We start from the raw sequence: 57,671 nt of genomic DNA, 5'->3' as shown, positions 1-57,671 counted from the left end.
CCATTTCCTTTTCGTCCATATCGCTGCCCATGGTGTGCTGTTTCCACCACCCTAACGAGTGCGGCGTATGCACATGCGAAATCCCCAACTCCTCAGCTATTTTTTGTCCGGCCCAGCCAGCATCCCAATAGTGACTGTAAACGACATCATATTTTTTGCGCTCCTTTTTTATAGCCGCCAAACAATTGGTAACAAACTTTTTTAGGTGGTCGTGCATATCTTCCTTTCGGATGAATTTCTTTCCTCCAAAGGGAATACGCCATATGTTATAATTTTCATCCACATGATCGTATTCAGGTTGGTCCTCAAATTGGCGGGTTACCAAATCCACACGCTTTCCCAATCGGCTAAAACGCTCAGCCAGCTCCAACACATAAACTACTTGGCCTCCTGTATCTGGTTTTCCTAATTCGGCGTTTGCACCAACGTATCCGTGCAGAGATATCATTAAAATTGACTTCATAGTTTTGTATTTATTTGTTAATTATATTTAAATCGTGACATGCTGAAATGTATTGGGCGGCCGACCAAGCTTGATAGGCTTTACCCATAGCTTTTCCTGTGGTACCGTGCGCCCATTCTGTAAACTCCCATTCTTCGGTCAACCCTTCTTTATTGATTAAGGCTAGTTTGTACAACTCTGAAATAGCCACGTCCTTCAGGCCTAATTTATTGACAAACTTCACCCAAAACCCACCTACAAATGGCCAAATACCCCCATTGTGGTAATGGTGCGGAAGGTTCAATAAATTAACGGTATAGTAAGGTTTCCAATCGGGGTCGCCCGGAGTAACTACGGGATAAACATTCGAAACCGGAAAAGGATCGTTTACCCCAACCCCCAACATAAACTTAAAGGTTTGGTGCGCTTTTTCGGCATCTACGGTGCCATGTAAAAAGGCGAGTACATTCCCGAATACGTCGCAGCGCCAACCAAAATCGAAAGGTGTGGTTTGGGCAATTAAATACGAGGTATCTCCCAATGTAAACTGTCGCTCGGCAAAGGAAACCGATTGGAACAGCTTTTGCTGTGTTGAAGGCCAAAAGTTAATGAGTATTTCTTTTTTAATTACTTGCGACCATCGGATATACTCACCGGCTTCTTCGTATTCGCCCAACATTTCTAGCATTCGGCCGAAACAAACATTAGCTCGGTACCAGAGAATTTCATCGTATAGGATATTATAGCTTCCGCCGAATAAATCGGTCCAATCGCCAGCTTCGGGTATTTCCAAAAGCGCATCGTTATTACTATCGTGTGCCCCAAGCCAACGCATGGTTTCTTTTATATCTGAAATATACTTCCGAAGAAAATCAATATCTTTTGTAACATTTACGTATTCGTAAAAGGCAATCACCACCCAAATACCACTATCAATGGAGCAAATGCCCCCTACACCAGAGTAATCGGGCACGTTATCTTTAATTCTCACATTCGAAGGGATTTGCCCGTTGCGTGAAATATGCTCAAATAAAGTAATTAAGGTTTGCCGTTGACATTGATGGATTTCCTTATCTCGGATTAAAGGCAACGAACCAATTACGGTAATGGCACCATCTCGCGCCCAAACGCTATGATAGTTTTCATCGGTACCACTTGGAATGTTATCTTCTATCGAACAAGCCGAAAAACCCAATGGTGTGATGTTCTTTTTTAAGGCTTCAACCGCTTTTACGTATCCTTCTTTTATTAATGCTATCTTTTCATCCTCATCTTCTTGAGCAATATTGTTCAATTCCTTTTGAATAATAAAATCATCGGAATGGTCTTTGTCCATGGTCGCTAAAGCTTCGTTTGGCAAAACACCATAATACACCAAACCTTCAACAACACCATTGCCGTGCTCACCTTCGGCATGATAAATTTGCCTGTATTTTGTAAACTTATAAAGTTCTTCGTGGGCGTTGGCTACCACTATCCCTTTTACATCTTCTAGGTTGAACATTGCGGAATCATTCCCGCTATCTCCGGCCACGAGCACTTCACTGGTGTTTATTTCCAGTTTTTGAAGTAGCCACTGTAAGGCATTTCCTTTATTCGCCCATTTGGGCAAAATGTCCAAAAACTTATCGCCAGAATACACCACATTGATGTGCATATTGGCTTTTTCGAAATCCTTTTCAATACCTTCAATAAGATCTGGAGTAGCATCGTAAAAAAAGTAACTTCTTTTATAGGAGTGCTGAAACCGTAATGGCTGCTCGCTAATAGGGTGATTTATGCTCTGAACAATATTTTCAACGGCTGATAAATCCCAACCCTCATCCAGTATATCGTTAAATTCCTTAACAACTCTTTTGTTTGGGTAATCGTAAATATGAGTACCCACGCCAGAAATAATATAATCTGGCTCGGGTAGCACCCCAGTTTCTATTAAGTTCTTTACATCACCAATAAGCCGGCCGGTATTATAGGTGAGCAGGACATCGGTATCGTCCTTATATTTATTCCAAATTTTTGTAAAATTTCCCTTTAAGGTGTGAAACTCAATTAAGGTATTATCAATGTCGAACGACAATAATTTGATAGGGTACTTTTTTGCAAGTTCTGTATCCATATATTAAAAACAAAATTTTGCGTTTTTTGACGTTTTTTTATTAAAAACAGCCTAAAAAACATGTTTATTGGCTTAATATAATGAAAATGCAAAGTAAAAACTACCTCATACGAATTGAAAATGTGCTTTTTCAAGACCCCGAAAAATTAGTTGGTTTTTTATAGAGATTTGAAAATTTGAAGCACTGAAAATAGCGGATTAAATACCACTAATAAAACTGCCGTATGGATCTTTAAACTGAAGTCCTTCCGAAAAGCGCTTTTTACTTAAAAGTTTAAATTCTACCAATGACCATAGGATAAACTCTTTAACAAAATACTGATCTTGCTTTTGAGTATTGGGCTGATATTTGTTCAATAAATCGGTTAAAGGTGCAATGGCATCCAACAAGTTTTTGTATTCGGCATCATTGATATCGTCCAACAGTTCAAAACCATCTTTTTCGTTGAAAAACCACGATACCAAGTCGTCATATGGACTTTCATCGGTTTGCTTTTGCAATTTTTCTATTTTTGGGAACAGCTTTGGGAATATACTTTTTACGGCTTCACCAATCAAATTGTACGCCACTACCGCAGCACCTTCTTGCTCGCCTTCGTAAACCAGCTCCACTTTACCAGTTATAGCCGGGATGATACCAACAAAATCTGAAAGTCGCACAGTCGTTTTGGCATCGCCACTAACTAGGGCTCGACGTTCGGCCGTGCTCATCAAATTCTCTAGAGCCGTAATGCTCAATCTCGCACTCACCCCACTTTTAGCGTCAATGTAGTCGCTTTTACGGGCTTCAAAAACAATCTGTTCCAATAAATCTCTTGCCAAATCTGGAACAATAACATTGGCCTTTTGGTTTTCCACCAATTTGGCTTCCTGTTGAGTAATCTGTTTGGCGGTTTCAACATCAATGGGATAATGTGTTAAAATTTGGGAACCAATTCGGTCTTTCAGCGGTGTTACAATACTACCGCGGTTGGTATAATCTTCGGGGTTGGCAGTAAACATAAACTGAATATCGAGTGGCAAACGCAGTTTAAACCCTCTAATTTGAATATCGCCTTCCTGCAAAATATTAAAGAGCGCCACCTGAATTCTGGCTTGCAAATCGGGCAATTCGTTTATTACAAAAATACAGCGGTTGGCACGGGGAATCATACCGTAATGAATCACTCTATCATCGGCATAACTTAGTTTTAAATTGGCCGCTTTTATGGGATCTACATCGCCAATAATATCGGCTACAGTAACATCGGGGGTGGCTAGTTTTTCTGCAAAACGCTCACTTCGGTGCAACCAAGAAATGGGGGTATCGTCACCTTTTTCGTTTATCAGTTCTTTAGCGTACCTCGAAATGGGATTGAACGGGTCGTCATTAATTTCGGAACCTTCAACAAAAGGGATAAATTCATCCAATAAATTTAACATCAAACGCGCCAATCGGGTTTTGGCCTGCCCTCGAAGCCCCAGTAAATTGATATTATGGCGTGATAAAATGGCACGTTCCAATTCTGGGATTACCGTATTTTCGTAACCGTGCACGCCCTCAAATGTCGTTTCTTTATTTTTTATTTTCTGAATGAGGTTATCTCGCAATTCATCTTTTATGGATTTACTTTGGTAACCTGTTATTTTTAATTCACCTAGTGTGTTAGGCCTCTCCCCAGCCCTCTCCAAAGGAGAGGGAGCCAATGACTGTTTACTATTTTGCGTTTTACTCATATTATTTTTTTTCTCGTTTGGGTTTCTCCTCCCCTTTGGGGAGGCTGGGTGGGGCATTTACCCCCTTATCCGTTTTTTTCTATTGGTTTCGTAATCTTCAAAAATCATTTCTCCCAATCCTTTAAGCCCGGTGTAAAAGGCCTTGCCCTGATTGGCATAGGTAAACTCCCTGACAAACTGCATTAAATAATCATCTTTAGCTATCATAAAGGTTGTAATGGGAATGTGCAAACGGCGGGCTTGTTGTGCCATCATGTAACACTTGTTCACTATATTGGGATTGAGCCCAAAACTGTCTTTAAAATACTCACCACTGGGCAAACGCAAGCAACTTGGTTTACCATCGGTAATCATAAAAATTTGCTTGTTGGTATTACGCTTTCTTCTGAGCAAATCTAAAGCCAATTCTAGCCCCGCTACTGTATTGGTATGATAAGGTCCCACTTTTAAATAGGGCAAATCTTTGATTTCAATTTGCCAAGCATCGTTACCAAACACCAAGATATCGAGGGTGTCTTTGGGGTAACGCGTGGTGATGAGTTCGGCAAGAGCCATAGCTACTTTTTTTGCCGGAGTAATGCGGTCTTCGCCGTAAAGAATCATACTATGACTGATATCAATCATCAACACGGTACTCATTTGCGATTTATGCAAGGTTTCCTCCACCACCAAATCGTCCTCAGATAATGTAAAATCTGAAATACCATGGCTGATTTGTGCGTTTTTTAAACTTTCGGTCATCGATACTTTATCAAGGGCATCGCCAAATTGGTAGTTCCTAAAATCGCCTGTATGTTCGTCACCAATGCCGGGGCTTTTGCTTTTGTGGTTGCCTTGACCACTCCGTTTTATTCTACCGAAAATTTGGTCGAGAGCTTGTTGCCGAATGGCGCGTTCGGTTTTGGCCGTAATAGCTAGCGAACCATTTCCGTCGGAATCAATTTCTTCTCGCAGATAGCCCTTCTTTTTCAAGTCTTCAATAAAATCGTCGATGGTATAATCGGGCGTGGTTAAATCGTATTCCCTGTCGAGTTCACGTAGCCAATCTATAGCCTCATCAAAATCCCCCGAAGTGTGGGTAATCAATTCCTTGAAGATTTCGAAAAGCTTTTCGAAGGGCGATTGGTTTGGCGCTTCGTAACTTTTAAAAACAAATCCTTTTCTTGGAGCATTATGTGGTTTCATAGCTGTATAAAATTAGCATTTTTTTATACAACGCACCAACAAATGCCCATTAGATTTATTTATGGTTCAACATATCAAATCGATAAGTTTACCTCACCCGTTTTAAGCCTTCAATGTCTTCTATCTTTATTTGCTTACCATTTGCAGACACCAGGCCTTCCTTTTTAAACTGCGACAATACACGGATGGCAGACTCTGTTGCCGTGCCCACTATATTGGCGTAATCTTCGCGAGAGAGCATTACGCTAAGGCTTTTGTCGGGGTTTACGCCAAAGCTGTCGTGAATAGATATAAGGGTTTCCGCGAGACGTTGACGAACTGATTTTTGTGCCATATTTACAATAAAATCGTCGGCTTCTTTCAGGTCTCTCGCCATTTCCTGCAATACATCAAACGAGAATTTCGGATTGTTCTGCAAACTATTTATTATTTCACTTTTAGGGATAAAGCACACTTCCATATCGGTTAGCGCTGTTGCCTGAAGGTTAGAATTCTCGACAGAAACCAACGAGCGTTGCCCCAACAAATCGCCCTTAACCACCATTTTTACAATTTGGTCTTTTCCGTTTTCACTTAATTTCGACAGTTTACAGATACCGTCCCTTACGCAAAAAACACCGTTAACCGCTTCGCCTTCATCAAAAATAACTTCGCCCTTTTTTATGATTTTACTGGTTTTACAGCTAGAAACGCTTATTAACTCTTCTTTCGATAAAGATTTTAAAGCATTAAATTGTTTGATTATGCATTGCTCACATTTTCCCATACCTGTTTTTTTTCTTTAATATTATTTGATTTGAAATAGGCTAAAATGCACTGATTAGTGCAAAACCAAAAAAGGTACGTTTTTATAATAATTCACTTTGTCGATGGATGGTTGGAACAAAATCCGTTGCAAATAATTTAGATTTTTAGCCAACACAGATATTAAACTTATATCCTTAAAATCTACAAATTGTTGTACAGCACAATCTATGTGTTTGTGGGCCAAAAAGTAGAAATTATGCTTTTGCCCCATAAAATAATCTCTTAAAAACTCTTTGTTTTGCTTTTGGTCTTCGTTCAATATCGGGGTATCCTTGCTAACATTCAACACATTTACTTTGCCTTGGTGTTGCTTTAAAACCTCAAACAACGGTTGCAGCGTTTCGGGATTGTACACAATTGAAAAATCGGTGGGCAACACCACATTTTTGGGCGAAACATACTTGGCATTTTCGGGCACAACAAGCGTAGTGCATTTTACCTTCGTTATTACGTTTCCTGTATTTCCACCAATAGCCAGACCTTTAACTCCTGAAGCCCCTTTGGTGCCCATAACTATTAAATCGATGTTGTTTTTAACGACATGTTCGCGAATGGAGCCTATAAGGTTATTATTGTCAGAGAGCGTAAAAAATCGATGATTGGCATTTTCATGGAAACGTTCAGAAATAAGAGTTGCCATTTCCTTCAGCAACACTTTTGAAGGTTTGTTTAGTGTTGAAACCGTGGTGTTCTCATACTGCACATAAAAACTATCGTTGGCCTTTAATGCGCCATCTGCACTAACGTGCAACAAATAAAAATTACATGCCGACTTTTTAAAAAACTGGATGGCATACTCGATGGCATTCCATGAATTTTCTGAAAAATCTGTTGGTATTAAAATATTCTTCATGCCCTTTATCTTCTATATTGCAAAAGTAAAGGCATGAGAGCGAATGAAATATGACCAAAATCATAATTCAGGCTTAAGCTGAAGCGTTTAGCTAATTTGCTGTAACTTATCGATATCTAAAATTTTGATGTTTCGTCCTTCAATTTCAATGAGGCCCATATCCTTAAATCCAGAAAGGGTACGGATTAAACTTTCTATGGCTACCCCGGCAACACTGGCCAAATCGTTTCTTGAAATCCTAATGGCTTGGTTGGGTTTTCTATTGAGTTTTTCGGCAAACTCTATAATGGTTGAAGCCGTTCTTTTTTTAACCGAACTGTAGGCCATTTGCAAAAGCTGGTCTTTAACGTGAGTGAGGTCGTCGGTTAACAACTGTATAAGCTCTAAAGTTACTTTATGGTTATTATCGAGCACCTTTATAAGTTCACTTTTAGGTAAAGCTGTAAGTTTTGATGCTTCAACGGCCGTCGCCGTTTCTTGGTAGGTTGTATTTTGGGTAAAGGAAGTGTAACCAAACAAATCGTCTTCTTTGTACAATGCAGTGGTTAAGTCTTTGCCATTTTCATCTAATTTATGGCATTTAATCAACCCTTTGGAAATTAAATAAACATTATTGGAGTGATCGCCCTCTTCATAAACCAATTGTCCTTTTTCAAAATCGATTTCGGTACCATTGTCATCAAAAAAATTCTTTAAATCATTCAGTGTTCTCAGTTCTTCATCCTGCTCTGCTTCTTCTGGTTGTGGCGCTTCACTTTTCTCTTTTAAAATAGCCGCTTTTGCCAAACGGCTTTCTATGGCACTGGTTAGTTCTTCCTCCTCGAAAGGTTTGGTAATATAATCATCGGCTCCCAAGTCCATACCTTTGCGCACATCTTTTCGCTCTGTTTTGGCTGAAAGAAAAATAAATGGAATATGCTTCGTACTATCGTTTTTAGACAAGGCTTCCAATACGCCATAACCATCTACTTCGGGCATCATAATATCGCAAACCACAATATCTGGCAATTGACTTTGGGCCACTTCAATTCCTACTTTTCCGTTAGGGGCAGTGGTTACTATGTAATCAGACAGTTCTAACAATTCTGCCGTATTCTCTCTTAAAATAATATCGTCTTCTATCAATAATACTTTTTTCATGTGCTTGTCTCTTGTTTTCCAACGCTAACACCCCACATTCTCAAAATCCTTTCGCTTGAACAAAAAGGTAGTGGCGACTGTTTCCATCAGTTAATATTGTGCTGTTGCTTTATTGGGTATTGTAAATGTAAATTCGGTTCCTTTATTTTCTTCGCTTTTAAAACTTATTGACCCACCAAGATTTTCCAAATGGGTTTTTACTATATTAAGCCCTATACCGGTACCTTGTGTTAACAGCGCATTCTCGGCTCTAAAATAGCGGTTAAAAACCTGTTTTTGGTCTTTCTCCGGAATACCAATACCATTGTCCTTTATTTTGAAAATAGTATGGCTTTCATTTTGTTTTATATCCACATCCACTAGGGTGTTTTCAGGTGAATATTTTATGGCATTATGCAATAAATTAGACAAGGCCAATTCGATTATTTTTTCATCCTGATACAAGGAATAATCTTCAATATTTTCTGGGTAGTTAATGGTCTGCCCTTCTTTTAAAAGCATGTTGGCATTGTACACCACTTCGTTAACCACTTTACTGATTTTAAACGTACTGAATTTGTAGTTTACCTTTCCGTTTTCCAGTTTTTCTATCGAAAGGAAATCGTTAAGGATATTATTTAAATACCGTACTTTATCCGAAATGGTTTTGATATGCTTATCGCGCCGTTCTTGTTGCTCGGTCAACTTATATTTGGCCAACAACATTGCAGAAGTTAAAATACCACTCAACGGCGTTTTAAATTCATGAGACACCAAAGACAAAAATTTAGTTTTTAACTCGTTGAGTTCCTTTTCCTTTTTTAAGGCCTCTTTGGTTTTATTTTGAGCCTCGATACGTTTTTTTATTTCTTCGTCGCGTTGAAGATTCGCCGTTTTTAAGGTCTGAACAATTGCACTAAGTTCTTTGGTACGTTCATCAACCTTCTTTTCCAATTGCGTATTGAGTTCCTGCAGTTGCAACTCTTGTTCTTTACGTACCGATATATCAATCACCAAAGCCATAACGTACGATTCGCCATCAATCTCCATAGGGTTTAAACCCGCCTCAACAGGAAAATCACTTCCGTCTTTCCTTGCCCCGTACAAATCGCGGCCATGCCCCATCCTCCGGCTTTCCTTTTGTTTCATAAAACCCTCAACATGGCTACCATGACTGGCCTGATACCTTTGCGGGATTAAAACACTAAGCGGTTTGTGCAAAAGTTCTTGTTTGTCACAGCCAAACATACGCCCTGCCGAAGCATTGGCCGCTACAATTTGCTGCTGATTATTAACCACTATCACACCTTCTGAAACAGCTTCAAAAAGTACATTAAAAACATCTTTTTCGTTTTGGAACATTATAAAACCTTGAGCATTCTATTAATTTGAAGATGTGTAAAAGTAAATAAAACATGACAAATATCATATTTAATCGCCCACCGATTTTAGATTTTTGTCCAAGGTATAAATGAGCAAATATTATGGAGCACAACACATGTTTTCACTGTGGGTTGGATGCGACTTCCTCTAACATTATTTTTAACGACAAACTATTTTGTTGCAATGGCTGCAAAACCGTTTATGAAATCTTATCGGAGAACGACCTAAGCTGTTACTACGATTTGCAACAGGCTCCAGGAGCCACCCCAAAGGAAGTTGAGGGCAAATACAACTTTTTGGACAACGAAAAAATCATTGAGCAACTATTAGAATTTAATAGCGACGATACACAAATCGTTACGCTTTACATTCCGCACATTCATTGCAGTTCGTGTATTTGGGTGTTGGAAAACCTCAACAAACTAAATACGTCAATAAGCACTTCAACGGTCAATTTCGGGAAGAAAACCGTACGGGTTACTTTTCAACCTGAAACCTTAACTCTAAAAGATTTGGTATTGCTTTTAAGCCGAATTGGCTACGAACCCTTTATTAGTTTAGACGATTACAGCGTGGGGAAAAAACAGGTAAACCGTTCACTAATTTACAAGTTGGGCATTGCAGGGTTTGCCTTCGGAAACGTGATGTTTTTATCATTTCCGGAGTATTTTGAAGTGGGCGAGTTTTGGCTCGAACAGTTTAAACCCCTGTTTAGGTGGCTTATGTTTGCCTTTTCGGTGCCCGTGGTGTTTTACTCCGCACAAGACTATTTTATTTCGGCTTACAAAGGATTAAAATCGAACATCTTAAATATTGATGTGCCCATTGCTTTGGGTGTTGTGGTATTGTTTTTAAGAAGCACGGTCGAGATTATGTTCGATTGGGGTTCGGGATTTTTCGATAGCTTAACGGGGCTTGTTTTCTTTTTGTTGCTTGGCAAATTCTTTCAGCAGAAAACTTATTCGTTTCTGTCGTTTGAGCGCGATTATAAATCGTATTTCCCCATTGGAATCACCAAAATTCTAGAGAACGGAACCGAGGAATCCATTCAGGTTTACGATATCAAAAAAGGCGACCGATTACTAATTAGAAACGAAGAACTCATCCCAGTCGATTGCATTTTAATAAAAGGAAACGCTCGAATGGATTACAGTTTTGTTACGGGTGAATCGAAAACCGTATCGAAACAATCGGGCGACAAACTTTTTGCCGGCGGAAAACAATTGGATGGCAGCATTGAGGTAGATGTTTTAAAATCGGTGGAACAAAGTTACCTCACCCAACTGTGGAGCAACGATGTGTTTAAAAAGGATAAAGCACTTGCTTTTACCAACATTACCAACAACATTAGCAAACACTTTACACTGGCTATTTTATCCATTGCCGTTCTAGCTACGGCGTTTTGGTTGGTGGCCGATTCGAGCAAAGCCCTTAACGTATTCACTTCAGTATTGATTATTGCCTGCCCGTGTGCCATCGCCTTGGCGGCACCATTTACTTTGGGGAATATTTTACGCATTTTAGGCAAAAAGAAATTCTATTTGAAAAACGCTTCAGTAATTGAGCAACTTTCAAAAATAAACACTATTATTTTCGATAAAACGGGCACCATTACCGCCAATAAAGAAACCCGAATCGACTACCAAGGCTTGCATTTAAGTCACGAAGAAGAAACTTTGCTCAAAAGTACCCTGCGAGGTTCCAACCACCCGTTGAGCCGCTCGTTGTACCAAATTTTGAACCAGAACGACATTTTGACTTTAGATGATTACACCGAACACTTAGGACAAGGCATTGAAGCCAAATACAAAAACCAAAATATTAAAGTAGGTTCGGCATCCTTTGTTGGCCACTATACTGAAACGGCAACGCTCAATACCAGTGTACACATCAGCACAAACGATACTTACAAAGGCAAGTTCACCTTTTACAATGCCTACAGAAAAGGGCTTTCAAAATTGTTCAATAAACTGAAAAATGAATACGATTTGGCAATCCTTTCGGGCGATAATTCTGGTGAAAAAGAAAATTTAACCAAACTTCTTCCTTCAAAAACAAAACTCATTTTCAACCAGAAACCCGAAGACAAGCTGGAATACATCAAGCACCATCAAACCGAAGGCGCCAAAGTGCTTATGGTTGGCGATGGACTGAACGACGCAGGAGCCCTGGCGCAAAGCGATGTAGGCATTGCCATTTCTGAAAACGTTAACGTGTTTTCGCCCGCTTGCGATGCTATTTTAGATGCTTCAAAATTCAACCAATTACACAACTACATAAGGGTTTCAAAATCGGCCATAAAAATCATCAAATGGAGCTTTTTGCTCTCTTTCATTTATAACTGTATCGGGCTTTATTTTGCCGTAACCGGCCAATTAGCTCCGGTAGTCGCCGCCATTTTGATGCCCTTAAGCAGTGTTAGCATTGTGTTTTTCACCACTATTGCCACTAACCTTATTGGTAGAAAACTGAAATAAAAATGAAACATGACAAATGTCATTTTTTAAGGTAAGCGATGAAAGTACTTTTGACCCATAACTTCAATTAGGTATGAGTGTTATATATATTCTATTAGCTATAAGCATTGCTGTGGCCATCGGGTTCTTTGTGGCCTTTATCATCGCTGTAAAAAAAGGACAATTTGATGACGGTTACACGCCATCGGTACGCATGCTTTTTGAGGACGAACTAGTAAAAACCGATTCTAAAAAAACAATACAAACCAAAAAGAACAATAACCAAAATCACACAAATGGAACAGTTTCATTACGATAACAAAATCGTTAAAAATTTCCTTTACGCCACCATGCTTTGGGGCGTGGTAGGTATGTTGGTGGGCTTACTTCTGGCCTTCATGTTTTTATTTCCTAATTTAACCGATGGCATCTCGTGGCTCAGTTTCGGGCGTTTGCGTCCGCTACATACCAATGCGGTAATTTTTGCTTTTGTGGGTAACGCTATTTTTGCCGGGGTTTATTACTCCACACAACGATTGCTAAAAGCCAGAATGTTTAGCGACGTATTGAGTAAAATAAACTTTTGGGGCTGGCAACTTATTATTGTGGCTGCCGCAATAACCCTGCCATTGGGTTACACCTCCTCAAAAGAATATGCCGAATTGGAATGGCCCATCGATATTGCCATTGCCATAGTTTGGGTGGTTTTCGGTTGGAACTTAATCGGTACTATTTTAAAAAGAAGACAACGCCATTTGTATGTGGCCATTTGGTTTTACCTCGCCACGTTTGTTACAGTCGCCGTTCTGCACATTTTCAATAGCTTGGAATTGCCCGTTAGCGGATTGAAAAGTTATTCGGTTTATGCTGGTGTTCAAGACGCTTTAGTACAGTGGTGGTACGGACATAACGCCGTAGCATTCTTTTTAACCACTCCGTTTTTAGGGCTGATGTACTATTTCGTTCCAAAGGCAGCGAATCGCCCGGTGTATTCCTACCGATTATCCATTGTGCATTTTTGGTCGTTAATCTTTATTTATATCTGGGCAGGACCACACCACTTATTATACACCGCTTTACCCGAATGGGCTCAAAATTTAGGGGTAGCGTTTTCGGTAATGCTGTTAATGCCATCGTGGGGTGGTATGATAAACGGTTTGTTAACCCTTCGCGGAGCCTGGGACAAAGTACGCACCGACCCCGTTTTAAAATTTATGGTTGTAGCCATTACAGGTTACGGTATGGCTACTTTCGAAGGTCCGACACTGTCGCTTAAAAACGTAAATGCCATCGCCCATTTTACCGATTGGATTATTGCCCACGTACATGTTGGCGCCTTGGCCTGGAACGGGTTTTTAACCTTTGGTATGATATATTACTTAGTGCCCAAATTGTTCAAAACGAAATTATATTCTTTAGGGTTGGCCAACCTCCATTTTTGGATAGGCACATTGGGCATTATTATGTATGCATTACCTATGTACGTGGCTGGGTTTACCCAAGCAAGTATGTGGAAACAATTTAATCCTGACGGAACGCTTACCTACGGGAATTTTTTGGAAACCGTTACCGAAATCATGCCTATGTACTGGATGAGAGCTATTGGCGGTTCTTTGTTTATCATCGGAATGCTAGTTATGATTTACAATGTTATCATTACCATAAAACAAGGTAATGCCGTTGAAAACGAACTGGCTGAAGCACCCGCTTTGGAGCGTGTTAGCAAAAGAAGAACCGCCAACGAAGGCTGGCATACTTGGTTGGAGCGTCGCCCTATCCAATTAACCATTTTAGCTACCGTAGCTATTTTAATTGGTGGTATTATACAAATTGTACCTACCATCATGGTAAAATCGAACGTACCAACCATTACAAGCGTAAAACCTTATACGCCTTTAGAATTGGAAGGTCGCGATATTTACATCCGCGAGGGCTGTGTGGGCTGTCATTCCCAAATGATTCGTCCGTTTAGAAGCGAAGTGGAGCGCTACGGCGAATACTCAAAAGCAGGCGAGTTTGTTTACGACCACCCTTTCCTTTGGGGCAGTAAACGTACCGGGCCCGATTTGCACCGTGTTGGCGGAAAGTATTCCGACAACTGGCACTTCAACCACATGTACGATCCTCAAAGTACCTCTTCGGGTTCTATCATGCCACGCTACCAATGGTTGATTACAAACAAATTGGACAAATCGCAAACCGAATCCAAAATGGAGGCGATGGCAGCTTTGGGTGTGCCGTATTCTGAAGACGATATTGCTCAAGCTCAAGAGCAAATGGCGGCACAAGGGGCGCAGATTGAAGAAAACCTTTATACCGACCCCGATTTTGCAAAGGCTTACGAAGCCGACAAAAAATACGCCGCTGAAAATGGAGAGCCTTTTGTTGAAATGAAAGACAGGGAAATTACGGCACTTATTGCCTATTTACAGCGATTGGGCACCGATATCCATGTAGAAACCACAGCACAAAACTAACCATCAAAAAAGACCAAAATCATGTTAAAATTTGTAAAAAATCACATGGAAAGCATCACGGGCATAGAAATATACCCCATCATTTCCCTGCTCATATTTTTCACCTTTTTTGTAGTGCTATTTTGGTGGGTGTTTACCGCTAAAAAAGACTATATAAAAACCGTAAGCCATATTCCGTTAGACAATCAAAACGACGATACATTATGATACGACATATTCCATCTTGGGTTAGGATACCCGTAGCATTTTTCATCATCTTCGGGGCCGTTGAATATTTTATAGACTCTGGCGATAAGCCTGCGTTTATCGAATACCCCGTTGTCTTACTGTTCCTACTCCTTGTCCTTCTTATTTTAATAGCTATTGAAGCTATTGTTGGAGCTTTGGAGAACATTATGCTGCAAAAATTAGACGATGAGGCCAAAGCCCATTTTTTAGCTGAAAAAGAAAGCTCCTATAAATTCACTTGGCTCAAAGAAACCTATATAAAACTACTTGGGCAAAAACCTTTGGAGGATGAAGGTGAAATTATTTTAGACCACAACTACGATGGCATAAAAGAATTGGATAACAACCTCCCGCCTTGGTGGCTATATGGTTTTTATATTTCAATCATTTTTGGTGCGGTGTATTTGCTTAAATACCATGTTTTTAACGGCGATACACAAATTGACGAACTACAAACCGAATTGGCTGAAGCTAAAATAGCTATTGAAAAATATAAAGCCACCGCCAAAGACCTTGTGGATTATAACACAGTGGAGGTATTAGTCAATGCTGCCGATTTAAATGCAGGACAATCCATTTACGAAACCAATTGTATAGCTTGCCACAAAGCCGATGGCGGCGGCGGCATTGGCCCAAACCTAACCGATGAGTATTGGATTTTGGGTGGTGGTATCAAAAATGTATTCAAAACCATTTCTGAAGGAGGTCGTTCCGGAAAAGGGATGATTGCCTGGAAGCAAAACCTAAAACCCTATGAAATTGCTCAGGTGGCGAGTTATGTATTACAGTTTCAAGGTACAACTCCGGCCGAACCCAAAGAAGCACAGGGCGATATTTGGACCACAGGTGAAGCAACAGCTAAAGACCTTGAAACACCCGAAACCATAGAAAAAGATATTATAGAAATTGACTCTACGGTTACGTTGAAGACTAATTAATAGCACTTTAATTTCAACTAAACTGTACCCAACCTGTCGTGAGACCGGTATCACGGTAGGTTTTAAAACAAAACACATTGGACACTCCAAACAACGAAATATTTAGAGATTCCATTGGCACGGTTACCGAAGAAGGTAAACGCGCTTGGGTGTACCCCAAAAAACCCAGCGGCAAGCTTTACGACTACAGAAAATGGGTGAGCTATTTTTTGTTGGCTTTTTTGTTTGTTTCGCCCTTTGTTAAGGTAAACGGCAACCAGTTTTTAATGTTCAATATTATGGAACGCCGTTTTAATATTTTCGGGTTTCCGTTTTGGCCACAAGATTTTCATTTGTTTGTTATTTCGATGCTAATTGGCGTGGTATTCATTACACTGTTTACTGTGGGGTTTGGACGCATTTTTTGCGGGTGGATTTGTCCGCAAACCATTTTTATGGAAATGGTTTTCAGAAGAATTGAATATTGGATTGATGGCGACCGCAACAAACAACGCAAATTAGACAAACAAAAATGGGATGCAGAAAAAATAAGAAAACGCCTTTTAAAATGGTTTATCTTTTTGGTGATTTCGTTTTTAATAGCCAACATATTTTTGGCCTACCTGATTGGCAGCGACAAATTGTTGCGTTACATCACCGATGGGCCGTTCGAGCATTTGGGTATATTGTTTCCGTTGTTAATTTTCACTGCGGTTTTCTATTTTGTTTTTGCATGGTTTAGAGAGCAGGTTTGCATTATTGCCTGCCCTTACGGAAGGTTGCAAGGGGTGCTTCTGGATACCAAATCGATTGTGGTGGCCTACGACCATAAACGTGGCGAAGCCGAAAACGGACGGAAAAAATTCAGAAAAAACGAAGACCGACAGGCCTTAGGGTTTGGCGACTGCATTGATTGTTTTCAGTGTGTACATGTTTGCCCAACAGGTATCGACATAAGAAACGGTACACAATTGGAATGTGTAAACTGCACCGCTTGTATTGACGAATGCGACCACATTATGGAAAGCATCAATTTACCAAAAGGGTTAATTAGATATGCTAGCGAGGAAAATATTGAAAACAAAACACCCTTTAAGCTAACGCCCCGAATGAAGGGCTATATAGCCATTTTGGTGATTTTAATTGGGATGCTTACGGGCATGCTGTTTTTAAGAAACGATGTTGAAGCCAATGTTTTGAGACTGCCCGGGCAATTGTACGAGCACAAAGAAAACAACATGATCAGCAACGTGTTCACCTATAAACTGGTGAACAAAACCACTAGCGATATAACCAATGTGAGTCTGAAATTATTGTCGCATAAAGGGGAGTTGAAATTAGTCTCGACCGAACAAAGCTTTACCGTTCCCGAACAGGGCATTGCTGAGGGCACATTATTTATTGAAATTAACAATGCTGCGCTTTCGGGCGACAGAAACCATATTAAAATTGGGGTGTACCAAAACGATACGCTTATTGAAACAACAACGGCCAACTTTTTGGGGCCGCGAAGTTTTAGGTAAGCACGGTACTTGGAACAGAAACAAAACTTGCGGATAGGTGCATTAGGGATTGAACAGTTTGTTTGAGCTCGCCGACGCAGGAGGCAGCGAGCTGTGAAAGCCCGCCCCGAGGTATCGAGGGCAATGCCATAAAAACAATAATGAGTCTCTGAAAGTATTAGCACAGGCAAGTTCAGGGCGAAAAAAATATAAAATTATGAAAATGAATTGGGGAACCGGAATTGTATTGGCCTTTATAGGCTTTATAAGCTTTATCATGTACTTTATTGTTACCATGAACGTGAACAGCAAATACGACCACGATTTGGTTACGGAAAATTATTATGCCGAAGAACTGAATTACCAAAAGGATATTGACAAGCTGAGAAACGCCAAAACACTAAGTGAAAACATAAGCTACAAACGCATAACCGAGGGATTGGTTATATACTTTCCAAGTAATGTTGATTTCAAAAAAATTACCGGAAAGGTGTTCCTGTACAGGCCATCTAACAAACAATTGGACTTTGATACTGCTATTTCATTGTCCAAACCTTATTTGCTCATACCTGACAATCGTTTGGTGGATGGCCGTTGGAACATTAAAATAGATTGGCAATACAACAACCAATCGTATTTATTCAAAGAAACCATAAATTATTGATATGTTAGTTTCGGCATTTGTTTTGGGGCTTTTGGGCAGCTTGCACTGTGTGGGCATGTGCGGTCCCATTGCATTTATGCTTCCGGTTGACCGAACCAATAATTTAAAAAAGTTCACACAAATTGGCATTTACCATTTTGGCCGATTACTGGCTTATTCGTTAATTGGATTCGTTTTTGGTCTCGTTGGAAAGAGCCTCTCTTTGTTTGGGTTCCAACAGCAACTGTCAATCATTATTGGGATATTAATGATTTTGGCCGTTTTAATTCCGCAGAAAACACTCAGCAAATACAACTTCTCAAAACCGATTTATAGAATGATTTCGAAAGTGAAGTCGGCGTTGGGTCATGCTTTAAAGAAAAAAACGCCCGACACGTTTTTAACCATTGGTTTTTTAAATGGTTTTTTGCCCTGCGGCTTGGTTTACATGGCCATTTTTGCTGCTATTGCCAGCGGCAAAGCTTTAAACGGAAGTTTGTACATGGCCGTTTTTGGTTTGGGCACGGTTCCTTTAATGACTACCACTGTATATTTCACTCAGTTATTGAAAGGCACAGCCAGACAGCGCATTCAAAAAGCGATCCCGGTTTTTGTGGTAATTATTGGTGCTTTGTTTATTATTCGTGGTATGGGGCTTGGCATACCTTACCTCTCTCCCACTTCAGTTTACAATTTGGTTTCCAGCGGTATGGAGTGCCATTAAGTAGAATGCTTTTCTTTTAATGACTCTTTTGATTTAGCAACAATTTTTTCTTCCAATTTTAACAACATTTGCTCTGGAAAGTCATACTTTTTTGGTTTAGAAGTCAATTGGGATTTGTCGTTTTTAATTCGTGATTTCATTTCAGAATTTGAAATACTATCCTTTAATTCTATATTCGATAAAAGTGCTTCATAAACAGCATTTCGGTTTGTTTCTTTTCCTCCAACGTGATAAAAATGTTCTTTAGTTGCAACATAACTTTCTTTCCAAACAGAAAACACATAGTCGTTTGTTCTATATTTGTTGCTCAACCAAGTTGACAAAATGAATTTACAATTAGAAGATTGTAAACCATTATTCAAAATAATTTCTTCTTCTTCTGTCCAACTATCAAAATAGTCTACGTGCCTTCCAATATATGGTGGGTCTGAATAAACCAAATCAGTTTTTTTTAACTCCGATAAGGTTTCTTTAAAATCCTGATGCTTAAACTCATAATCACCAAGTTCTATAATCTGCGATATGTTCTCAACTTGATTAGTTATTTTAGTGACCAATGCTTGCGCAAAACGGTTTGGTTTTTTACAAAACGGAACGTTAAAACCTCCTTTTTTATTAAACCGCATCATACCATTAAAGCATGAACGACTTAAAAACAAAAAATCTAAAGAATTGCCTGATTCATTAAACCTATCCCGAACCACATAATAATGTTTCCCGTCGGTTTGTAATAGTTTCTCTCCTTCTTCATTCAAATATTTTCTAACCAATCCACTGGTTATTTCCTTGTTCTGAATGGCTTTGTAAAAATTTATCAAATGTGGATTGCTATCACAAAGCAATGCTTTTCTAGGGCGAACATTAAAAGCAACTACACCTGTACCCATAAATGGCTCAACCCAACACTCAAAGTCTATTTCTTTTACGTTGGTGGCAATCCATTCAACCAATTTGGTTTTGATACCTTGTGATTTTATTGGTGGGACAAATGTTTTCATTTTTTCTTATTCTTACTTTTAGGTCGAACTGGGTTTATTTTAGAATCATCTTCTCCTCGGTAATTTAAATAATCTTTCAGATTAGTTATTTTTTTGATTTTTCCTTTAGGAGTTAATATGGGTTTTCCTTTTTCGTCTTTTAGGTCAATTTTGCCAAAGTCAATCCAATATTCATCAAACCATTTTTCCCCAAGGTTTTTGAAAACACCGTAACCATTTAGAATATCGTCTATATATTCAACACTTCCAATATTGGCAGTATTACCACTTCCACTCCTATAGCTTGAGATTTTCCATTTTTCTTCTGCGAAGAATACAAGGTCTTTAATTACAGAAGTGATTTTATCTAATTCGTTAAGTTGTAGAATTTTCGTTTCGTCAATATCGGTTGATAATGCTCTTGTGTACAAAATTCCCAAACAAATGTGTGAGGTATATTCAGCGTAAGGGAATTGAATGTTTTTTGTACTTGTTCTTTTTCTGAAATATTCACCGTGAGACCCCAATGTAAATCCATTACAAAAACCGTCATAATCATCTAATCGGTATGTTGTTTTTATATCAACCGCGAATTTTATTTTCGGCTTTTTCTTGTTTACAAACGATAAGTCAGGATACCAATTTTGCTTTTCAGCAAGAACTATTTCGTATCCATTTTGGTCTGCAAATTCTTTGAATTTCGGAAAAAGTTGAATTTCGAGAATTTTAGAAATAATTTTGGTATCAGAAGAGATGGTGTAAACACTCTTTTCTATGTCGATAAAACCTTTCACTTTCCAATCACCAACTTTGTCCGAAACATAGTCGGTCAATTCTTTTGAAAAGTCTTTAAGTTTATCTAAAAATTCCTTTTTTATATCGCTCATTTTAATTTTTTCGTAATTGTTGCAAGTTAAATAATATTGGCTAGTTTCAAACTACGTTATGAAATTTTCAAACATAGATACAACACAAATTGTTCACAAAATATTTTTTTAACTCTCAATAACGTTTATTGATTAAACATCAACAAAATTGATAGTTTTATTTTCCATTTTAATAGTAACACTATTATATTTGCGTTTATAAATTTCAAAAAAGTCTTTAACGGGCATTTTGGAATTTAGCCAACACCAACTAAACCATTAAGAAAACAATGGTCGCAAAATTTAAATAGATGAAAAATTTACTTTCTAATTTAAAAATTTCTGTACCTGAAAAGATTTATGTTAAAGATCCCGAATCGTCGGAATTGGGTAAACGCATTGTGGAAAACGGCATCCTTTTGATTGATGAACTTGGGTTTGACAGTTTCACCTTTAAAAAACTGGGTATTAAAATTGGATCTAACGAAAGTTCCATTTACCGCTACTTTGAGAGCAAACATAAATTTCTGCTGTACTTATCGTCGTGGTATTGGGCATGGATTGAGTACCAATTGGTTTTTGAAACCCATAGTTTAAGTCCATGTAACAAATTAGAAAAAGCTATTGAGGTGGTTACTCGAAATACTAAAAAAGATTCTAATTTTTCGCATATTAATGAAGTGGTTTTAAACCGAATCATGATAAATGAAAATTCAAAATCCTTTTTAACAAAGGAAGTTGACCAAGAAAACAAAGAAGGCTATTTTGTAGTTTACAAGCGCATTGTGCACCGCCTTCGGGATATGATAAAAGAGATAAACCCCAATTACGAATTTCCGTCAACGCTTGCCAGCACTATTATTGATGGTAGCTTGCACCAACATTTTTTAAAGGATCATTTTGCATCGATAACCGATTGCAAAACGGGCGATACCCCAACCCTATTTTACAAAAACCTTGTACTAAAAACGCTGAACATTTAATATGGAACACACAAAAATGACGCCTTGGAAACGCTTAATCGGTCTGCTTCAACTAGAAAAACGAGATATCCGGCAAATTTTTTATTATGCCATTTTTTCGGGTATTGTAGCTCTATCATTACCTTTAGGCATCCAGGCCATCATTAATTTAATACAAGGTGCCCAAGTATCTACCTCATGGATCATTCTGGTTATTTTGGTAACATTGGGCGTAGCTTTTTCAGGGGCTTTGCAACTCATGCAACTGCGCATTATCGAAACTATCCAACAACGTATTTTCACACGTTCGTCGTTCGAGTTGGCCTATCGTTTCCCGAAAATAAAAATGGCCGAACTGCGCAATTATTACCCGCCCGAGTTGGCCAATCGTTTTTTCGATACGCTCACCATTCAAAAAAGTTTATCTAAAATATTGATTGATGTGCCCACTGCGGTGTTGCAGATTATTTTCGCGCTCATTCTGTTATCGTTTTACCATCCGTTTTTTATTGTTTTCGGGATATTATTATTGGTTCTGGTTTTTGTCGTTTTCAAATTTACGGCTCAAAAAGGACTCGAAACTAGCCTTAAGGAATCAAAAAACAAATATCGAGTAGCCCATTGGATTCAAGAAATTGCAAGATCTGTTATCAGCTTTAAACTTTCTGGAAGCACCAACTTGGGCATGAGCAAAAACGACACTTTGGTAAACGATTATTTAAAGTCGAGAGAAAGCCACTTTAGCATCCTTATGCTCCAATTCATCCAAATGATTAGCTTTAAAGTCATCGTTACCGCCAGTTTGTTGCTTATTGGCGGGGCTTTGGTATTAAACCAAGAAATGAATATCGGGCAATTTGTTGCTGCCGAAATCATCATTCTTTTGGTGATTGGTTCGGTGGAAAAATTGATTTTGGGCCTGGAACCCTTTTACGACACCCTCACCTCTTTAGAAAAAATTGGGCAAATTGTTGACAAAGAATTGGAAAGCCAAGAAGGCAATTCACCTTCATTTTCAAAAGGCATCCATATTGAGCTTGACCAAGTTTCCTATGAAGTTTCCAACCGAAAAAAACCCATATTAAAAGATATTTCATTCAACATTAATGCGCAGAGTAGAATTTTAATCCAAGGGGAAAGTGGCGCCGGAAAGTCCACTTTGCTGCAATTAATTTCTGGGGTAATCAAGGCCACTTCAGGCCATATTTATATAAACGATATGTCTATCGACAGTCTTCACATTAATTTTTACAGATCGCAATTGGGGTTGTCGCTCTCTCACGAAACACCTTTTGAGGGCACCATTAGGGAAAATTTAACCTTCGGAAATTCTGAAATTCCAGACGAAAAACTTTATGATGTACTCGATATTGTAGGCTTAAAAGCTTTCATTAGAGACCAAGATAAAGGCCTGGATACGGTTCTTCACCCCGACGGTAAGCAAATGAGTTTTACCATTTCCAAAAAACTGGTTTTGGCGCGTGCCATCATTAAAAAACCCAAATTGCTTATTCTTGAAGATGCTTTAGATCGTTTCCATCAAGCCGAAACCAACACTATTATTGATTATTTATCGCACAAAGACAGACCTTGGGGGCTTATCGTGGTAAGCAGCAGCAGCGCTTGGATAGATAAATGCACCGAACTCATCAATTTAGATCGTGGAACCATCAAATTTAAACGTAGTTAAACATGCTGAATATATCTCCAAACCCATTGAATAAAAAAATAGACTTAACTATGTTTAAGTCTGCCAAAAAAATAATGGGCAAAACCTATTACAAATCGTTTAACAAGTTTTTGTTGGCAGCAGCTATAATTGGATTTATTGTGCTTTTCCTCCCTTGGACGCAAAACATCACCGGGCAAGGATTGGTAACCACCTTAAAACCCAACCAACGCCCACAAACCATACAATCGCAAATTCCCGGCCGTATTGAAGAATGGTTTGTACAAGAGGGTGATTTTGTAAAAAAAGGCGATACCATTTTAAGGATTTCCGAGATAAAAAGCGACTATTTTGACGACCAACTTGTTGAGCGCACCAATGAGCAAATCTTGGCAAAATCATCATCAGTTACAGCTTATGAAGGCAAAGTTAAAGCTTTGAACCGACAAATTTCAGCATTAGAAAGTGAGCGAAAACTCAAACTGAAGCAAGCGGAAAACAAACTGATGCAATCGCAACTTAAAGTAAAAAGCGATAGCATAGATTTGGAAGCCGCAAAAACCAACCTGAGTATTGCAGAGCGCCAGTTTAACCGAACACAAACCTTACAGGAAGAAGGGCTTAAAGCCGTGAAGGATGTGGAGGAAAAACGCTTAAAACTTCAGGAAACACAGGCGAAATTGATTTCACAAGAAAACAAATATTTGGCCAGCCAAAACGAGGTTATCAATGCACAATTGGAGCTATCGAGAACCAACGCCACTTTTACCGACAAAATATCGAAAGCGCAAAGCGATATGTTTACGGCACAATCCAGTCAATTCGATACCAAGGCACAGGTTACCAAACTTGAAAACACCTATTCTAATTACAAAAAAAGAAACAGTCTTTTATACGTAACGGCTCCCCAAGATGGCTATATAAACCGTGCTGTAACAGGCGGTGTCGGGATTACTTTTAAAGAAGGCGCCGACCTTGTGGGCATTATGCCAGCACAATACGATTTGGCCGTTGAAACCTTCGTTAGACCTATAGATTTACCACTTTTACACATTGGGGAAAAAGTGCGCGTACAGTTTGACGGATGGCCAGCTATTGTTTTTAGTGGATGGCCCAACGCCTCCTACGGAACTTACGGCGCCAAAATAACGGCCATTGAACGTTTTATAAGTGACAACGGGAAATATAGAGTATTGTTGGCTCCCGATGAATCCGACCATACTTGGCCAAAAGATATTAGAGTGGGATCGGGCGCAAGAACCATTGCGTTATTGGAAGATGTGCCTATTTGGTTCGAACTTTGGAGGCAAGTTAACAGTTTCCCGCCTAACTACTATCAACCAGCAACCAATAAAACGGCTTCAAAAAAAGATAAAAAATGAAACGATTTATTGTAGGCTTTCTATTGTTCATTAGCGGTTTTTTGACGGCCCAAGACAGCACTTCGGTCATTTCATTAGCCGAATACTTGGGCTATGTAAAAGCCTACCACCCTATTGTAAAACAGGCCAATTTGGTGATTTCGGAAAGCGAGGCCAAACTGCTCAAAGCCCGTGGTGCCTTCGACCCCAAAGTAGAAGTTGATTACGCCCGAAAAACATTTAAAGGCACAGAGTATTACGACAAGCTCAACGCCTCATTCAAAATCCCGACATGGTTTGGCATTGAATTTAAAGGTAACTTTGAGGAAAACACGGGTTATTATTTGAATCCGGAATCAACAGTGCCAACCGATGGACTTTACAGCGCCGGGGTTTCCATTCCCGTGGCACGTGGGTTGCTCACCAATAAACGCATGGCCATGTTACGGCAATCTAAATTGTACGTAAACCAAGCGAAAGCAGACCGCCAAATGCTCGTGAACCAAATTTTATACGATGCCACACTCGCTTATTTTGATTGGCTAAAAACCTATAACGAAAAACAAGTTTACGAAGCCTTTTTAACCAATGCCGAAATGCGTTTTAATGGCATAAAGAAGAGTTTTGAAACCGGAGACAAACCTGCCATTGATACTTTAGAGGCACGTATAACCCTAAATAACAGAAAACTGAATCTGGAAAAAGCACGGATAAAATTTGTGAAATCGACATTAAACGTATCGAATTTTTTGTGGCTGAACAACGATACGCCCATTGAATTGAAAGATGGCATGGTTCCGAACACCAACACATTTGAAACTATTGATACTACACTCAACACCGCGGAACTGGACATTGAAAGCTTTAATGTGGAAAATCACCCCAAACTAAAGTCTTTGGACTACAAAATAAAAAGTTTAACCATTGAACAACGCCTTAAACGCAATAACCTATTACCACAGATCGATTTACAGTACAATTTTCTATCTGAAACTCCAGAAATAGCACGCTCGTTCAGCACATCAGCTTACAAAAGCGGTTTGAATATTTACATTCCGTTGTTTTTGCGGAAGGAACGTGGCGATTTAAAATTAGCTAACTTAAAATTGCAAAACACCACCTTCGACCTCCAAAACACCAAAGTAAGCCTTAAAAATAAGATTGATGCCATAAGCCAGGAATTGAAATCGTACTCTCTGCAAAACCAATACACCAAAGCCATTGTTGAAGATTACGGCAAAATGCTCACTGCCGAAGAACGCAAATTCTTTTTGGGCGAAAGTTCGTTGTTTTTGGTCAACTCAAGAGAGTCAAAACTTATTGATGCCAAACTAAAAGCCATTGCTTTAGAGAATGATTTTTTCAACACCAAAGCATCACTATTCAATATTTTGGCCATTCACAATCCCGATTTATAAAATAGAACGCTATATCTTAAAAGTTACAACAGGCAAGTTAGCATGGTTGGCTACATCTTCACCCACACTACCTTCAAAGAAGTGTGCCAAGCCTTTTCGTCCGTGGGTTGGAATAGCAATAATATCGGCATGTATTTTATTGGCGAAATTTAAAATACCTCCCTCAACCGTATAGTCCGACACATAACTCACATCGGCCATTTTATCCAAACTTCGTTCAGCTTTGGTAAAAAAGTTAATCACTCGTTTTTCAATTTCTGCGGTACTTTTAAATCGTTCATTGGGTAAATTCACATACACCAAATTCATTTTTGCCCCCGTTTTTCTAAAAAATCGATCCGCTTTCAAATAAGGCTCTATAGCTTCCTCCGAAAAATCGCAAGCAAACACGCCCGATTTATAATCGGTAGTTTTCACATCGTTTTTCACAACAAGGACTGGAATTTCCGAATGGCGCACCACCCGCTCTGTATTAGACCCCACAAAAAACTCCTTAAAGCCCGAAGCGCCATGAGACCCCATAACAATAAGGTCGGCATTGTTTTCAATAGCCACATCGTTAACCTCGCTAAACACCTTAAAATGTTTAATAATAGGTTTGATTCGAATGCCTTTTAAGTAGTCCTTTTTCAAAAATTCCTCAAACTTTTGTTCAGCCAACTGAAGGAAAAACATGCTTTTTTGGTTTTGCATGCCCCCCGAAGCCGAAAGCATAATGTCGGACATTTCGAGCATATGTAGCACCAACAATTCGGCATCAAACTTTTTGGCGAGCTGTGCCGCTGCTTTTAATGCGTATTCTGATTGTTCTGAAAAATCAACTGGAATTATAATGGTTTTCATTTTTGTTTGATTTTAGGGTGAAACTTGGTTTAAACAGTCATGGAAAACAATTGCGTATCGGGTTGTTTTCGTTGCAATAGCACATCGAAAGCCATGCAAATATTTCTAACAAACGGCCTTCCTAATGGAGTTACCTCGATACCGTGGGCGTTGATGTTGAGTAATTGGTCTTTTTCCATTTCACTTAACTTTATAAGCACATCTGGAATTTCCTTAAAATACAAGGTTTTATCGCGCCACGATGTTTTAAATTGACACATTAAGTTAAGAATATGTTTTCGGATTATCAAATCTTCATCGCTTAAAATATGCCCGCGATACACCGGAATGGTGTTTTCTCCCAACAAACGATAATAATCCTCAATTTTCTTTACATTTTGCGAAAACCCGTACCAACTATCGCTTATTGACGATACGCCCAACCCAATCATGGCTTGGGTTTTTGATGCTGTATAGCCCATAAAATTTCGGTGTAAACTCCCATTTTGCATCGATTGGAACAAACTATCGGTTTCTAGAGCAAAATGATCCATCCCTACTTCGGTGTAGCCCACTTCGGCCAACAGTTTTTTTCCTAATTCGTACTGTTGCCGCTTTAGTTTTGCCGATGGTAAATCGGCTTCATCAAATCCGCGTTGCCCATTACCTTTTATCCACGGCACATGCGCATAGCTATAAAACGCCAAACGGTCGGGCAACAGTGCCTTGGTTTTTAATATGGTTTGCTCAATATGTTCTAAAGTTTGAAATGGCAAGCCAAAAATAATATCGTGCCCCACCGAAGTGTAGCCTATTTTTCGGGCAGCATCAGTTACCCGTTTTACATTTCCAAAAGGCTGAACCCGATGAATGGCCTTCTGCACGGTTTCATTATAATCCTGAACGCCGAAACTCACTCGCCTAAATCCTAAATTGTAAAACATCTGTAAATGCTCGGCTGTAGTATTATTGGGATGCCCCTCAAAACTGAATTCGTGGTTTTCTGCAACTTCAGAAGCACCCAAAATACCGTTAATCAACCGTTTTAAATTTTCTGTACTAAAAAACGTTGGCGTACCGCCTCCCAAGTGCATTTCCTTTATTTTAGGCTTTTCACCCAACAACTCCAAATAAAGGTTCCATTCTTTCAAAACCGACTCTATGTATGGCGACTCTACACCGTGTTGCTTAGTAATGCGCTTATTGCATCCGCAAAACGTACACAAGCTTTCGCAAAACGGTAAATGGATATAAAGACTAACGCCCTCATTGGTATTACTTTCGTTAAACGACTTCACCAATGAATCTTTCCATTTTTCCAAAGAAAAAGTATCTGAATTCCAATAGGGCACCGTTGGGTAACTGGTGTATCTCGGTCCGGAAATATTGTATTTATTGACTAATGATTGTAACATACCTAACATTTAAAAGTCAAAATTAAATGAATCCGACACATAAAAATATGATATAAGTCAATCTATAGTTTACAATTGTTTTAACTTAAAGCGAACCTAAAAAACTCAAAACACAATGAAAAAAATAAGCATAGTAATTATTACCCTGACCATAGGATTATTGTCCTGTAAAAAGGAGAAAAAGGAAACTGAAACAACAGAAATAGCAACCGAAGCTCGCAAGGAAATCAAAACGACCTTAGTTGCTAAAAACGATAGCAATGTGAGCGGCAAAGTGGTTTTTAAGGAAGAGGACAAACAAGTAATCATGACGGCCATAATCAGCGGGCTTGAAGCTGGGCAACATGCCATCCACATCCATGAATCGTCCGACTGTTCTGCTCCCGATGGCACATCGACCGGTGGTCACTGGAACCCTACTGCACAACCTCATGGAAAGTGGGGTGCTAACGGAGGTTACCACAAAGGTGATATTGGCAACTTTACTGCAGATGAAAACGGTAACGGAACCATTTCGTTCACTACAGATGAATGGTGTATTGGTTGCGACGATGAAAATAAAAACATTGTTGGAAAAGCCATTATAGTTCATGCTGGGGTCGACGATTTTACATCTCAACCTTCGGGTGCGGCTGGTGCTCGAATAAGTTGCGCAGGAATTATAGAGTAACGCCAACCTCTTTTCTTATCAAAAATTAACATAATGTTGACATTTAATATCGACCTGTTGTTTGCTATTGTTTTTTGATTGTTCTATTTTCGAATATTATTATAATGAACAATAAACATGATAAAAAAAGCAAGTATAGCGTTAATCGCTTTAGCCATCGGATTTGTTTCTTGCAAAGAGAACAAAAAAGACAATCAAACGCCTGAAACAGAAAATATCCAATCTGAAAAATTTATTGTAAAACCAGAAGCTACTTCTGTTAAATGGACAGCATATAAAACCACCGATAAAGTTGGGGTTAACGGCACTTTTACCACATTAAATTTCGATAGCAAATCTGGAAATTCAGCTCAAGAAGCTCTAAATAACCTCGAATTTTCAATACCAATTAGCAGCCTATTTACCAACGATGCAACCAACACCCGAGATGCCAAAATTAAAGATGCCTTTTTTGGCTCTATGATAAATACAGAGTTGCTAAAGGGAAAAATTGAATATAGTATCGGTGGCGCTTGCAACGCTTCGCTAACCATGAACGGGGTAACGCATAACATTCCTTTAAACATAGATATTCAAGAAGAAAGACGCATAACCTTAACCGGAACCATGAATCTTAAAGATTGGAATGCACTAGAAGCTTTGGAAGCCTTGAACAAAGTTTGCTTCGATCTTCATAAAGGAGCAGATGGTGTAAGCAAAACTTGGGAGGATGTTGCCATTGAGGTTAGCACTTACTTGAGAAAAAGTTAAAACAGCTTGAAGTAATAGTAAAGCGCTTCAATAAACAATAGCAAAAACCAAGATTTTCAAATTATATTTGATTATCTTGGTTTTTTATTTAACCACTATACATGAATTTAGAACACCTTGTTGAAAAGTTCAAGCAAAAAGACGAAAAAGCTTTTGAAAGCCTTTACGATATGTACAGCGAAAGCATGCACGGTGTTATTTTCAATATTGTGAGAGACCATGCTATTGCCGAAGAAGTGATGCAAGATGTTTTTATAAAAGCATGGCACAAGGCTGATACTTATTCAAGCAACAAGGGACGGTTTTTTACTTGGATTTTGAATATAGCGCGAAATGCCGCCATAGACAAAACGCGTTCTAAGGCCTTTAAAAAATCAAAACAAAACCTCGACTCCGATTTTTTCGTAGATATAATTGAAACGGGCGACAGCCTAGAGCAAAAAACCGATGCCATTGGCATTAAAAAGTTTGTTGGCAAACTAGGCGAAAAGTGCAAGTCTGTTATCGAATTGTTATATTTTAGGGGCTATACCCAAACCGAAGCTTCTGAAGCCCTAAACATGCCCGTGGGCACCATAAAAACAAGAAACAGGAATTGTATTAAAGAATTGAGAAATTTGGTATTGAATTAAAATGGACATTAAAACCTACATAGAATCTGGTATTTTAGAGCTTTACGTAGCTGGTGTTCTTTCTGAAAAAGAAAACCAAGAGGTTTACAATATGATGATGGAGCATCCAGAAATTTTACAGGAAGTTCTCGAAATAGAATCGGCTGCCATTAAATTAACCTCAGCTGCCGCTCCTTCATCAAACAGAAAGAAAATCTTCCAGGCCGTAAAAGACCATTTAGGTTTAGGCAAATCAGGTAAGGTAGTTACGATTGCCAAATCAAAATACAATTGGATAACTTACACTGGCTGGGCAGCCGCCATTATTTTGGGTGTAGGCTTTATGTGGCTCGCTAACGAAAACAGACAACTGGAAAGCGACGTAAAAATTTCCAACACACAGATAGATTTACTGGAAACGCAAATTGAACGTTCAAAAACTAGCTTAGAGGAAGCCAACACTTTAATTTCAGTATTAAGGGACGACAACATCACCCAAGTGCCATTGGCTGGCCAGGGTAATTTTTCGAGCACCTATGCTAAAGTGTATTGGGATAAAACATCAAACCGTATATTCTTGGACGCACAAGGACTTCCTACCCCTCCACAAGGTACCGTGTACCAAGTTTGGTCGTTAAAACTAAGTCCGTTAACACCTACCAGTTTGGGCACTATTGATGATTTTACTTCTGATGAAAACAAAATTTTCGAAATTGAAAACGCCAACGAGAGTGAAGCCTTTGGTATTACTTTAGAACCTGCCGGTGGAAGCGAAACCCCAACCATGGAGCAGCTATACACCCTTGGTGTAGTCAAATCTTAAACATCTAGTTTTTTCAACTCTTTGTAATTTCGGTTTAGTCGTTTTAACAACAAACCATAAATAAGTCTGTAGAACAACCAAATTAACAGTATAAACACCACTGTTGAAATGACTACTATTGTTGTGGCCATTATGGTTTGTTCCCGACTAAAATGGGCTACTTGATCGGCCAATTCGGGATTATGGGTATACGCAAAATAAAAACCGAAAAGCAACGAAAACCCAGCGACTATTAAATTATAAAGCACATAGTATTTCACTATTTTTCGGGTACGTAGAATGCTTTCCATGAGCTGTTTGGCACTATCAGTTACCGAAATGGATTTATACGACTTATAAAGCAGAAAAATAAACAAGAGGATTACGGCATAGCCAAAAACAGTAAGCACGGTAAAAGTGCCATCATCAGCATATACGGTATCCAATCGTTCCCTAAACGAATCGGATGTAAAATACGGAACGGTATTGATTAAAATCCAAAACACCAATTCGGCCACACTAATGTAAAATAAAGTCTTCACGATTGAAGACGATTTTTTGTGGAGCAAAGGGTATATTTCACTAACCGTAAGCTTCTTGTGCTCCGGTTGCTTATTCCAATCTTTCTTTAGTAACTCTAGTCCATCCATAGCATCACGGATTTAAAATGGTTTTTAGCTTTGTTTTAATTCTATTCATCTTCACACGGGCATTCACCTCGCTAATACCTAATGTTTCACTGATTTCCTTATAGTTTTTATCTTCAAGATATAAGAAAACCAACGCTTTTTCTATGTCGTTTAATTGGTGTACCGCTTGGTACAACACTTTAAGTTGTTGCTCTTCTGTGTCATCATAATCTTGCGCTTTTATTTTGAATTCCACACCTTCAAAATCTTGCGTTTGTATGGTGCGTTTCGATTTTCTGTAAAGTGTAATGGCTGTGTTTAAAGCTACACGATACATCCAGGTACTAAATTTCGAATCGCCCCGGAATTTCGGGTAGGCCTTCCAAAGCTGTATTGTGATTTCCTGAAATAAATCGTTGTGGGCATCATAATTATTGGTGTACAAACGGCAAATTTTGTGTGCAATATTTTGGTGCTTTTCCAGCAATTCAACAAAACTATGTTCTAGTTCTTTATTCAATGATGGTGGTTTAGTTACAATGTAAGTAGCTTAATTTTTAGGAATGTTACAAATACCGAAAACTATTTTCATTTTAAGCTTTATAGATGAAGAAAATGAAAGGGATTGATTCTGATTTTTTTCGTCTTTTTTGAAGATTCGTGATTATTTTAAATTAGAAATAACAATTTAAATTTTAAGTTTAAATTACAATCAACAAAAACCTGATTAAAAACAAAATATAAAACAACTATAAATAAAATCTATCAACCGTCTTTATGATTTAAAATTGAATTTTAAGTAGTTTTTTGTGAAGCTAATATATAAAAAAAATTAATAGTTTTTCATTCGTCCAAAAACCCTAAAAACAGCACATCATCTTCTTTCAATTTTATACAAATCGGTTCGATTTCCTATATATCGACAGTCCATTTTTCCACACCCTAATTTTAGTTTTTCTAAAAAAAAAAAAAAAAATCAATTCATCAGCATTATTTAACAGTTCGGTATTTAACAATTTTTCCTTCCTCTTTCCTATTGCAAATTTGTGCAGGCTAAATTCATTAATCCATCAAAAAACGAACAAAAAACCAACCGATGAAAACCACTATCTTCTTCCTCATCTTTATTTTTATTTCGCTTCAAACCATGGCGCAAACCACCATTAAGGGAACAGTTTCAAACACCAAAAACACGCCCATTGAAGGTGCCAATATTTATTTGGAAGGCACTTACGACGGCGCCACATCCAATGAAAATGGTGAATTTTCGTTTTCAACTTCCGAAGTTGGCACACAAACTTTGGTAGTTTCATATTTAGCTTTCGAAACTTTTAAAATGGTTGGCGATATATCGTTCATGAAAAATGTTACCATAAAATTGAAAAAGGACCTGAATACTTTAGATGCCGTTGTGCTGTCGGCTGGCACCTTTTCGGCTGGCGACAATAGCAAAGTAAACGCACTAAAGCCATTGGATGTAGTGACCACGGCAAGTGCCTTGGGCGATTTTGTTGGCGCACTGCAAACCTTGCCCGGAACAACCACCGTTGCTGAAGATGGTCGACTATTCGTTCGTGGTGGCGATGCCAACGAAACCCAGATTTTCATAGATGGCATCCGTGTATTTACGCCTTATACGCCTACCACCAACAATGCCCCTACCCGTGGGCGCTACTCCCCATTTTTGTTTGACGGCATTACGTTTTCAACCGGTGGATATTCGGCAGAATACGGTCAGGCACTATCCAGTGTTTTATTGCTAAATACCATTGACGAACCCGACCAAGAAAAAACCGATATTGGCATTATGAGCTTGGGCGCCAGTTTAGGAAACACCCAAAAATGGGAGAAAAGTTCGGTGAGCGTTAATGCTTCCTATATAAATTTAGCGCCATACAATGCGATTTTCACCAACAGAAACCAATGGATAAAACCTTTTGAAACCCTTTCGGGGGAAGCCGTTTTTCGTCACAAAATCAATTCGGGGCTATTTAAACTTTATAGCGCTTTTGATGCCACCAATTTTGAACTCACCCAAGACGACATCAACACTCCAGAAGGTCTCTATTTTAAACTAAAAAACAACAACGTTTACATGAACGGCTCATACAAAAGCAAATTGAACAGCTCTTGGACGCTTTTTGGAGGGATGAGTTATACACGGGCAGGCAACAACCTTAATATAGCAGAAAGCACCATAAAAAATACCGAAAACTCCATACATGCCAAACTAAAATTAAAAAACAGAGTCAGCAACCACTTTAAAATCAATTTTGGCGCTGAATATTTTGCCACTGATTTTAACGAATCCTATCGTGACGAAACTTTAGAAAGCCCCAAGTATGGCTTTAACAACAATCTGTCGGCCGCTTTTGCCGAAGCCGATATTTTCATTTCGAAAACATTGGCCTTTAAATCAGGGCTGCGTGGCGAGTATAGTCAATTATTTGATGATTTCACGATTTCACCGAGGTTTTCAGTGGCTTATAAAACCTCCAACAAAAGCCAAATATCGTTGGCTTACGGGAATTTTCATCAAAACCCTTCTAGCGAAATATTAAAATTCAACCAGAGTTCAAAACCTCAAAAAACAACCCATTATATTTTTAACTATCAATACAATGGCGACAAAAAGTTGTTCCGCGCCGAAGCCTACTACAAAAAATATGATGACTTGGTAAAATACGATACCGATTTTGCTTCATTCAACAGCAATTTCAACACTAGTGGACATGGGTACGCTAAAGGCATCGATTTGTTTTGGCGCGACAGCAAAAACATTAAAAATCTCGATTATTGGTTGAGCTATTCCTTTTTGGATTCTGAACGGAGCTACAAAAACTATCCCACCAAAGCGCGACCTTATTTTGCAAATCCGCATAACCTGTCGGTAGTTGGGAAATATTGGGCAGACCAATGGCGGAGCCAAATCGGGTTTAGCTATGCTCACGGCTCGGGACGTGCTTATACCGACCCCAACCAGTCCGGATTTTTAAATCAAAAAACCAAAAGCTTCAACAGTTTGAGCTTAAATTGGGCGTATTTAATCAGTCCGCAAAAAATACTGTATGCTTCCGTAAACAATGTTTTGGGATTCAAAAATATTAACGGCTACCAATACGCCAATACTCCCGATGCAAACGGAAATTTCAACAGGCGAGCGCTTCAACCTGCCACCGACCAGTTCTTTTTTATTGGTTTTTTCTGGACCATTAGTGAAGACAAAAAAAGCAATCAGCTGGATAATTTATAATAGCACTATGAAGGAAAAACATCCTTAATGAGACACGGCTTTCAGCCCGATTATAGACATAATCAATGTTGAAAGAAACAAAAGTCTTAAAAAAGTGGTAGGCTCGTTAAAAACAAAAATACCGACCAACACGGTACCCACTGCCCCAATACCTGTCCAAACGGCATAGGCCGTACCAATGGGCAATGTTTGCGTGGCTTTTACCAAAAGCGCCATACTTACAGCCAGTGTAAGTAAAAACCCTAAGTACCACAAATACATTTCATTTCCAGCAGACTCTTTTGCTTTACCTAAACAAAACGCAAATGCAACCTCAAAAAGCCCAGCGACAACCAATAATAACCAATTCATCTATTTTATTTTAAGTCATTAATTAACAGCAAAATAGTTTCATAAATAACCATTCGAGAACAAAACTAACCAAAAAACCAACAGACAAATTGTTGATTTTACATAAATTTAACGTCAAATTTTGTAAGTATTAAATATTTGCAAACACAAAAGCATAACAAAAGTATAATGCTTATCTTTGCAAACTAAATTTTTAACGGGTGTTAGTTAGCTTTTCAAAAACACAACTCGCTGAAACAAAGCCCTGTAGTTTAAGCAACGATACCGCATTGTTAAAAAAAATAAATGTAACATGAAATTCGACAGTAATTTAGAAGATTTTGACGCTATAGGAGACAACCACATCAGTACTTCTGAAGATACCCCCATGCGTAGCGATGCCTTTAAACTTTCTAATGAAGAGAAAATTGACATCATTAAAGATGACGTTCGACACATTATGGAAACCTTAGGCCTCGACCTTACCGACGATAGCTTAAAGGGCACCCCAAACCGTGTGGCCAAAATGTTTGTTAAGGAAATTTTTGGAGGATTAGATCCAGACAAAAAGCCAAGCGCTTCTACTTTCGACAATAAGTACAAGTACGGCGAAATGCTGGTTGAAAAGAACATTACATTGTATTCTACATGCGAGCATCATTTACTACCCATAGTAGGAAGAGCCCATATAGCTTATATTTCCAATGGCTCTGTAGTGGGGCTTTCCAAAATGAACCGTATTGTAGATTACTTTGCAAAGCGCCCGCAAGTACAGGAACGATTAACCATTCAAATTGTGCGCGAACTACAAAGCGTTTTGGGCACCAAAGATGTGGCTTGTATTATCGACGCCAAGCATTTATGCGTTAACTCAAGAGGTATTAGAGATATTGAAAGTAGTACGGTAACCTCAGAATTCGGTGGAAAATTTAAAGATATGGCAACTCGCCGCGAATTTTTAGATTACATTAAACTCGATACCAAATTTTAAGTTATTTCCCCCAACAAATAACCAAGCCCGCCCACTAATGCAACTTTATAAAGAACAACAGATAAAAATATACAATTCGTTAACAGGCAAAAAGGAAACATTTAAACCCATTGAAGAAGGCTACGTAGGCATGTACGTTTGTGGCCCTACAGTTTATAGCAATGTGCATTTGGGTAATGTACGTACCTTTATGTCGTTCGATATGGTTTTTAGATACCTAAAACATTTAGGTTATAAAGTGCGTTATGTGCGGAACATTACCGATGCCGGCCATTTAGAAAACGATGCCGATACCGGTGAAGACAAAATAACCAAAAAAGCGAGGTTGGAACAAATTGAACCTATGGAAGTGGTTCAGCAGTACACCGTCGATTTTCACAACATTTTAAATACCTTTAATTTTTTACCGCCCAGTATCGAACCCACGGCAACTGGTCACATTATTGAACAAATTGAACTCATAAGTAAAATTATAGAAAATGGTTTTGCTTACGAAGTTAACGGCTCTGTGTATTTTGATGTTCACAAATTCAATGAAACCAACCAATACGGCGAACTGAGCAAACGCAACCTTGAAGACTTAATACACAATACGCGCGAGCTCGATGGGCAAAGTGATAAAAAGAATCCACAAGATTTCGCCCTTTGGAAAAAAGCCGAACCACAGCACATTATGCGCTGGCCTTCGCCTTGGAGCGATGGCTTTCCGGGTTGGCATTTAGAGTGCACCGCAATGAGCACCAAGTATTTAGGCGACCAGTTTGACATCCATGGCGGCGGAATGGACTTAAAGTTTCCGCACCACGAATGTGAGATTGCCCAAAACCAAGCTGCAAAAGGCAAATCGCCCGTAAACTACTGGATGCATGCCAATATGCTTCAGCTAAACGGGCAACGCATGTCTAAATCCACTGGAAATACGGTAAACCCATCAGAGTTACTTTCCGGTAATAATAAGTTTTTCAGCAAAGCCTATTCACCCAGCGTTATTCGCTTTTTCGTGGCGCAATCATCATACCGTAGCGTACTCGATTTAACCGACGAAGGACTTTTGGCAAGCGAAAAAGGCTTTAACCGATTAATGGAAGCTGTTGGCCTTTTAGACGGACTTAAAACTTCTGAAACCTCGACGTTTGATGTTTTCGCCTGGAAACAAAAATGCTACGATGCCATGAACGACGATTTTAATTCGCCTATTTTAATTGCGCATCTGTTTGAAGCGGCTAAAAACATCAATCAAGTAAAAGAAGGTAAAGAGCATATTTCTGAAGCCGATTTACAAACTTTAAAAGATACCATTAACGGGTTTGTGTTTGATGTACTCGGACTTGTAAATAACACCAATAACAACTCTGGAACCGATAAATTGGCTGGTGCTGTTGATGTTTTAATTAAATTAAGACAAGAAGCTCGCGCTAACAAAGATTTTGCTCTATCTGATAAAATTAGAGACGAACTTGCCGAAATTGGCATTCAACTTAAAGACGGAAAAGACGGTACCACGTTTTCAGTAAATTAGTTGCATTGTTCGCCATTCTGAACTGTCACTCCCGGCACAATTGACGTATCTTTCAGAACCACACAAGTTACATTGAGTGAGCACGTAAAATAATCTCGATTCGCAATAATTATTGGAACGAGACAGGTCGACAACACATGAAAAAACTACTCATTGCGCCATTTTTGTTTTTAATAAAGGTGTACCAAACCTTTATTTCTCCGTTTACGCCCGCTACTTGCAGATACTCACCCACCTGCTCGAACTACACGAAAGAAGCGTTGCAAAAACACGGACTAATCAAAGGTGGATGGCTCTCAATAAAACGGATTTTAAGTTGTCACCCTTGGGGCGGATCGGGTTACGACCCTGTACCCTAAGGCCAATATGGAAAATCATTTTTCTATTCCCCCACAAAAAACCACAACCTAACTCTTTGATTATTAAGCTTTATTTAGTAGTTTTATAATCCTCCCCACATTATTATTCATTAATAGCGATGGTGTTTAAAAGCCTTTTTTAATCCCCAAAAGGCCTTTCCACACACTCAATTTTTCACTTATAAAGCATCGCTTTTTAAGTGGATTTGTAATAACAAATTAAACTAAATCGCTATGGTTGTTCACCAACACTTTTACCAAAGTTTTTTTTCTTCCTTTTTCATTTCAGCCCAGATAGAATCAGAAAACAAGCATTCTTTAGATAGTAATTCCATCATTCCTAAACACTAAACCCATGACAAAAAAAGCCAAAATAATAGGTTTAAAACAGGATGTTAAAACAGCTACGCACCTTATACCCAATACCCTTTCGCAACAGTTTGAACTAAAAACTTACATCGAGGTTTCGGCGACGCGGTCCAGCAACAATATCAATACCATAGAACTTGAGAACAACGATTTGGTTGCTATCCAATTTACCGACCAAACCGAATGGATTGGCCACCCCGAAGATGTGCAAGCTATATACGACAAAAAAACACAGATGGAACGTTCTATAGTGGATGAAGATTATATTTTCGACATTCAAATAACTACCGAAGACAACAGCCGCGGACTCATAAAACGTGCTTTAATAAGCGTATTTAGTGTGTTTTCACCAAAAGGTATTGCCAAAACAACAATGGAAGCCCTGGCTAAAAACTACGATAAAAAAATCCAGCCCAATCCGGGACTTTTTCGGTTAGATTCCAACTTCAACAAAATTGAATATTCGGTACCAACTACCCAAACCAGACCTTATTTGCTACTATTGCACGGTACTTTATCAACCTGCACTGATGCCTTTTTCAAACTGAATAGCAACAACAAGGCATGGAAAGACATTGTATCCATTTACGGCTCACGAATTTGGGCTTTAGAACACCGCACCTTATCGGTAAGTCCGTTGAAAAATGCACTCGATTTTTTAAACGATTGCCCTATTGGCTGCACCATTGATATTTTGAGTCATTCGCGCGGAGGAATTGTTGCCGATATATTGGCCAAATGCGATATACGAAATACCATAACTGGTTTTAGTGACAATGAAATTGCCGTTTTAAAACATGACGAAAACAAACCTAATCGCGAATTGATGCACGACATCAACAAAATGGCCAAGGAAAAAAAGATAACCGTAAACAAAGTGGTACGCGTGGCTGCCCCATCCAATGGCACCACTATTTTATCGCGGCGTGTCGATCACTTTTTCAACCTTTTGCTCAATGCCGTTTCACTGGCCTTTGGTATTACCAACCCATTGTACCAAAATGTAAAAGCCTTTTTGTTGGAGCTGGTTAGCCAAAAAGAAGATCTAGAAACCTTACCGGGTTTAAATGCGATGATGCCTGAATCGTTGTTTCAAAAAATGATGAATATTTCGGGATCAACCGTTGAAAGTGATTTGTACAATATTGCAGGAGATTCAGAAGTGGGCGGCGTTAATTTTAGTTCTCTAAAAGTGATTCTGGCCAATTTATTTTATCGCCAAGCGAACGATTTGGTGGTTGATACCAAAAGAATGGAGCATGGTGTGGTTAGAAAAAATGGCATTTACAAACACTTGGCGCAAAGCAGCGACACCAATCATTTTAATTATTTTTCAGCAAACGGCTCTTGTGCTGCCATTTTAGAAGCACTGCACGCTAATTCGGAAACTCCAGTAACATTATATAAAAAAGAACTTTATACCGATGGCGAACGCGGTATTTTACTGGACGCCCTCTCCCTTGACGGGGTTATCTTTTCACCCGAAAAAATTACGCGAGATGTGGTTTTTGTAGTTCCCGGCATCATGGGGTCAACCATTTCCAGAAACGGCGACCACCAATGGGTAAACATGCGAAAACTTAACGATGGTGGCATTTCCAAAGACCTTAACATTAGTGCCTCCAACGTAAAAGCCAGTGGTGTTATTGAAAAATATTATAACGATTTGGCCGAGCATTTATCGGGACAATACGATGTTATCACCATGCAGTTCGATTGGCGAAAATCGTTAAAGGATTCCGCTAAAATCCTCAAGCAAAAGGTTGAAGACATCCTAAACAAATACAATGTAAAGATTCATTTTGTGGCGCATTCTATGGGTGGCTTGTTGGTTCGCCAGTTTATGATGGATTTTCCCGATACGTGGTCAGCTTTCAAACAAAACGGCGCCAATAAATTCATCATGTTGGGCACGCCGTGGCTGGGTTCTTACCTTATTATGGAAGTGCTTACTGGGCACAGCAGACGCGTTAAACAATTGGCCGCCATCGATTTTAAAAACGATCGTGCCGATTTATTGAAAATATTCTGGAAATATCCCGGCATTTTTGAACTCCTTCCCATTGAAGAAGATCCCGAAAGGCCTTTTTGGGAGGAAAAATTCTGGAACGATCTGGATGCTCAAGCCGATTTAAAACACATGCCCACACCAAAAACAAATGCAAAATCCTTGTCGGGTTTTGAAAGCTACCGGAAGGACGTCATCAATTTCACCAATCAATTAAAGGGTGAAGATTTTACCAACATCTATTATGTTTGTGGGCAGGCCGACAAAACCGTTTTTGATTATTCATTGAAAAACAGGTTCCTTTCCAACAAAAAGAAATTGGTTTACAAAGCCACTTCGCATGGCGATGGCAGTGTCACTTGGGCTACGGGCATCCCCAAACAACTTCTCAACACCAACAGACTTTATTATACGCAAATTTCGCACGGCGACCTTTCTAACGAGCCAGAAATTTTCCAAGGCATTTCAGATATTTTATCAACCGGAAGCACCAATGCTTTGAGCACCCAAAAACCCATTACCAGAGGCGGTGAAATTATTTCTGAAATTTACGAAGCTCCAGAGCCCGTTTACAATTCTGAAGACGTTATCAACGCCATTTTCGATGTTAGGGAACAGAAAAAAACCGAAGCGACCACCTTTAATGTCAAGGTGATACACGGCGATTTAAGGGTAGCCTCCTACCCTGTTATGGTTGGCCATTTTTTCATGGATTTGATTTTAAGTGCCGAAAAGGCCTTAGACGATTATTTAGGAAACCGCCTATCCCAACGCATGGGCATTGGCTATTATCCAGGCCAAATTGGGGAAAGTGAAGTGTTTTTCAACCTAAATACCCAACCCAAAGGTGCCATTATTTGCGGACTTGGAAACACCGATGCTCTTACCAACTACTTACTTTCTAAAACAGTCCGTCAAGCAGTGCTAAAGTACGCGATGTTTATGCGAGACAATTACACCTTGCCAAGAGCTAAAAAATATGCTAAAGGGCTGTCGCTCGTGTTATTGGGTACGGGCTACGGCAAACTGCCTGTTGAAGATTCTGTTAAGGGTATTTTGCTCGGTATCGCCAAAGCAAACCAACGCATTATCGAAATGAAAGCTGGGCTAAAACCCATTCAGGACATTGAAATTATAAACTATTACGAGAGCATTTCCAGCGAGGCGTATTTTAGTTTATCGCGTCAACAAAATTCAGACGAGCGCATTCCGTTTGTCCTGCAAAAAGGCATCACGAAGCGGTCAGGTGCCAAAAAACGTCGTGTATTCCATACCAACAGTTACGATTGGTGGTACAACCTACACATTGACAGTTTAAAAGGCGACAACAGCAAGTGCGACACGGACAATGATATTACCGGTTTTAAGTATTATTCATCCGACAGTTTAGCGCGTGTGGAACAGGAAATGGTGGGCATCGGGCTTCATAAAATAAATTATTTGCTAAAGGAAATGTCCACCAGCTCGGTTTGGGATCAACGGCTTTCCAAATCCTTATTTGAAATACTGGTGCCCAACGATTTTAAAGGCAAATTTAGAGATCAAAACAATTTAGTGCTCAAGTTGGATAAATACGCAGCCCAAATCCCGTGGGAGCTCTTGCACGACAACACCACTACCGAAACCCCTGCTTCGGTTACTTCAAGTTTCATCAGGCAGTTGGTCACCGAAGATTCTTCTCGCTACAATTCGGTTTCACTAAACAACACCGAAGCTTTTATTGTGGGCGACCCCATTTACAACCAAAGCGATTTGCCACAGCTTCCGGCAGCTAAGGCGGAATCGGAATGGGTGGCCACAAAACTCAAAAAAGCAGGTTACAACACCAATGCGCTGGTCAATTCTACAACCAAAAACATTATGATGGAGTTGTTCAGCAGGCATTATAAAATTATGCATTTTGCGGGCCACGGCATTTACGACCCCGAAAATTGTAACGTGGGTATTGCCATTGGCGGAGGCATTTGCATCGACCCGGCCATGATCAACCAAATTGGCTACGTGCCCGAATTCATCTTTATTAACTGTTGCTATTCCGGTGTTTTAAATGCCAATGACGATGCCTACAGCAAAGACCGCTACAGGCTGGCCGCAAATGTAGGCACCCAACTTATTGAAATGGGCGTTAAAGCCATCGTTATTTCTGGTTGGGCCGTAAACGATAACGCCGCAAAAGTATTTTCGGAAACCTTTTACGAAAAAATGTTCCAAGGTTACGATTTTGGAAATGCTGTGCAGTTGGCGCGCTTCGAGTGTTACCAAAAACATAAAAGCTCGAATACTTGGGGGGCATACCAATGCTACGGTAACCAGTTTTATAAATTCAAAAGTCGAAGAAAGTTCAGCGAAAGCGAACAGGAATATGTTGTGGCATCTCAAATCCACACCGATTTGGATAATCTACTCATTTCCATTCGCGATAAAAAAGAAGATAAAATTTCTGCCCAAACCCGATTAGACAAATACATCAATTTGGCACAGGAATCCAATTTGCTCGACGCCATGGTTCTCGAAAAAGAAGCTATGATTTACGACGAATTGGGCATGAGCAATATTGCCTACGAAAAATATAAAGGCCTGTTTAAATTCGATAATGGCAACTATTCCATTAAGGCTTTAGAGCAGTATTGCACCGTGCAATCTTCACGCTTGAAAAATGATATCGAAGAAGCCAAAAAATCCAAAAAAGCAAATGCTGTTAAAGATACCATTTCGGCCTATCTCGACGAAATTAAACTACTGACCTTGGCCGGGCGTAATGCCAGCCGACTGAACATTGTGGGCAACACTTACAAACAAACGGCCCGCAATTTGCCCAAAAACGAAGAAATTGAATATTTACAATATGCTTTTGAGTATTACAAAGAATCTTTGGATACATCAAACGACAAATTTAGCGGCCAATATCTCGATGCCCTTTCAAACCTCATATTCATAGCACATATACTCGAAAGTTTGAACGGCAAAAAAATGCTCACCCTTTTAAAGGAAAGCAAAGCTTTTAAAAAGGTGAACAACCTTGAAAAATTCCTTGACGATTTCTACCAAGAACTTGATGATTTTGATAAAGCCGACCTCGATATTTCTGTGCTCATTGGCATGACCGAAGTGAGCTACGCCATTTTGTTGATAAACCCCGAAAACAAAAGTCACAGGGAAGATACCATTTTAAGTTGGTACAAGCAGATTTTTCAGCAAATATACAGTCAGCGTTACATCAATATTGAAATTGAACAAATTGATTTTCTACAACATTATGTGAAAAACAAAAAAATCAATGACAGCTTAAGAATGATAAAAAAAGAATTGAACAAATACTAAATCTGTTAACTATGCCCGTGTTATATTTAGGAAGTTGCGACGCCGGAAAACGGCCAAACAGGCGAACCGCTTATTTAAAACCCTACCATATCGACGGGCTTTTAATAGGAAAAGTGTCGTTTCGTGATGACGACCGCACCAAGTGGCGTTCCTTTCGCGAAAGCAGCGGCAACGATGTGCTACAATTGCAAAAATTTCTGCACGGTGCCGGTTTTATGCCCCGTTGTGCTTTTGATGGGGTGTTTGGTTATGTTACCCAAGCAGCGGTGAGGTTGTTTCAAGAGTATGTCCGAAGCACGGAAAATGTTCCGAGCATGGTTCCAGACGGCATTGTGGGTTCTGGTACTTGGTCGCATATCCACCGCTGGATTCAAGAAGGCAAAGTTTCAGAATGGGGAAAGCACTCGGCCAGCAATCCAACTCCGGAATATACCCATTGGATGAATTTGCTCAACCAAGCCAAGCAACATTACGTGGCCAACCCCGGCCCCATCTTAAAACATTTAAACAGTCTAACAAAAACCTACGCCACTAAAAAACCAAAAGACTGGGATTTTAGTAGCAACAACATCCACCTCATTGGGGTACGTCGCAAGCAGACCGAAAGCACCACTAGGCGGGATAATGACGACCTGTTTTTCCTGCTGATTAATGGGATGGTGTTTACCTTTTGGGGCTCTACCGACCCCAGTGTTGCCATGGCCCAACGGAAAGATGAAGCTTTTTTAATTGAAGGACAACATTCGTACCGGTTTGGGTGGCATAAAATTTCGGTGGAAAAGAAAATATACCGCGCCCTAAAACCTGCCGACCACAACGGCGTGATGATCATCCGCGATTGGGACAACGACAATGCCTTTACCAACAACGATATAAAAGTAACCGACAGCCAAGGTAAATTGAAAGGGCTACGAGTAAACCCTTCCATCAATATCCATTGGACGGGTGTTGGGCGTTCCAACTTTTCGGCCGGATGCCAAGTCATTGCCGGAAAAAGTTACCTGAACCATAAAAACGAACTTCAGGATTGCTCAAAATTTGCATCAACCAGTTATGGCGAACTTACAGATTCCGATAAAAAAACCAAAGGCGCTTACAACGTTTTTACCGATTTGGTGCTGTGCTACGCCCCACCAAATGTTACCCAATTGCACTATACCCTTGGGCGGGAAGAATCTTTGGATTTGTCGGCCAACTTTGGCGGCGATTTCGCTTCAAAAACCTTAAACCTTTTAAAATCTGTTTAAAACCATTCAAAAGAAAATGAAAAAACACATCAAAATACTCGCGCTGATTTGCATCTGTTTTTTATTCGTTTCCTGCTATTCCGTGAGGCTGCGAAGCATTAACGGTACTCCGCAACCCGATCCTTTAATGAGTCGAGACGATTACTATCGGGGCATGCAGGTTGTGGAACTCGACACCGTGATTAAAATTGACATAACCTCCAAAGATTTCACCTATTTAATTAAGGAAACCGATGCCTGTAAAACAGGAAAACTGCACACGGTAGAATTCAAAAACACCTTTGGAGGGTCGCTGTTGAGCGTGGTTACCTTAGGAAGAAAACGCAAAATGAAAGTAAAATACGTTTGTATGAAACCCACAAATTAACATTATGGCCACCACAAAAACACATAACCTAAAAGAATGGGACACCCTACATAATAATGGGCCATTTCCGCTGAAAAAACTCTACATCACCGAACTGGAGGGGGATGGGAACATGCCGAACAAAATAGACCGTTACAATGATGCCTCCAAAGAAATCCAAAGGTTAATCAAGGAAACCCGCGAGGCCAATCACGGATTTAGGGCTTACGGTTCGGCGTGGTCCATGAACAATATTGCACACCACCGCGACCGCATGCACTACAATGGGTTTATGAACCTTCACATGCCCATTGAAAATAACAACTGCCATGGCAGCACAACTTTTGAAGCTTCCAATTTGTTTTTGTTTGAATGTGGCACGACCATAAAACGGATTTCGGAAGTGCTTTCCGCCCACGGAAAATCGTTAAAAACCACGGGCGCCAGTAACGGACAAACCATTGCGGGGTGCATTTCTACCGGCGTACACGGCTCTGCTCTTGGAGTTGGTGCTGTACAGGATTATGTTGTGGGCATCCATTTAATTACGGGGCCAAACGAAACCGATAGCGTCTATTTGGAACGACAGTCCGCACCCGCGCTTAACGATGCTTTTGCTGAAAAATTCAGTAAAAAGATAATCCGTGATGATGATTTGTTCAATGCCGCTTTAGTCGGACTGGGTGGTTTTGGCTTCATCCACAGCATAGTGATTGAGGCCGAACCTAGATTTCTGCTGAACCGTTATGTAAAAAAAATTGACAAAAATGTAGCTCTGAAATTGGCCGATACGATGGATTTTAAAAATTCAACCTTCAAAATTCCAGAAGAAACCACTCCCGACGGCCATGGCAAAACACCGTACCATTACAAAGTATTCATCAACCCCTACAGCAACGAGCCCGAATATGTGGTGGAACTGATGTACAAAGCGCCGTTTAAAACCGACTACAAAGACCCCTTCCCCATTATCAAACAATCGCTTTACCGCGATTTGATTTATCTGTTCACAAAAATGGCCGAAAATTTTCCGAAGAGTATTCCGTGGTTGGTAAAACGTCTTCGAAAATCCATTCTACCAAAAGTGGACGAAAATTTAACGGGTACCGTGCCCGAAATTTTCTGGGATGCCCCGTATCAAGGGCCTGCTTTTGCCTGTTCGGTGGGGATTGACCATAAAAACTCATCGAAAGCCCTAAAATTATTGGCCGATTTAACCAAAAACGAAGGCCCTATTCCAGGTATTTTCGCCATGCGTTTTGTAAAGCAAACCCAGGCCACCTTGGGCTTTACCAAATTCCCAATTACCTGTGTCCTGGAAATTGATGGCGTGCTATGGAAAAAAACGCGAAGAATTATGAGCCTTAAAGAATATTCGAGGCGTATTATTGAAGTTTTGCAAAAAAACAACATTCCGTTTACACAACATTGGGGCAAAAATAGTGATTGGGCATTCCCAAACTTGGTTAACGACATGTACGGCGAAAGTGTAGTAAACGAATGGAAAACACAACGGAAAAAATTACTTAGCGATGAGATGCTCACTTTTTTTTCAAATGATTTTTTGAATAGCACTAAACTTTCCGAAAAGGTTACAGGAATGGACACTGATGATGATTTAATTGTTTAGTCCATAATTTAAAACCATCGAGCCATGGAAGAACAAGAAAAAGACACTGCCAAATTCCCACACAAAACCCTAATTTGGGCGGTATTTGGCCTAATCGCTATATTTTTATTCAAACCGGAATTAAAATTATTGATTTCGCACGCCGAAAATGTAAGCGTTTTTGGAGTGGAGATTACGGCCAGCAGAGAAAAAGTACGAAAGCTGCACGATTCCATTCAAAATTTTGAAAGTACCATCGCCGATTTATCGAACCAACTGACCAATCAACAAGATAAACTAAAAAATTTAGACAAGCTTAAAACCAAACTTGAAAACGATTTGGCCGAATGCCCTAAAGCCAAAGAAGCTTCGGCCTTACTCAACAAACAGGTTAGGCAACTGTCAACCACCAACCACGAATTAATCAACAAATCAGATCAATTGGCCAAGTCCAGCATTTTAACGGTAAACCCAGACATTTTTAAACTGAACACCTATACTGTAAAACTCGTTTTGCCTTCAAACATGATTGGCGCCGATATTTATGTTGATTCCAAAAAAGCAACGGTTGTAAAAACATCGGGGGTTTATGCCACAGTTAGAGTTATTAAAAAAAACGACAGCCACAAATTCGATATAAAATTAGGAAACAAACGATGCAGTACACAGCGGCTCATTACAGAAAACAATACACAAGTCCCCATAATATGTAATTAAACAAATCAATACTTTAAAACATGGCACAGTATCTCAACATTTTGGTTAAAACATTTGGCTTTATAGCGTGCATCACGGTATATTTATCTACCAACCTGTTTGCCCAAAATAGCAACGTGTATGTTTGGGATTTTAAAACCAGCGAACCTGCCATTAAAAAATTTGCTTCAAAATTCACCGACGATTTCGAAACCGAACTGATAAAACTGGATAAGTATACCGTGCTACAAAGGCGAAACCACAATCTGGTTTTGGCACATCGGGATATGGAAAACCAAATTTCGAACGTAAAAAACTTGCCAACCGAAACCGTGGACCAACTTAAAAACCTGAGAGCCGAAACGGTTATTTTCGGGCAATTGATTGACGATGTAGATGGCCATGTTTATGAAGTATCTGTTTTTTTCCAGAATTTGGAAAATGGCGAAATCCCTAAAAAAGAAAGCATCATTATCGATAAAACTACCATTAACAGCAATTCTGCCCGCAAAAGGTACATGAAAGACCTTATAACCAAACTTCATTTCAAGGAAATTTTGGAGGCTAAAAACGAACAGTTCAGCATCATTTCAAAAAAATTGGACACCTACATTGTAAAGGCTAAAGATGTGCATATCGCATTTCGCGACATTATAGATATCGCCCTAAAAAACGAAGCATACTTTGAAGAACTGGAAACCATAATAAACGCCTACAACAACATTTTTATTGATTGGAATGACAACGGTGAAAACTACCTTTTAAGTTTTGAATCGGTTTGGAGTAGTAATTACGGAAGAGAATTGCAATCTATTTACGATGATATGATTAATGACATTCATAAAAAACACATTCTTAAATTGAACAACGTTCGAAAAAAAATATTGGATTATCGGGCAAATCAAAACAAAAGGGAACGGGAAAGACTGAAAGAAGATATCATTTGGAATTCGAAAAATTCTTCAATAGGTTTAAATACCGCCATTGATAATGTTGAAGACCAAATACAGCGGTTTTATTTCAAACTAAAGGAAGATTTAAGGACCGAACCATAAACGATTAACCATTTAAAATTAATAGATATGAAAGTATTTTATTTAATTAAAAAGTCACTAATAATTAGCCTTTTAAGCCTTATTTTGGCATGTGGCGCCGAAACGATTGCCGCCATTGTTTTTATACCGGCTTTTACCGCAACCTGGCCAGTGGTTGGTGGAAATGGCTACTCTTTTTCTATACAAAGCGATGAAGAAGGAGAAGAATCGGGCGAAATTTTTGGTGCAGAAATTGACTATCCAAATGATATTGATGGGTTAGAAAATCCGTTTACAGGAAGTTTTAATGGTCTTGACATTGAATTTACCGTAACGAGAGATGATGATTCTAAAGTTAAATTTAGTGGTAAAATGGTTCCAAAAAGTAACGAAGACCATCAAATTATCAGATACAATTTGAGTTCTCCCGAAGGAAATATTGTCTTAAGTTTTGATTGATGCAATGATTATTTGGGTAATTGCGACTTTGATTTTAGATTGAAAACCTGTTTTTTCTAATTAAATCAAAATCTTACTACAAAATTGATTTATAACAAAAAAAGCATTATTTAAATGTTTCTTTTTAGAGGCAGATTGGGATGCTTACTTTATGTTTCACTAAAATAATGCTTTTAAAACACCTTTGTTTTTTCATTTCAAACCTAAGAAAAATATCGATTAAAAACAAATAAATCCGACAAAAAGTTAGTTTTCGTTATTTTTCAGAAGGAATATTCTTTAAAACCTCTAACACAAAAGTCCAATATTTTTGAACCGATGAAATTTGGGCACGCTCGTCGGGTGAGTGTGCGCCTTTAATGTTTGGTCCAAAGCTAATCATATCCATATCAGGATAATTTTGGCCTAAAATGCCGCACTCTAAACCAGCATGGCAAGCAGCAACGTGTGGTTTTTCACCATTCAATCTTTCGTATATAGGCACCATGACTTTCAATATTTTTGAATCCATGTTAGGCTGCCAGCCCGGGTACTCTCCCGAAAACTCCACCTCACAACCCGTAAGCTCAAAAGTAGCACGTAGGGTATTGGCTAAATCGGTTTTAGCGCTTTCTACAGACGAACGGGTTAAGCAGCCCACTTCAATGTTTCCGTTTTTTACTAGAACTCGAGCTATATTATTAGACGTTTCAACTAAATCCGGCATATCGGCGCTCATGCGATACACCCCGTTTACAGCGGCATAAACCGCTCTAGTAAACCCTTCTTGAACCCCCAAATCCATGATATGTTTTGGGGTTTCGGTTTTTAATATTTCAATGGTTAAATCAGGTTCGGTAGTTTTAAACTCTAATTTTATAGCCTCTGCGAGCTGATTAATTTCAGATAAAAATTGTTGCTCCTTAACCGCATCAATGGCCACAATGGCCTTGCTTTCGCGCGGAATGGCGTTTCTTAAACCGCCACCATCAATTTCAGAAATCCGCAGTCCGAAATGCTCAAACCCGTCAAATAGTAATCGATTCATTATTTTATTGGCATTGCCTAGGCCTTCGTGGATTTGCATGCCTGAATGTCCGCCTTTCAACCCTTTAACCTTAATTTCGTAGCCTATTTTAAATTCGGGTGTTTCTTCCTCTTCATAATTTCTTTTTGCCGTAACATCAATTCCTCCGGCACAACCTACTCCAATTTCATCGTCTTCTTCGGTATCAAGGTTCAACAAAATACCGCCTGAAAGGAGTCCGCCTTTTAATCCCATAGCTCCTGTCATCCCGGTTTCTTCATCAATGGTAAACAACGCTTCAATGGCAGGGTGCTCAATATCGTTGCTTTCTAAAATAGCCATAATGGTGGCCACCCCCAGACCGTTATCAGCGCCTAGCGTTGTGCCCTTGGCCTTTACCCAATCGCCATCCACATACATGTCGATGCCTTGCGTATTGAAATCGAACTCCGTATCGTTATTTTTTTGGTGTACCATATCGAGGTGCGATTGCATTACCACAGTAGTTCGATTTTCCATACCCGGAGTTGCCGGTTTTTTTATAATGACATTGCCCACTTTATCAACTAAAGTTTCCAATCCCAAGTTTTCGCCAAATTCTTTCATAAAAGCAATAACCCGTTCTTCTTTTTTGGAAGGACGTGGCACGGCGTTTAAATCGGCAAATTTATTCCAAAGTGCAGTAGGTTGAAGTTGTCTGATGTCTTGGCTCATTATTTTGATGTTTTTATTCGAACAAAGGTAACAAAAACGAGAATGAACATTTACAAATGAGGGAAGCTTAAAAGTACAAAATTTCATTATTTTTGAAACATGCTGAAAAACAAGAAAAACCTACTAGCGCTGTCGTTGGTTCCGCAGTATTTTTTAGTGAAACTAATAGCACTTTTCCCCGAGTTTATTGAGCGGTTTTACAGTAACGGTCTGTACCCTATAATATCTAAAACTTTCAGGTATACCTTGGGCTGGTTGCCGTTTTCGTTTGGCGATGTGGTGTATGCCATGGCTATAATTTATGTGCTGCGCTGGCTGTATAAAAACCGTAAACGTCTGCGAAAAGACACCCTAAATTGGTTGCGCGATGTGGCTGCGGCATTGGCTGTAGTTTACTTTGCGTTCCATGTGCTTTGGGGCCTTAACTATTACCGACTGCCCTTACACAAAAACTTGAATTTAGAATCCGATTATACCACTGAAAAATTGGTTTTGGTCACAGAAAAATTAATTAAAAAAGCGAACCACATCCATTTACAAATTGCTGAACACGATAGCTTAAAGGTGGATATGCCCTTTGGCATAAATACCATTTTAAAGGAGGCGCCGTTGGGCTACGACCGTTTGAAAGAGCAATTCCCGCATTTGGAATACCATCCGAGAAGTGTAAAAAAATCATTGTTCAGTTATCCCTTAACCTATATGGGCTTTAGCGGCTATTTAAATCCGCTTACCAATGAAGCCCAGGTTGACGGACTGATTCCCTCCTTTAAATTCCCCACAACCACAACCCACGAAATTGCACATCAATTGGGTTATGCGGCCGAAAACGAGGCCAATTTTATTGGTTGCTTAGCAGCTATAAATCATGAAAATATTTACTTTAATTATTCTGGATACACCTTCGGGCTGCGATTTTGTTTAAATGAAATTTATCGACGTGACGAAGCACTTTACGAAACCATGGTTGAAACCGTGAACCCTGGAATTTTAAAGAATTACAAAGAGGTCCGGGAGTTTTGGGACGAACACCAAAACCCTGCCGAACCTTTTTTTAAATTATTCTACGGTAATTTTCTAAAAGCCAACCAACAGAGCAAGGGTATGGAAAGCTACAATTATGTAGTGGCCCTGCTGGTAAATTATTTTGATGGCATTAATTTATAACTACTCTAAAACAGTAGCGCCTTCGGGCACTTTAAACCAGTCTGCATTCGGTTTTTCTGCAGATACCGATACTTCTGAAAAATGATTTTCGCTATGCACGGTAGTTGGTAAGTTATTTTCGTAATTATATCTAACTATGGTTTTAGGCAGCAACAAGCCGTTAATTTCCAACCAATCGCTATATTTTCTAAAGTGAAGTTCGGGCTCTTTTTCTCCTGTAAAAAAGGTAACGGTATAGCCCAACCATTCCATTTTATAAGTTTCAGGATTGTAATACAGCACATATTCATCTTCTGGAGATTCTCCAACGCCACTTTGGTACGCTATTCTAATGCCTGGATATGATAGGCCTTCGAACACCAAAGGCTCTGCTTCACTGTAAATAATACCATCATCGGCCAATACAAAAGGCATGGCATAGAAATAGAACATTAAATTATAGTAAAATTTGGCATTGCCTTTGTATTCGGCCTCACTTTTATTTAGCAGCCAAGCTTGTTTACCATCGAAACCAATGGCGTGCTCTGGCATATCGATAAACGACTTCCGGTTTTTTAAATTTACGGTGGTTACTTCTCTCCCATCGGGTTTTTCCATGGTAAAAGAAAGTGACTTCATTTTGTTCCACTTGTTTAGTCCGCCATGCGCATCAAACACCTTTACTAATGCTTCTGGATATTTCGAGGGTTTGCTTTGCTCCTTGATAGTATTTTGGGGTGTCGTTTCAACAGTCGTTTCTGAAGTTTTGTTTTTACAAGATAAAATAAATAAGGAAATGGATAGTAGTACTAGTTTTTTCATTTTGTTTGAGGTTTATTGCTTTGACGAAGATACTATCACTTGATTACATAAAAAAAGGATTATTTTTGCGCATATATTATGAAGGAAATTACAAGCACCAATAATAGTTTAGTTAAACAACTGGTCCAATTAAAAGACAAATCGCGCGAACGTAAAAAATCGGGCACATTTTTAATTGAAGGCCAACGCGAAATCGAATTAGCCATTAAGGGCGGTTATGCCTTGGAAACTGTATTGTTTTGCGCGGAGTTATTTCCGGAAGAGCAGTTGAACAATTTACTTTTGAATGTTGAATTGAACGGTCACACTGAGCGCAGCCGAAGTACCGTAGAATATCCAATTACAGTCATTGAAATCTCAAAAGAAATCTATCAAAAATTAGCGCATCGCGGTACTACCGAAGGCATTTTAGCCGTTGCAAAAACTAAAACACATGACGTTAAGGATTTAGTTTTTAACAATGAAAGCCCTCTCATTTTAGTGGCTGAAGCACCCGAAAAACCCGGAAATATTGGAGCTTTGCTACGCACTGCCGATGCCGCAAATGTTGATGCCGTGATTATTGCCAATCCCAAAACCGATTTGTACAACCCCAATATTATCCGCTCGAGTGTAGGCTGTGTATTTACAACGCCCATTGCTATGGGAACGACTGACGAAATTATTTCGTTCTTACAATCGAACCACATTAATATTTACTGCGCCGCGTTACAAGCTTCGGTAGATTACCATACTCAAGATTTCACTAAACCTTCAGCCATTGTAGTGGGCACCGAAGCCACTGGATTAAGCGAAGCCTGGAGGCAACATTCTACCCAAAACATCATCATCCCCATGCAGGGCGAAATTGACTCGATGAACGTTTCAGTTGCCGCGGGAATTCTTATTTTTGAAGCCAAAAGGCAACGGAATTTTGAATAACCCATCGTGCTCGAACTCGTTTCTGCATTACATCCTTCTTAATATCCGATGCGACCCTGAAACAAGTTCAGGGTGACGTTAAAAGACTTAAAAAACAAACATGACCGCAAACACCCTATTTTACATCATCATAGCCATAATCGTTATCAACTATTTGGTTGACAAAATTTTGGACGCCCTGAACGCCAAGCACTTTAAGGACGAACTGCCCAAAGAAGTGGCCGATGTATACGATGACGCCGAGTACAAAAAATCGCAAAATTACAAAGCCACCAAATATCGATTCGGATTGATTACTTCGACATTTTCGGTGGTGCTAACGCTTGCTTTTCTAATTTTTGACGGGTTTGAATGGATAGATAACATCGCCCGTAGCTATAGTAGCAATCCCATTATTGTGGCTTTGATTTTCTTCGGAATTATCATGATTGGCAGCGATATTTTAACGACTCCATTTTCATATTACAGCACTTTTGTAATTGAAGAAAAATTCGGATTCAATAAAACCACGTTAAAAACCTTCGTTTTGGATAAAGTAAAAGGTTGGTTGATGATGGCTATTCTTGGCGGCGGTATTTTGGCACTTGTGGTGTGGTTTTATCAAATTTCGGGGAGTCAGTTTTGGCTGTATGCTTGGGGCTTGATTACCATTTTTTCGGTGTTTATGAATATGTTTTACTCCAAATTGATTGTTCCGTTGTTTAATAAACAAACGCCCTTGGAAACAGGTAGCTTGCGCGATAAAATTTCGGCATACGCACAAACGGTGGGCTTTAAACTCGATAAGATTTTTGTGATTGATGGCTCGAAGCGAAGCACAAAAGCGAACGCTTATTTTTCAGGTTTTGGAAGCGAAAAACGGGTAACGCTTTACGATACTTTAATAAATGATTTGGAGGACGAAGAAATTGTGGCGGTTTTAGCGCACGAAGTGGGACATTACAAAAAGAAACACATCATTTTTAATTTGGTGGTTTCGGTTTTAACCACAGGCGTGATGCTTTATGTCCTGTCTTTGTTTATTTCGAGTCCGTTGCTATCGAACGCATTGGGGGTTGAAATCCCCAGTTTCCACATTGGTTTGGTGGCCTTTGGTATGCTTTACGCCCCTATTTCTGAAATTACTGGATTGATTATGAATTGGTTTTCGCGAAAATTTGAATACCAAGCTGACGACTATGCCAAAAACACCTATAAAGCTGAACCACTGATTACATCCTTAAAAAAACTGAGTAAAAACAGTTTGAGCAATTTAACGCCGCATCCGGCTTACGTGTTTATGCACTACTCGCATCCTACTTTACTACAACGGATCAAGAATTTAAGGAAGTAGCTTGTATCTCTCGCAAAGGCGCTAAGTCGGAAAGTTTTTTAGGCTGAGTTGGAAAGCCTAATCTGTAAGTTGCTTTTATTCGCACCATTAACAAATGTTTCCAAATGCGTTAGCGATTGAACGGTTTGTTTGAAATCCTTTTTAAAACTTTAAAAAATTAATTTTGATTGGAACCAAAATTAAACAGATTGCCACAGTCGTACCTCCTTCGCAATGACATTTTAAAAAGATTGAGTAGTGAAAGCGCGTTAAAACGCCCAAATACTACTCATTTTCCAATTGCTTTTTATAAGCTTCAATATTGGCTTTAATATCGTCGTGCAGTTCGGGCTCTTTTATATCAGCATAGGCACTCAAGGTATCGTACAAAGTTTTCGCCACCAAATAGCGCGCGGTGGGCTTATCATCGGCCGGAATGGTGTACCAAGGCGCATGGGGTTTCGAGGTTTTGTTTATGGCCTCTTCATAACAATGCTGGTATTGGTCCCAAAGCTCACGCTCTTCAAGGTCGCCAGGCGAGAATTTCCAGTTTTTTTCAGGTTTGTCCAATCGGCGTAGCAATCGGTTTTTCTGTTCTTCCTTAGAGATGTTGAGAAAGAATTTAAAAATGATGGTACCGTTATCGGCCAAGTGTTTTTCAAAGTTATTTATCTGCTCGAAGCGCTTTTCCCAAAAAGTCTCGTCAATGTCGTCAACAGAGTTAACATTCGGAATTTTTTCGCCCAAAATATATTCGGGGTGTACACGTGTTACCAAAACGTTTTCGTAGTGCGTTCGGTTAAAAACCCCAAATTTACCCCGTTCGGGCAGGGCTAAGTAGTGGCGCCAAAGGTAATCGTGCCCCAATTCTTTGTCGGTAGGTACTTTAAAACTGTGTACCATAACTCCGCGGGCGTTAAAATCTTTAAATATTTCGCGGATTAAGCTATCCTTACCCGCTGTATCCATCCCTTGCAAGCATACCAAAACGGCATATTTATCGTGCGCATACATGGTGTTTTGCCAATCGCCCAATTTTTTCCGAATTGATTTAAGCTTCTTTTTAGCGTTGTGAATTTCAACTTTTGTTTTAGTATTTTTCAGTTTTATGGGAGAAGTGACTTTGTATTTATCCATGCTTAGTGTTTTATGGGAAGCTTAAATATAAAAAATGTATCGGATAATGGGCTGCGAAAATCTAATTTCATTCCCATTGATTTTTACAATGCCCTAATTTCGATAAACGGCACAGGTGTTTATACATATTTTCATACTTTCGCCCAACCTATTTATGTAACCAACCCCAAACCATGAAACATTTTTATTTTCTATTCTTTCTATTTTCGTACGTAATAACGTATGCCCAAACCCATTGTGACGAAGCCAATGGCTATTTAGTGAATGCCTATTCGCACGTAAAGGATTCTTATGAAGCCAACAACATTAGCCATTTAAAATATTACGCCAACCGATCGTTGGAATCGTTTAAGCTGTCGAAGAAAAATCTTGTCGAATGTGGTTGCACAACTGCACTTTCCCTAATAAAAAAAGGTATTGACCATCTCGCTATGGTTGAAACGGCTGAAACTTATGAGGACGGCCGTTTTTTTGTGAAACGCGCCCGCGAAATTGCAAAAGAAAGTATTGTTGAATTGGATAAATTCACCGCTTCCTCCAATAAAAACAAAGAATTGACTGCGTTGGAGCTTGAACAAAAACAACTTGAAGAACAACAATTGGCACTGAAAAAAAAAGAAGAAGCATTAAAACTGAAATTGGCCGCGCAGAAGTTAAAGTCGGAAGTTTTTGAAAAGGAAAAAACAATTAAACATTACAAATCAATTATTGCTTCAAATATTAAAACCTTTAACAGTACATTGCAAGTTTGTGATTGCAAGCATAGTTTGCTGAGTTATGATGACAAAGAAACTGGCCTTCAACAGAAAAACATTTCAGAAATTAAAGACCATTATCTGAATGATTTAGAAAAGTTAACCAAAAGCTATCTAAGCACTTTGGCTTCTTGCGATAAAAATTAAAACTTGGATAAAAAGTCAATTACATCAGAAACAGAATCTAAATCAAGGTTCTGTTTTTTTATTGACACTAAACACCAATAATAAAATATTAATGACTATAAGAATGCTGAGTACGAGTAGTAATTTCATCTTTAGCTGGTTTAGTATTTACTAGATGCAAGCTTTTTAAAAAGGTTGCGTGGAAAATGAAAATATTTTTGGTTTAATAATTGGGCGGCCTAAATTAACTTAAACCTAACTTCAAAAAAGAAAATAAATTGTATTAAGACCGCCCAAAATGACTAACTCAAATAACAAATTAATTTTATTAGATAAAGCAGTTAGTTGCAGCTTACGCCATAACCACCAACAACTACGTCAATTGAACCATTAGCATCTAAATTTGCTTCTAGGATAAACTCGACGCCGTTTATGGCTATGGTGCAGGTATTTGGCGAAATATCTCCTAAATTGTGTGCATACAGCGTTACGTAGTTAAAACCATTACTGTCAAAATTATAGATTGTTGAAATCGGGTTAAATGGACACTATCCCGAGAAGTGTGTAAGTTATAAATCGAGGGTTTGGCTTGATTAAAGCCGGACCCTTTTTTCAAATATAGTCAAAAACTGGTTTAAAATAATGCCCCAGTTCCTAATGGGCATCGACCA

At 39.2% G+C, this 57,671-nt stretch carries 49 protein-coding genes (1 of these 49 running past the window's edge); 31 read left to right on the top strand and 18 right to left on the bottom strand.

What is annotated here, in order from left to right; genetic code table 11:
- From HC176_RS05615 to HC176_RS05580, 8 genes are all read right to left on the bottom strand, one after another.
- Nucleotides 1-463, bottom strand: the 5' end (the start) of a protein-coding gene (locus HC176_RS05615) for a glycosyltransferase (RefSeq protein ID WP_167917209.1). 815 nt of this gene lie to the left of the window's left edge; only the first 463 of its 1,278 coding nucleotides appear in the window; the start codon lies at nt 461-463; its stop codon lies off the left edge, out of view.
- Between the two features lie 10 nt (nt 464-473).
- Complete coding sequence (locus HC176_RS05610; RefSeq protein ID WP_167917208.1) at nt 474-2,558, bottom strand: HAD-IIB family hydrolase; 2,085 nt, start codon at nt 2,556-2,558, stop codon at nt 474-476.
- A 198-nt stretch (nt 2,559-2,756) separates the two neighbouring features.
- Nucleotides 2,757-4,274 carry a MoxR family ATPase gene (locus HC176_RS05605; RefSeq protein WP_245234842.1) on the bottom strand — a complete coding sequence of 506 codons (1,518 nt, stop codon included), beginning with the start codon at nt 4,272-4,274 and terminating at the stop codon, nt 2,757-2,759.
- A gap of 57 nt (nt 4,275-4,331) precedes the next feature.
- Complete coding sequence (locus HC176_RS05600) at nt 4,332-5,459, bottom strand: vWA domain-containing protein (protein WP_167917207.1); 1,128 nt, start codon at nt 5,457-5,459, stop codon at nt 4,332-4,334.
- An 88-nt stretch (nt 5,460-5,547) separates the two neighbouring features.
- A complete protein-coding gene (locus HC176_RS05595; RefSeq protein WP_167917206.1) occupies nt 5,548-6,225 on the bottom strand; it encodes a Crp/Fnr family transcriptional regulator in 678 nt (225 codons plus the stop codon).
- A gap of 54 nt (nt 6,226-6,279) precedes the next feature.
- Nucleotides 6,280-7,119 (bottom strand): universal stress protein, encoded by an 840-nt coding sequence (locus tag HC176_RS05590; RefSeq protein ID WP_167917205.1) that lies wholly within the window; start codon nt 7,117-7,119, stop codon nt 6,280-6,282.
- 87 nt (nt 7,120-7,206) lie between these two features.
- Nucleotides 7,207-8,259, bottom strand: coding sequence for a response regulator (locus HC176_RS05585; RefSeq protein WP_167917204.1), 1,053 nt, complete (start codon nt 8,257-8,259; stop codon nt 7,207-7,209).
- A gap of 90 nt (nt 8,260-8,349) precedes the next feature.
- Complete coding sequence (locus HC176_RS05580) at nt 8,350-9,600, bottom strand: PAS domain-containing sensor histidine kinase (protein ID WP_167917203.1); 1,251 nt, start codon at nt 9,598-9,600, stop codon at nt 8,350-8,352.
- Between the two features lie 122 nt (nt 9,601-9,722).
- Between HC176_RS05580 and HC176_RS05575 the strand changes: the two genes are divergently transcribed.
- The 8 genes from HC176_RS05575 (at nt 9,723) to HC176_RS05540 (ending at nt 18,568) form a co-directional block, all read left to right on the top strand.
- Nucleotides 9,723-12,098 carry a heavy metal translocating P-type ATPase gene (locus tag HC176_RS05575; RefSeq protein WP_167917202.1) on the top strand — a complete coding sequence of 792 codons (2,376 nt, stop codon included), beginning with the start codon at nt 9,723-9,725 and terminating at the stop codon, nt 12,096-12,098.
- Between the two features lie 73 nt (nt 12,099-12,171).
- Nucleotides 12,172-12,396 (top strand): cbb3-type cytochrome oxidase assembly protein CcoS, encoded by a 225-nt coding sequence (ccoS, locus tag HC176_RS05570; protein ID WP_167917201.1) that lies wholly within the window; start codon nt 12,172-12,174, stop codon nt 12,394-12,396.
- Complete coding sequence (gene ccoN, locus HC176_RS05565) at nt 12,374-14,554, top strand: cytochrome-c oxidase, cbb3-type subunit I (protein ID WP_167917200.1); 2,181 nt, start codon at nt 12,374-12,376, stop codon at nt 14,552-14,554. Before ccoS ends, ccoN begins: the two co-directional genes overlap by 23 nt.
- Before the next feature lie 21 nt (nt 14,555-14,575).
- Nucleotides 14,576-14,761 carry a CcoQ/FixQ family Cbb3-type cytochrome c oxidase assembly chaperone gene (locus HC176_RS05560; protein ID WP_167917199.1) on the top strand — a complete coding sequence of 62 codons (186 nt, stop codon included), beginning with the start codon at nt 14,576-14,578 and terminating at the stop codon, nt 14,759-14,761.
- A complete protein-coding gene (locus HC176_RS05555) occupies nt 14,758-15,720 on the top strand; it encodes a cbb3-type cytochrome c oxidase N-terminal domain-containing protein (RefSeq protein ID WP_167917198.1) in 963 nt (320 codons plus the stop codon). Before HC176_RS05560 ends, HC176_RS05555 begins: the two co-directional genes overlap by 4 nt.
- Nucleotides 15,721-15,797: 77 nt before the next feature.
- Nucleotides 15,798-17,222 carry a cytochrome c oxidase accessory protein CcoG gene (gene ccoG, locus HC176_RS05550; protein WP_167917197.1) on the top strand — a complete coding sequence of 475 codons (1,425 nt, stop codon included), beginning with the start codon at nt 15,798-15,800 and terminating at the stop codon, nt 17,220-17,222.
- Nucleotides 17,223-17,418: 196 nt separating this feature from the next.
- Entirely contained in the window at nt 17,419-17,865 is a 447-nt protein-coding gene (locus tag HC176_RS05545) for a FixH family protein (protein WP_167917196.1), read from the top strand.
- Between the two features lies 1 nt (nt 17,866).
- Nucleotides 17,867-18,568 (top strand): sulfite exporter TauE/SafE family protein, encoded by a 702-nt coding sequence (locus HC176_RS05540; RefSeq protein WP_167917195.1) that lies wholly within the window; start codon nt 17,867-17,869, stop codon nt 18,566-18,568.
- On the opposite strand, the gene HC176_RS05535 is transcribed toward HC176_RS05540, so the two are convergent.
- Nucleotides 18,565-19,566 (bottom strand): Dam family site-specific DNA-(adenine-N6)-methyltransferase, encoded by a 1,002-nt coding sequence (locus HC176_RS05535; RefSeq protein WP_167917194.1) that lies wholly within the window; start codon nt 19,564-19,566, stop codon nt 18,565-18,567. The genes HC176_RS05540 and HC176_RS05535 overlap by 4 nt on opposite strands.
- Nucleotides 19,563-20,432: a type II restriction endonuclease gene (locus HC176_RS05530; RefSeq protein ID WP_167917193.1), complete on the bottom strand. Its 870-nt coding sequence runs from the start codon at nt 20,430-20,432 to the stop codon at nt 19,563-19,565. The genes HC176_RS05535 and HC176_RS05530 overlap by 4 nt, the downstream gene beginning before the upstream one ends.
- A gap of 290 nt (nt 20,433-20,722) precedes the next feature.
- Between HC176_RS05530 and HC176_RS05525 the strand changes: the two genes are divergently transcribed.
- Genes HC176_RS05525 through HC176_RS05510 form a run of 4 tightly spaced genes read left to right on the top strand, consistent with a single transcriptional unit; the run spans nt 20,723 to nt 25,821 of the window.
- Nucleotides 20,723-21,394 (top strand): TetR/AcrR family transcriptional regulator, encoded by a 672-nt coding sequence (locus HC176_RS05525; RefSeq protein WP_167917192.1) that lies wholly within the window; start codon nt 20,723-20,725, stop codon nt 21,392-21,394.
- 1 nt (nt 21,395) lies between these two features.
- Nucleotides 21,396-23,063: a peptidase domain-containing ABC transporter gene (locus HC176_RS05520; protein ID WP_167917191.1), complete on the top strand. Its 1,668-nt coding sequence runs from the start codon at nt 21,396-21,398 to the stop codon at nt 23,061-23,063.
- Nucleotides 23,064-23,065: 2 nt separating this feature from the next.
- Complete coding sequence (locus HC176_RS05515) at nt 23,066-24,424, top strand: HlyD family secretion protein (protein ID WP_167917190.1); 1,359 nt, start codon at nt 23,066-23,068, stop codon at nt 24,422-24,424.
- Nucleotides 24,421-25,821 (top strand): TolC family protein, encoded by a 1,401-nt coding sequence (locus tag HC176_RS05510; protein ID WP_167917189.1) that lies wholly within the window; start codon nt 24,421-24,423, stop codon nt 25,819-25,821. Before HC176_RS05515 ends, HC176_RS05510 begins: the two co-directional genes overlap by 4 nt.
- A 9-nt stretch (nt 25,822-25,830) precedes the next feature.
- Here HC176_RS05510 and HC176_RS05505 read toward each other — a convergent pair whose 3' ends face one another.
- Nucleotides 25,831-26,664: a universal stress protein gene (locus HC176_RS05505; protein ID WP_167917188.1), complete on the bottom strand. Its 834-nt coding sequence runs from the start codon at nt 26,662-26,664 to the stop codon at nt 25,831-25,833.
- 29 nt (nt 26,665-26,693) lie between these two features.
- Nucleotides 26,694-28,058 carry an oxygen-independent coproporphyrinogen III oxidase gene (hemN, locus tag HC176_RS05500; RefSeq protein ID WP_167917187.1) on the bottom strand — a complete coding sequence of 455 codons (1,365 nt, stop codon included), beginning with the start codon at nt 28,056-28,058 and terminating at the stop codon, nt 26,694-26,696.
- A gap of 115 nt (nt 28,059-28,173) precedes the next feature.
- Here hemN and HC176_RS05495 point away from each other — a divergent pair, with 115 nt between their 5' ends.
- The 4 genes from HC176_RS05495 to HC176_RS05480 all read left to right on the top strand — a co-directional run bounded on the left by HC176_RS05495 (nt 28,174) and on the right by HC176_RS05480 (nt 30,912).
- The gene (locus tag HC176_RS05495) at nt 28,174-28,728 is read left to right on the top strand and encodes a superoxide dismutase family protein (RefSeq protein ID WP_167917186.1); all 555 of its coding nucleotides are present in this window, start codon (nt 28,174-28,176) and stop codon (nt 28,726-28,728) included.
- Nucleotides 28,729-28,845: 117 nt separating this feature from the next.
- Nucleotides 28,846-29,478 carry a YceI family protein gene (locus HC176_RS05490; protein ID WP_167917185.1) on the top strand — a complete coding sequence of 211 codons (633 nt, stop codon included), beginning with the start codon at nt 28,846-28,848 and terminating at the stop codon, nt 29,476-29,478.
- A 101-nt stretch (nt 29,479-29,579) separates the two neighbouring features.
- Nucleotides 29,580-30,110 carry an RNA polymerase sigma factor gene (locus tag HC176_RS05485; protein ID WP_167917184.1) on the top strand — a complete coding sequence of 177 codons (531 nt, stop codon included), beginning with the start codon at nt 29,580-29,582 and terminating at the stop codon, nt 30,108-30,110.
- Nucleotide 30,111: 1 nt separating this feature from the next.
- The gene (locus HC176_RS05480; RefSeq protein ID WP_167917183.1) at nt 30,112-30,912 is read left to right on the top strand and encodes an anti-sigma factor; all 801 of its coding nucleotides are present in this window, start codon (nt 30,112-30,114) and stop codon (nt 30,910-30,912) included.
- Here the strand turns inward: HC176_RS05480 and HC176_RS05475 are convergent.
- Together HC176_RS05475 and HC176_RS05470 are read right to left on the bottom strand one after the other, a co-directional pair.
- On the bottom strand, nt 30,909-31,541 hold the full coding sequence (locus HC176_RS05475; protein ID WP_167917182.1) for a hypothetical protein: 633 nt from the start codon (nt 31,539-31,541) through the stop codon (nt 30,909-30,911). The two genes, HC176_RS05480 and HC176_RS05475, sit on opposite strands and share 4 nt — an antisense overlap.
- Before the next feature lie 4 nt (nt 31,542-31,545).
- The gene (locus HC176_RS05470) at nt 31,546-32,040 is read right to left on the bottom strand and encodes an RNA polymerase sigma factor (RefSeq protein WP_167917181.1); all 495 of its coding nucleotides are present in this window, start codon (nt 32,038-32,040) and stop codon (nt 31,546-31,548) included.
- A gap of 576 nt (nt 32,041-32,616) precedes the next feature.
- On the opposite strand from HC176_RS05470, the gene HC176_RS05465 reads away from it, so the two are divergent.
- Complete coding sequence (locus HC176_RS05465) at nt 32,617-34,773, top strand: TonB-dependent receptor (RefSeq protein WP_167917180.1); 2,157 nt, start codon at nt 32,617-32,619, stop codon at nt 34,771-34,773.
- A 24-nt stretch (nt 34,774-34,797) separates the two neighbouring features.
- On the opposite strand, the gene HC176_RS05460 is transcribed toward HC176_RS05465, so the two are convergent.
- Complete coding sequence (locus HC176_RS05460; RefSeq protein WP_167917179.1) at nt 34,798-35,124, bottom strand: DMT family transporter; 327 nt, start codon at nt 35,122-35,124, stop codon at nt 34,798-34,800.
- A gap of 292 nt (nt 35,125-35,416) precedes the next feature.
- On the opposite strand from HC176_RS05460, the gene folE reads away from it, so the two are divergent.
- The 10 genes from folE to HC176_RS05410 all read left to right on the top strand — a co-directional run bounded on the left by folE (nt 35,417) and on the right by HC176_RS05410 (nt 49,061).
- Nucleotides 35,417-36,094 (top strand): GTP cyclohydrolase I FolE, encoded by a 678-nt coding sequence (folE, locus tag HC176_RS05455; protein ID WP_167917178.1) that lies wholly within the window; start codon nt 35,417-35,419, stop codon nt 36,092-36,094.
- A gap of 37 nt (nt 36,095-36,131) precedes the next feature.
- Complete coding sequence (gene cysS, locus HC176_RS05450; RefSeq protein WP_167917177.1) at nt 36,132-37,613, top strand: cysteine--tRNA ligase; 1,482 nt, start codon at nt 36,132-36,134, stop codon at nt 37,611-37,613.
- A gap of 137 nt (nt 37,614-37,750) precedes the next feature.
- Complete coding sequence (yidD, locus tag HC176_RS05445; RefSeq protein ID WP_167917176.1) at nt 37,751-37,972, top strand: membrane protein insertion efficiency factor YidD; 222 nt, start codon at nt 37,751-37,753, stop codon at nt 37,970-37,972.
- A 355-nt stretch (nt 37,973-38,327) separates the two neighbouring features.
- Complete coding sequence (locus tag HC176_RS05440; protein ID WP_167917175.1) at nt 38,328-43,670, top strand: DUF7379 domain-containing protein; 5,343 nt, start codon at nt 38,328-38,330, stop codon at nt 43,668-43,670.
- An 11-nt stretch (nt 43,671-43,681) separates the two neighbouring features.
- Nucleotides 43,682-44,917, top strand: coding sequence for a peptidoglycan-binding domain-containing protein (locus HC176_RS05435; protein WP_167917174.1), 1,236 nt, complete (start codon nt 43,682-43,684; stop codon nt 44,915-44,917).
- Nucleotides 44,918-44,933: 16 nt separating this feature from the next.
- The gene (locus HC176_RS05430; RefSeq protein WP_167917173.1) at nt 44,934-45,284 is read left to right on the top strand and encodes a hypothetical protein; all 351 of its coding nucleotides are present in this window, start codon (nt 44,934-44,936) and stop codon (nt 45,282-45,284) included.
- Between the two features lie 4 nt (nt 45,285-45,288).
- Nucleotides 45,289-46,893, top strand: a complete 1,605-nt coding sequence (locus HC176_RS05425; RefSeq protein WP_167917172.1) for an FAD-binding protein — start codon at nt 45,289-45,291, stop codon at nt 46,891-46,893.
- A gap of 24 nt (nt 46,894-46,917) precedes the next feature.
- Entirely contained in the window at nt 46,918-47,589 is a 672-nt protein-coding gene (locus HC176_RS05420) for a hypothetical protein (RefSeq protein ID WP_167917171.1), read from the top strand.
- Nucleotides 47,590-47,609: 20 nt separating this feature from the next.
- Nucleotides 47,610-48,623, top strand: coding sequence for a hypothetical protein (locus HC176_RS05415; RefSeq protein WP_167917170.1), 1,014 nt, complete (start codon nt 47,610-47,612; stop codon nt 48,621-48,623).
- 27 nt (nt 48,624-48,650) lie between these two features.
- Nucleotides 48,651-49,061 (top strand): hypothetical protein, encoded by a 411-nt coding sequence (locus tag HC176_RS05410; RefSeq protein ID WP_167917169.1) that lies wholly within the window; start codon nt 48,651-48,653, stop codon nt 49,059-49,061.
- 256 nt (nt 49,062-49,317) lie between these two features.
- Here HC176_RS05410 and HC176_RS05405 read toward each other — a convergent pair whose 3' ends face one another.
- Nucleotides 49,318-50,781, bottom strand: coding sequence for an aminoacyl-histidine dipeptidase (locus HC176_RS05405; protein ID WP_167917168.1), 1,464 nt, complete (start codon nt 50,779-50,781; stop codon nt 49,318-49,320).
- Between the two features lie 99 nt (nt 50,782-50,880).
- Between HC176_RS05405 and HC176_RS05400 the strand changes: the two genes are divergently transcribed.
- Nucleotides 50,881-51,948, top strand: a complete 1,068-nt coding sequence (locus HC176_RS05400; RefSeq protein WP_167917167.1) for a DUF3810 domain-containing protein — start codon at nt 50,881-50,883, stop codon at nt 51,946-51,948.
- On the opposite strand, the gene HC176_RS05395 is transcribed toward HC176_RS05400, so the two are convergent.
- A complete protein-coding gene (locus tag HC176_RS05395) occupies nt 51,949-52,749 on the bottom strand; it encodes a DUF6503 family protein (protein ID WP_167917166.1) in 801 nt (266 codons plus the stop codon).
- Between the two features lie 78 nt (nt 52,750-52,827).
- Between HC176_RS05395 and HC176_RS05390 the strand changes: the two genes are divergently transcribed.
- Nucleotides 52,828-53,670 (top strand): TrmH family RNA methyltransferase, encoded by an 843-nt coding sequence (locus HC176_RS05390; protein WP_167917165.1) that lies wholly within the window; start codon nt 52,828-52,830, stop codon nt 53,668-53,670.
- 100 nt (nt 53,671-53,770) lie between these two features.
- A complete protein-coding gene (locus tag HC176_RS05385) occupies nt 53,771-55,003 on the top strand; it encodes a M48 family metallopeptidase (protein WP_167917164.1) in 1,233 nt (410 codons plus the stop codon).
- Between the two features lie 264 nt (nt 55,004-55,267).
- Here HC176_RS05385 and HC176_RS05380 read toward each other — a convergent pair whose 3' ends face one another.
- A complete protein-coding gene (locus HC176_RS05380; protein ID WP_167917163.1) occupies nt 55,268-56,119 on the bottom strand; it encodes a PPK2 family polyphosphate kinase in 852 nt (283 codons plus the stop codon).
- 173 nt (nt 56,120-56,292) lie between these two features.
- Here HC176_RS05380 and HC176_RS05375 point away from each other — a divergent pair, with 173 nt between their 5' ends.
- Nucleotides 56,293-57,021, top strand: coding sequence for a hypothetical protein (locus HC176_RS05375; RefSeq protein WP_167917162.1), 729 nt, complete (start codon nt 56,293-56,295; stop codon nt 57,019-57,021).
- Nucleotides 57,022-57,671: the final 650 nt, after the last annotated feature.

The organism is Tamlana crocina (assembly GCF_012037625.1).
Note: the sequence above shows the minus strand (reverse complement) of the source record. Positions and strands in the feature narration are given on the sequence as shown.

Excerpts from the sequence above, each read along its gene's own strand:
- HC176_RS05410 (WP_167917169.1), top strand. The coding sequence starts at position 48,651 with ATGAAAGTATTTTATTTAATTAAAAAGTCACTAATAATTAGCCTTTTA.
- HC176_RS05590 (WP_167917205.1), bottom strand. The coding sequence starts at position 7,119 with ATGAAGAATATTTTAATACCAACAGATTTTTCAGAAAATTCATGGAAT.
- HC176_RS05490 (WP_167917185.1), top strand. The coding sequence starts at position 28,846 with ATGATAAAAAAAGCAAGTATAGCGTTAATCGCTTTAGCCATCGGATTT.
- HC176_RS05520 (WP_167917191.1), top strand. The coding sequence starts at position 21,396 with ATGGAACACACAAAAATGACGCCTTGGAAACGCTTAATCGGTCTGCTT.
- HC176_RS05415 (WP_167917170.1), top strand. The coding sequence starts at position 47,610 with ATGGCACAGTATCTCAACATTTTGGTTAAAACATTTGGCTTTATAGCG.
- HC176_RS05390 (WP_167917165.1), top strand. The coding sequence starts at position 52,828 with ATGAAGGAAATTACAAGCACCAATAATAGTTTAGTTAAACAACTGGTC.
- HC176_RS05555 (WP_167917198.1), top strand. The coding sequence starts at position 14,758 with ATGATACGACATATTCCATCTTGGGTTAGGATACCCGTAGCATTTTTC.
- HC176_RS05380 (WP_167917163.1), bottom strand. The coding sequence starts at position 56,119 with ATGGATAAATACAAAGTCACTTCTCCCATAAAACTGAAAAATACTAAA.
- HC176_RS05395 (WP_167917166.1), bottom strand. The coding sequence starts at position 52,749 with ATGAAAAAACTAGTACTACTATCCATTTCCTTATTTATTTTATCTTGT.
- ccoS (WP_167917201.1), top strand. The coding sequence starts at position 12,172 with ATGAGTGTTATATATATTCTATTAGCTATAAGCATTGCTGTGGCCATC.
- HC176_RS05430 (WP_167917173.1), top strand. The coding sequence starts at position 44,934 with ATGAAAAAACACATCAAAATACTCGCGCTGATTTGCATCTGTTTTTTA.
- HC176_RS05385 (WP_167917164.1), top strand. The coding sequence starts at position 53,771 with ATGACCGCAAACACCCTATTTTACATCATCATAGCCATAATCGTTATC.
- HC176_RS05540 (WP_167917195.1), top strand. The coding sequence starts at position 17,867 with ATGTTAGTTTCGGCATTTGTTTTGGGGCTTTTGGGCAGCTTGCACTGT.
- ccoN (WP_167917200.1), top strand. The coding sequence starts at position 12,374 with ATGGAACAGTTTCATTACGATAACAAAATCGTTAAAAATTTCCTTTAC.
- HC176_RS05595 (WP_167917206.1), bottom strand. The coding sequence starts at position 6,225 with ATGGGAAAATGTGAGCAATGCATAATCAAACAATTTAATGCTTTAAAA.
- HC176_RS05505 (WP_167917188.1), bottom strand. The coding sequence starts at position 26,664 with ATGAAAACCATTATAATTCCAGTTGATTTTTCAGAACAATCAGAATAC.
- HC176_RS05510 (WP_167917189.1), top strand. The coding sequence starts at position 24,421 with ATGAAACGATTTATTGTAGGCTTTCTATTGTTCATTAGCGGTTTTTTG.
- cysS (WP_167917177.1), top strand. The coding sequence starts at position 36,132 with ATGCAACTTTATAAAGAACAACAGATAAAAATATACAATTCGTTAACA.
- HC176_RS05405 (WP_167917168.1), bottom strand. The coding sequence starts at position 50,781 with ATGAGCCAAGACATCAGACAACTTCAACCTACTGCACTTTGGAATAAA.
- yidD (WP_167917176.1), top strand. The coding sequence starts at position 37,751 with ATGAAAAAACTACTCATTGCGCCATTTTTGTTTTTAATAAAGGTGTAC.
- HC176_RS05435 (WP_167917174.1), top strand. The coding sequence starts at position 43,682 with ATGCCCGTGTTATATTTAGGAAGTTGCGACGCCGGAAAACGGCCAAAC.
- HC176_RS05515 (WP_167917190.1), top strand. The coding sequence starts at position 23,066 with ATGCTGAATATATCTCCAAACCCATTGAATAAAAAAATAGACTTAACT.
- HC176_RS05610 (WP_167917208.1), bottom strand. The coding sequence starts at position 2,558 with ATGGATACAGAACTTGCAAAAAAGTACCCTATCAAATTATTGTCGTTC.
- HC176_RS05460 (WP_167917179.1), bottom strand. The coding sequence starts at position 35,124 with ATGAATTGGTTATTATTGGTTGTCGCTGGGCTTTTTGAGGTTGCATTT.
- HC176_RS05575 (WP_167917202.1), top strand. The coding sequence starts at position 9,723 with ATGGAGCACAACACATGTTTTCACTGTGGGTTGGATGCGACTTCCTCT.
- HC176_RS05585 (WP_167917204.1), bottom strand. The coding sequence starts at position 8,259 with ATGAAAAAAGTATTATTGATAGAAGACGATATTATTTTAAGAGAGAAT.
- HC176_RS05375 (WP_167917162.1), top strand. The coding sequence starts at position 56,293 with ATGAAACATTTTTATTTTCTATTCTTTCTATTTTCGTACGTAATAACG.
- HC176_RS05420 (WP_167917171.1), top strand. The coding sequence starts at position 46,918 with ATGGAAGAACAAGAAAAAGACACTGCCAAATTCCCACACAAAACCCTA.
- HC176_RS05580 (WP_167917203.1), bottom strand. The coding sequence starts at position 9,600 with ATGTTCCAAAACGAAAAAGATGTTTTTAATGTACTTTTTGAAGCTGTT.
- HC176_RS05600 (WP_167917207.1), bottom strand. The coding sequence starts at position 5,459 with ATGAAACCACATAATGCTCCAAGAAAAGGATTTGTTTTTAAAAGTTAC.
- HC176_RS05440 (WP_167917175.1), top strand. The coding sequence starts at position 38,328 with ATGACAAAAAAAGCCAAAATAATAGGTTTAAAACAGGATGTTAAAACA.
- HC176_RS05425 (WP_167917172.1), top strand. The coding sequence starts at position 45,289 with ATGGCCACCACAAAAACACATAACCTAAAAGAATGGGACACCCTACAT.
- HC176_RS05480 (WP_167917183.1), top strand. The coding sequence starts at position 30,112 with ATGGACATTAAAACCTACATAGAATCTGGTATTTTAGAGCTTTACGTA.
- HC176_RS05525 (WP_167917192.1), top strand. The coding sequence starts at position 20,723 with ATGAAAAATTTACTTTCTAATTTAAAAATTTCTGTACCTGAAAAGATT.
- HC176_RS05560 (WP_167917199.1), top strand. The coding sequence starts at position 14,576 with ATGTTAAAATTTGTAAAAAATCACATGGAAAGCATCACGGGCATAGAA.
- HC176_RS05485 (WP_167917184.1), top strand. The coding sequence starts at position 29,580 with ATGAATTTAGAACACCTTGTTGAAAAGTTCAAGCAAAAAGACGAAAAA.
- HC176_RS05495 (WP_167917186.1), top strand. The coding sequence starts at position 28,174 with ATGAAAAAAATAAGCATAGTAATTATTACCCTGACCATAGGATTATTG.
- HC176_RS05465 (WP_167917180.1), top strand. The coding sequence starts at position 32,617 with ATGAAAACCACTATCTTCTTCCTCATCTTTATTTTTATTTCGCTTCAA.
- HC176_RS05530 (WP_167917193.1), bottom strand. The coding sequence starts at position 20,432 with ATGAGCGATATAAAAAAGGAATTTTTAGATAAACTTAAAGACTTTTCA.
- HC176_RS05535 (WP_167917194.1), bottom strand. The coding sequence starts at position 19,566 with ATGAAAACATTTGTCCCACCAATAAAATCACAAGGTATCAAAACCAAA.
- HC176_RS05475 (WP_167917182.1), bottom strand. The coding sequence starts at position 31,541 with ATGGATGGACTAGAGTTACTAAAGAAAGATTGGAATAAGCAACCGGAG.
- hemN (WP_167917187.1), bottom strand. The coding sequence starts at position 28,058 with ATGTTACAATCATTAGTCAATAAATACAATATTTCCGGACCGAGATAC.
- HC176_RS05400 (WP_167917167.1), top strand. The coding sequence starts at position 50,881 with ATGCTGAAAAACAAGAAAAACCTACTAGCGCTGTCGTTGGTTCCGCAG.
- folE (WP_167917178.1), top strand. The coding sequence starts at position 35,417 with ATGAAATTCGACAGTAATTTAGAAGATTTTGACGCTATAGGAGACAAC.
- HC176_RS05605 (WP_245234842.1), bottom strand. The coding sequence starts at position 4,274 with ATGAGTAAAACGCAAAATAGTAAACAGTCATTGGCTCCCTCTCCTTTG.
- HC176_RS05545 (WP_167917196.1), top strand. The coding sequence starts at position 17,419 with ATGAAAATGAATTGGGGAACCGGAATTGTATTGGCCTTTATAGGCTTT.